Origin of the sequence: Streptomyces sp. NPDC017056 (assembly GCF_044332485.1) — a bacterium.
Classification (GTDB): Bacteria; Actinomycetota; Actinomycetes; order Streptomycetales; family Streptomycetaceae; genus Streptomyces.
This window is the reverse complement of the sequence record NZ_JBIRPD010000023.1, coordinates 57,672-115,342: the sequence shown is the minus strand read 5'-3', so window position 1 is coordinate 115,342 and position 57,671 is coordinate 57,672. Positions and strand designations below refer to the sequence as shown.

Below are 57,671 nucleotides of genomic sequence, written 5' to 3'. Positions count from 1 at the left end.
GGTGGCCCTTGCCGCTCGCGTCGCGGTCGGTGTGCACGTAGGAGGCCAGGCCCTGGCTGGTGAGCTTTCCCGAGGTGACCTGGAAGTTGGTGCCCGAGACGGCGAACGACGCGGCGAGCGCGCCTTCGGCCATCACCGATGCCATGGCGCCGACCGCGAGTACCGCGGGGATGGCCGTCACCGCGGTCTTCTTCCAGGAGGTCCGTCCCTGTGGCAACGGCCGCTTTTTCTTGCTCACTGCTTCCTCCCCGGGGCAGCGATGGAACGGCCGCTTCGGCGCGGCCGTGGACACGTGCGAGCGCGCAAGGGAAGTGCTGATGTGGAGCGGCCACGGGGCGAAGCCGCAGGTGACGTCCTCTGCCATACTGCGGAAAACCCGTGGCAGTTGGAGACTAGGGCCCAATTTGAATAATAGTCAACAGCGCGGACCAGGTGCCCCACCGGCCGCCCGCGCCACCGAGCGCTCGCAGGCGCGCCGCGCCGAACTGATCGCCATTGGAAGGAAGCTGTTCGCCGACACCTCGTACGACGCCCTGTCCGTGGACGACATCGCCCGCCAGGCCGGTGTCGCAAAGGGCCTGATCTACTACTACTTCAAGAACAAGCGCGGCTACTACCTCGCGATCATCGAGGACGCGGTAGCCGGTCTGGTCCAGCGCGCCGGCAGCACCCACGACCTGCCGCCCGTGGAACGCGTCCAGCGCACCATCGACGGCTACCTGCGCTACGCCGAGCACCACCAGGCGGCCTACCGCGCCATCGTCTCCGGCGGCGTCGGCTTCGACGCGCAGGTCCTCGCCATCCGCGACGAGGTCCGTGGGCGGTTGCTCGGCACCATCGCGCAGGCCGCGTGGGGCCGCACGGAGATACCCGCGCTGGCCCGTACGGCACTGGTCGGCTGGCTCTCCAGCGTCGAGGGCGTCACCCTCGAATGGATCGCGAAGCGGGAGCTGGACCGGGAGACGGTCGGCTCGCTGCTCGTACGGACGCTGGGGGACACTCTCCGGCTGATCGAGGAGTACGAGCCCGCCTGCCCGGCACCCACCCGGCCGCCCGTTCCCTGATGCGGGGGCAATCTGTTGCCTCGTCAACTCTTGTGCTGTGCGGGCTACTTGGTGCCTACTTGGTGATTACTTGGTGTCCTTGAGGCCCGCCGGGGCTGCCGCGCTCGGTGCCAGAAACAGGGGCTGGGCCGTACCCATCGAACGAGAGGATGGTTCGCTCGTGTCGTCACCCAACGGTCCCCACGCCGACCCGTCGTTCCTGGCGCTGGCCAACCCCGGATTCGAGCACGGCAAGGAGGGGTGGTCCTGGGACGACGGCACCGGCGTCGCGGCCGCCGATCCGCATACCGGACGCTGCCATGCCTACCTGGAGGCCGGAAGGGGACGGCAGGTCGGGCAGGCGGTGACCGCGACCGGGCAGGGCTCGTACGACGTGTCCGCCTGGATCGCCGCGGGCGGGCCGCGCGGCGCGTTCCTCGTGCGGGTCAACGGCGCGCCGGCCGGTGAGGTCGCCGTCGCGAACCGTTCCTTCTACTCCCGCCACACCGTCTCACGGGTCGCCCTGGGAAAAGGGGACCGGATGGAGATCGTCTTCGCGTCCGGCGACGGCTGGACCCATGTCGACGACGTCATGCTGTCCCCCGCGGCCCCGGCCGATCCGCAGGTCACGTCCTCGGACCCCGTACTGGTGGAGATGTTCCAGTGGGCCAAGCGCAAGGCGAACAGCTGGGTCCACCTGGCCGACACCATAGGGCCCCTCAACGTCGACGAGAGGAACCCCAGCGGGAACGGCACCGCAGCCTATGCCCCGTCGTACTGGGCCGGCTACGCGCACCGGAGCGGCTATTACGCGCGCGACACCGCCCACCAGGTCGCCGGGGCCCAGATCCTGGGGCTGACCAAAGAGAACAAGGCCATGCTGGGCTCTTTCGCGGTCTCGGCAGTGGCCGCACACGCGTACTACCCCGTGTGGTCGTACAACTTCGACGCCCGAACATTTCTGCGTATCGACTACAACAGCCCCGAGTCGTTCGTGCGCGAGGTGCCTGCGCCCTTCGAACTGGTGGAGAAGGCGGAACATGCCTACCGCTGGAGCGGCGACGCCTTCTACGTCGGCGACACCATGTGGGACTTCTGCCGTCACGCCACCACGGAATTCGTCAAGGAACACGACCGCGTCAAACCCAACGGCGTCGCCGAGGGCACGGGGCGGGGCATCTTCGAGGGATCGGCCAGCTACAACGAGACGAGCGGCGAGCAACTGGTCGAGGCCGGCGACGCGTTCGCCTCCCAGTACCGGGCCTACCTCGCCGCCTCGGGGCTGGCATCGGCCCGGGGAGACGAGCAGCAGGCGGCCCAGTATGCCGAACGGGCCGCGGAACTGCGCAGGTACTTCCATCACGGCTGGGTCGCGAACCAGGGCGCCGCGATGACCCGCGCCTACACCCTCACCGGCGCCCCGCTGTCCGGATGGGGCAAGGAGAACAGCTGGTTCATGCCCATGAAACGCCTCCTGCTGCCCGGCCCTCGCAACGACGCCTATCTCGACTACATCGACGAGATGGCCGAGGGAGCGGGCAAACCGGTGAACATCGAGGCGATCACGTACCTGCCTGACACCTTCTTCGCCAACCATCGCGACCGGCAGGCGTGGAAGTGGATGCGCTACGTCTACGACCACCGCGACGACCGCCATCCCGTCGCCGCGCAGGGCCTCAACGGCGACTACCCGGAAGTCGCGTTCACCCTCGTATCGCAGACCGTCGAGGGGCTGATGGGTTTTCGCCCGGACGCCCCGCGCACCAGGGTGACCACCCGCTCGCACCTGCCCCGCGACGTCGACTGGCTACGGGTCGACGGGATTCCCGTCGGCAACGGCTCCTTCGACCTGCGGCACGACGGCACCCACCGGTCCCAGCTCACCAACGGCACCTCGAAGACGTATGTGTGGCAGGCCCGTTTCCCGGGCGACCACCACAGCGTCAGGACTGACGCCGGGCCGTACGAGTGCCGGCGGAAGACGATCCACGGAAAGGTTCACACCTGCGTGGACGTCCGGGTGCCACCGGGCGGGACCGCGACCGTCGAAATCGTCCGTGCATGACTGGAGGCGGACCGGTCACCAGGACGCCGGAATCGCCTCGGGGCGGCGGAAGAAGAGGCCCTCGTGCCAGCGGATGTCCTCCGGCGCCACGGACAGACGCAGACCGGGGTGGCCGGCCACGGCGCGCACCATGGCCTCGATCAGGCAGCGCGCCAGTCGGTTTCCGGGGCAGAAGTGCAGGCCGCGCCCGAAGCCGAGGTGCGCCGGGCCCTGGCGGCCGAGGATGAAGGCGTCCGGGTTCTCGAACGCCTCGGGGTCGTGGTTGACGGCCTCCATCGAGACCATCACCACTTCGCCTGCCTTGATGGTCACGCCGTCCACCTGCACGTCTTCGGTCGCCCTGCGTTTGGCGGACCCGGTGGCGAGGGGGGTGTGGCGCAGCAGTTCCTCGACGGCGGACGGGATCAGCGCCGGATCGCGGTTCAGCGCCGCGACAACCTCGGGATGGTTCAACAGGGTGATCAGGGCTCCGCAGAGGAACCCGGCGGAGGTCGGGTACCCGGCCACGACGAGGAGTTCGGCGACCTCGGCCAGTCCCTCGTCGCTGAGCCGGCCACCGTCCGTGCAGGTCGCGGCCACGGTCTTCAACAGGTGCTCGCCCGGTGAATCGGCCAGGCGGCGGGCCTGGGCGAGGAAGAAGCGGTGCATGTCGGTGAAGGCGCCGACCTGCTGCTGTGGGGTTGCGCCGCAAAAACGCAGGCCGAGGTCGGCCCAGCGGACCAGCTGCTCCTCCTCGTCCGCGCCGAGCCCGCCCAGCAGCGTCCGCGAGGCTGTCTGCCGCGCCAGGGGCAGGGCGAACTCCCCTGCGAGGTCGATGGTGTCCCGGCGTTCGACGAGGCCGTGCATCAGGTGGCCGGCCCGTTGGCGGATCCACTCTTGATGGCGGCGTACCGCACGCGGCCCGAGGCCGTCGGCGAGCACTGCCCGCAGCCCGGCCTCCTTGAGAAGCGCAATGGCGTTGCCGCGCGTGCCGGGCGCCCGCAACTCGACGGGTTCCTGGCGCGGGGAGCCGGAGGCCATGGCGGCAGCGGAGCTGAGCCGCGCGTCCTCCAGCACCTGCACGGCGGTGGCGTAGCGGGTCACCAGCCACAGCCGGTCGCCGGTGTACGCGGAGACGACCGGGCAGACCGGCGGGCCGGATGCGCGCAGCCGCGCGTAGTGCGGGGAAAGCTGCTGGCTCCAGTCGTGGAACGGGTACGTGAGGGTGCCGGATGCGGGGTCCGCGGGCGCGGCGGAGTCGTGTGCGGTGGTCACGGTGGGTGCTCTTTCCCGTGGTGGGGCGGCCCGCACCTGCCTGCCGGGCGGGACGGGCGTCGCCGACGGCTGCGTTCGGCGGCGTGTTGGCGATCAGTGTTCGGCCGGGATCTCCGAGAGCAGGACGAGCCCCTGGTCGGCGGCGGCGCGCAGCGGGCCGTTCTCGGTGTAGAGCAGATCGGCGAACGGGACGGGGGCGTGGTAGCTGGCCAGTGACGCGGGCACGCCGAGGATGCTCGGGGTGTCGATGAAGAACGGCAGCTCGTCGATGAGGTACTCCAGGGCCAGGCCGGTCGGATCGCCCTCCGCGGTCTCGTCCCGCACCCTCTCGGGGCCGTCGGCGGGGGAGGTGACAGCCCGGGCCGTCACCTCCCGGCAGACGCGGCGGGTGTGCTCGTCCGTGGCCAGCGCGTCCCGGACCCGCTGGTGGAGTGCGCGGTACGCGGGTGACTGCGCCAGCTCGGACAGCAGGTGGGTGCGTTGTTCCGGTTCGGGGATGCCGCTGTTTTCGAAGGCGCGGCGGACCCGGCGGCGGACGCTGGAGATCTCGGTGCGGGCCTTCTTGCGCGCCACCTGCTCCGGATAGCCCTGCGCCCGGTAGTTGGAGTCCAGGGAGCGGTCCGGGACGATGACGTCCACCCGCCGGAAGGTGGCGTGTGCCCAGCGCAGCATCCGGGCCAGGGTGGGGATGCGGTAGTAGCTGTTGCCCGGACTGACGCCGATCAGCAGGTGGTCGGCGCCCGACAGCAGCCGTCGGCAGTTGGGCGTGTGCGGCAGCGCGGTGTAGCTGTCCGCGCTCGTGGTCGCGGTGGGGGTCAGGGGATGTGACACGGACGTTCCTCGATGTCGGTGGGCTTGGCCGGGGCGCCTGGGTCAGGGGTGTGCGAGGTGTCTGCGGCCGGCGCGGGTTCCCGTACGGCGTGAGCCACCTGGCAGCAGAGGCCGTCCAGGAGCGCAGCAGCGTCGAATGGCTGCTGCGGGCCGGTGGCCAGGCGTTCGATGTCGGCGCGTACGGCGGCCAGCCGCGGGTCGTGGGCTCCGCTCGCCTCCAGCAGTTCCAGGGCGCGGCGCGCCCCGTCCATGCACCGGAAGACGCCGTAGAAGCCGGGTTCGTCCATCAGGCCCCGCGCGCTGCTCAGCAGGAAGCCGGCCAGCAGTGCGAGCCCCTCACTCAGCTGCGGCGGGTCGGGACAGGCCGACTCGCTCATAGCTGATCACCTCGCTTCTGGGGCGGCGCGGGGACGGTTGGGGTGTCTGCGCGGGATGTCCGACCGGAACCAGTAGCAGCGGGTCGAGCGTGTCCGGCAGGTCGAGCAGCTCGCGCAGCACGCCGGGCACGAAGCCGTGCACCGGGCAGGCGCCGAGCCCGTGCGCGTGTGCGGCGAGCAGCAGGTTCTGGGTGGCCATGGCCGCGCACAGCGGCGCGATCCGCCGCCCGGAGGCATCGGTGCTTCGCGTGGTGTCCACGCAGACGACGACGATCAGCGGTGGGAGCCCGATCACGCCCGGTGACAGGCCGCGCAGCCGCCGGACGGTGCGCCGGTCCTGGACGGCGAGGAAGGACCACGCCTGGGCGTTGCCTCCGGAGGGCGCGGCGAGCATGGCGTCGAGCAGCGTTTCCACGACGGGGGCGTCGATCGGCGCGTCGGTGTAGCCGCGTACGACGCTGCGGGTGAGCAGGGTCTGCATGAACGCGGTCGCCGACGGGGCCCGCGGCGGGCCGGTACGAGGCAGCCCGCTCGGAGCGGCGGTGACAGCGCTGAGCGTGTCAACCACGGCGACGGGGCCACCTGTGTCCGGCGGCGCGGGAGCGAGCGGGACAACGGTCTGTCGGGGAGGCCGGGCGGATCGGCGATACCGGGTCCGGGGCCTCGACGTGGGCGGACACCACTCGGTTCCTTTCACCAGGCCCGCAGGTCAGCCGGCCGGCCGCGCAGGCAAACGGGAGTAATCCCAAACTGCCTGCCGGGCCGCGATCGCGCGCCCTAGGAGTGCCGAACGAGTGATCGACCTCCCGTAACGCAGCGCAGTTACCTCACGCGCGCGTGGGCGTCAGGCGCGCGGGCTCGCGCGCGGCTTGTCATGCCCTACGCCCAGTGGCTGATTTATGGGTCCGAGATGTTCACGTGTGTCGTAATGCCGCTGATGCCGATTTATTCGAGTGGCGGCAGTGAATCGTGCTGCGTGCACGGCGAACTGTTGCAGCCAATTGCGGATTTGGAGGGTTCGGGCGCCGTTCCTCGGTTAGCCGATTCCCTGGCCTCCGGTGAAATCAAGGAGGTTGCTGCCGCCCCTTCGAAGTTTTCCTGGTTGTGTCTTCGGCCGGCCTTTGAACGGGTGGTGCGGACAGGGGAAGCCCGGAAGCCGTCGTCCGGCCTCCACGGGAAACGAGGAGAGGGAACACGTCATGGTCGATTCTTCCGTCGCCACCGCCGCCGAACTGGCCGACCAACTCAGGAACCGGCGTGCGAAGGAGCCGGTGGGCAACGCGCTGCTGGACGCCGCCGCGCAAGGGAAGCTGACCGAGGGCGCGTTGCGGCGCCTGATGGGGACCGAGGCGCACTGCCACACGGCCGAGCTCGCGGCGTACGGCACGGCGCTCGCCCGGTTCCCCCGACGCCCGGCAGCGGACCTGTTCATCCGCCTTGCCCGGCTGGTGTGTGACGCGCAACCCAAACTGGAGAGCTGCGCGCGGGCTCTCGGGATGGGGGTGGACGTGCATACGAGCCGGTGGCCGACCGAGCACGCCGCCTATGCGTTCAACGGCACCGTGAGCTGGCTGGCGTCCCAGAGCAGCCAGGCCGCGTTCGCCCTCGCCATCTACACGGACCTGCAGGTGTACTTCTCCGGCTGTGCCGAAGTGATCGCGCGGGCGAAGGATTCACCGTTGCACGTACCGCAGGAAGTGCTCGATTACTACGAGGACGAGGCTCCCGAGGGATTGGAGCGGCTGGCGCTCGACGTGGTACAGGACGGCCTCGACCGGGGCGACGACCCGCAGGACGCTCTCTTCAGCGCACGACTGATGGAGGAATCCATCGGGCAATTCTGGCGCGCCGCCGCGGGAACGCCCGAAACGCCGGCCACCTGACGTCCCGCGAGCATCGGAGGTGACCGCATGAGGGTCGGTATCGCCGGAGCCGGGGCCGCCGGGCTGGCCACCGCCTGGTTGCTGGAGGACGCGCACGACACGCTGGTGCTCGAAGCCCGCGAGAGTGTCGGCGGCAACCTCCGCTCGGCGTACGTGCCCGGCTCCGCTGGTGCGCCCACCGCACTCGACCTGGGGGTGCAGGAGGTGCCCCTGCATCTGTCCAGCGTGGTCGGCGAACTCGCGAAAGCCCTAGGAATGGGCGGCCACTGGGAGGAGTTGCCCACCGGGCGCACCATTGTCTGTGACGGCACGCCGTCAGCACGGACTGGCGGCAACGGGTCCGTCGGGGCACCCCGCGTCACCGCGGACGAAGCGCTCGCGGCACAGGAACTGCTGGCGTCGGAAGCTGCTGACTGGCAGCGGCAGGACGTCGCGTGGACCGTTCCGATGGCGGATCTGGTGGAGCCCTGGGAGCTGCCCAGGCACGTCAAGGAACAGGCGGTGTACGCCCTTCCGGCTTCGGTGTTCGGCTGCACACCGGCCGACGCCCGGGGCCTGTCCGCTCGCGCCGTGGGCACGTTCTACGCCGATCCCGGACCGGACGCGGACGCCCGCACCTACCGGCTGCGTGGCGGTATGCAGGCGCTGGCCTGGCAGTTGGCGCGTGAGTGCCGGAACACCCGGTTCGTGCCGGGCGCGGCCGTACGCCGGGTGCGCCGCGTCAACGGCCGGCTCGAAATGATCGACTCCCACGGGGACCGACACCTGGTGGACGCCGTGGTGCTGGCGCTGCCCGCCGAGGCCGCCCGCCGCGTCGTCGGGTCGCTCGGCGGCACCGGCCCGCTGCGCCGGGTCCTGGGCGCGTACGACTACAACGACCTGGTGTACGGCGCGCACAGCGACCCGTGCTACCTGCCCGGCGAGCGCGGTCGCTGGTCGCCGACGACGCTCGCGCTGCACGGTGCCTGGGCGGAGACCACCACGTGGCACGCGAAGCCCGGCGGTGACGTGTTCGTCAGCCAGCTCACCCACCGCGACGTGCTGCCTCGTTCGGTCCTGGCCACGACGGCGTTCCGCACCGTGCTGCCCACCCCGGCGATGCTGACCGCCCAGGACGAGCTGCTCCGGCTCCAGGGCGAGGGCGGCCTGTACTTCGCCGGTCACATCACCACCCCCGTCGACGACCTGGACAGCGTCCTCGGCTCCGCCGTCGCGGTCGCCCGCCACCTGGCCACTGACAGTCGGCGCCTGCGCTCTCTCATGCGCGCCACCGGAAAGGAGACATGATGCAGCAGCCCGTCTTCCGCACCCAGCGTGACCACGTCGGTGACCTGGTGATTCCCTGCGTGGACGTGGCCGGCGGCCGCGCCACGGAACCCAGCCGTATCGCCGGCCTGGACGATCCGGGCGACGTCACGGCCATCGTCGCGGCGTACGCCGGAGGCAGTGCCCGCAAGGTCTTCCTGGACGTCTTCGACCCGTGGGACGCCATCGACTACCTTCCCTCCCTGCTGCGTGGCATCAAGGAACTGGGCGTTCACCCCCTGGTGTCCGTGGGGCACGGCGACCTGCCGTCCGCGGTGCATGCCGGTGGTCTCCTGGAGGCCGGTGCGGACGCGCTGTCCGTGAGCACCAGCCTGATCGAGAAGCCCGCAACAGTGGAGGCGGCGGTGCGGGAATTCGGCGCCGAACGGCTGATGGGTGTCGTCAACTGCCGCAGGACCGGGCCAGGGGAGTGGGGCGCCTTCACCCACGACGGCAAGGAGGACGCCGGAACCAGCGCCGTCGACGTCGCCCGGCAACTGGCGCAGCTCCGGGTCGGTGCCGTCCTGGCCAACAGCGTCGACCGCGAAGGCACTGGCGAGGGCTTCGACCTGGAGCTGTTCCACACGATCGCCGCCGTTTCCGGGCTGCCGGTCATCGCCTCGGGCGGCTGCGGCAGTCTCGACCACCTCCACGAGGCGCTGAACGCGGGTGACGCGACGTACGTCCTGGTCAACAACATGCTGCACAAGGGCCGGTACCGCATCGACGAGGTCCGCGACCACCTGCTGGCTCATTCCTCCTTCGGCGACGCCGGGAGCTGAGGTGGCCGCGATGCGACAGATCGTCTTCCGCCGGTACGGCGACCCCGCCGACGTGCTGCTGCTCGACCACCGGCCCGTGCCCGTACCCGGTGCCGGACAGGTGCTGGTACGGATGCGCGCCAGCCCGGTCAACCCCTCCGACCTGCTGCTGGTCCGGGGTCGTTATGGCCGGCCGGCCCCGTTCCGCCCCGGGCCGCGCCCGGAGCGGGATGCCGCCGCCTCACCCGTCGGCTTCGAGGGGGCGGGCGTGGTCGTGGCCACCGGCCCCGAGGTGTCCCTCCGCCCGGGAACACGGGTGGCGGTGTCCGCTCTGGGCACCTGGGCCGAATACGTCGCCACGGACGCCGCCGACGTCGTGCCCGTACCCGACGGCCTCGCCGACGACGTGGCCTGCCGGCTGACCATCAACCCGGTCACCGCCCACCTCCTGCTCGACGGCCTGGACGTACACCGGGGCGACCGCATCGTCCTGACCGCGGCCGCTTCCACCGCCGGCCGGATGCTCGTCCGGCTCGCGCACGAGCGGGGCCTGGGCTGCCTGTGCCTGGTACGGGACAAGCGCCACCGCCCCGCCCTGATGGACATCGGCGGGGAAGCCGTCATCGGCCAGGACTCCCCGAACGCCGGACGGCAACTGGCGGCCGTCGCCGGCGGGCGGGGCATCACCGCCGCCCTCGATGCCGTCGGCGGCGCCGCCGGAACACTCGCCTTGCGTGCCTTGCGCGACCACGGGCAGTTCGTCAGCTACGGCATGCTCTCCGGCCGGCCCCTCACCGTCACGCCCGAGGAACTGCTCTTCCGCGGGATCACCGTGTCCGGGTTCTGGCTGCCGGACCGCCTCGGCCGGCTGTCTGCCGAGCAGACCGAGCGCCTGCTGCGCCGCGTCACCGACCAGCTGGCCGACGGCTGTCTGCCGGTGCCGGAGGCGGAACACTTCGACCTGGCCGAGGTCACCCGGGCCGTACGCCACACACCGCACCCAGGCCGTACGACCAAGGCCGTCCTGACGAGCTGACGGTCCTCCCGCCACGCCCTGCCGTAACGCGACCTCCGGGAATGCCATGAGTGACGCCGCCCGTCATGTACCCGACACCATCCGCGCCTGGAACGACACCGCCACCGACTATCCGCGCGACGCGACCGTCCCCGCCCTGTTCGCCGAGCAGGCCCGCCGGGCTCCCGGCCGCCAGGCAGTGGAGTGGAAGGAGGGCAGCCTCACCTACCGGGAGCTGTACGCCCGTGTCCGCAAGGCGGCCGCCCACTTGCGGGCGCGCGGCATGGAGGACGGGGACACCGTCGCCGTCCTGTTGCGACGCTCGCCGGAGGCCGTGTCGGCCGTCCTGGCCGTCCTGGAGGCCGGCGGCGCCTATCTGCCGCTGGACCCGGACGATCCCGAAGAGCGGCTGGAGACGGTGCTGACCGGCGCCGGAGTCCGTCACGTGGTCACCGCGCCGGGCGAGCCGCCGGCTCCGGTCGGGCGCCATTGCACCCAGGTGACCAGCGACGCCCTGGCCGGACACCGGACGCCGGCCGACGACGAGCGCTGGGGAACGGACCGGCGCGCCACCGACCCGGCCTACGTGATCTACACATCCGGGTCCACGGGCACCCCGAAAGGCGTTGTCTGCCCGCACCGCGGCCCGGTCCGCCTGGTGAAGAACACCAACTACCTCCAACTCGGCCCGGACGACCGCCTGCTGGCGACCACCGCGCTGACCTTCGACATCTCCTGCCTGGAACTGTTCGCCCCGCTGCTGAACGGCGGCTGTCTGGTGCTGCCTGACCCCGAGGTGCTGCTGTCCGCCGACGCGTTGGAAGAGAGCCTGCGCACCAGGCACATCAGCGTGCTGTGGCTCAGCGCCGGGCTGTTCCACCAGTACGCCGAGAAGAACCCCCGCATGTTCGCCACCCTGCGCGCACTGATCGCGGGCGGCGACGCGCTCAGCCCGTCCGCGGTGCGCGCCGTGCTCCGGCACGGCCGCCCCGACCTGCTGATCAACGGCTACGGACCGACCGAGGCGTCCTCGCTCGTCACCACCCACCACATCGAAGACCTGGCCGACCACGCCGAGACCGTGCCGATCGGCCGCCCCATCGCCAACGCCACCGCCTACGTGGTCCGTGCGGACGGCCGCCTGGCCGAACCCGGCGAGGACGGCGAACTGTGGGTCGGCGGCGACGGCGTGGCCTGCGGTTACCTGGGCGACCCCGAGCGGACCGCCGAGGTCTTCGTGCCCGACCGGTTCGGGCCCGACCCGGAAGCGCGGCTCTACCGCACCGGCGACGTCGCCCGCTGGCGGCGCGACGGCGTCCTGGAGTACCGGGGACGCCGCGACCGGCAGGTCAAGATCCGTGGCTACCGGGTGGAGCTCGACGAGATCGAACTCGCCCTGACCAGTCACCCCGAGGTCCGGGAAGCCGCCGTGGACGTCCTGGGGGAGGGGGCCGGGCAGCGCCTGGTCGCCGCGGCGGCACCGGCCCCCGGCGCACGCGCCGAGAACCTCGAAGCCCGGCTGACCGCCTACGTCAGGGACCGGCTGCCGCAGTACATGGTCCCCGCCCGGGTGGCCACCGTGGACAGCATCCCCCTCAAGACCAGCGGGAAGATCGACCGGGACCGGTTCATGGAGCTGGTCGCGCGACAGGACGGCCGGGGCGAAGGAAGCGGGGCCCCGCCGCAGGGCGCGGCCGAAGAGACCGTCGCCGCCGTGTGGAAAGAACTGCTCGGACTGGACCACGTCGGCCGTGACGACGATTTCTTCGCACTGGGTGGCACCTCGCTGCACGTCACACAGGCCACCTCCGCCCTACGGGACCGGCTCGCCCTGACCCCGGGCGCGAGCCGGACGCTGATACGGCACCTGCTGGACGGCGCCTCCCTGGCCGACTTCGCCGCCCGCGCCGGCGCTCTGCGCGAAGGCGGCGACGAGGACGCAACCCCCGTGGACTTCGCCGCGGAGGCCAGGCTCGACGACCGACTGGCCTTCGGTGCTCCCACGGCCACCGCGCCCACCGCCCCCGGGACCGTACTGCTGACCGGCGGCACCGGGTTCTTCGGCGTCCACCTGATCGACCGGCTCGCCGATGCAGGGGTGCCGCGCATCCGCTGCCTGACCAGGGCCGACGGCCGCGACGCCGCGCATGCGCGGATCGCCGCGCGCATGCGCCATTACGGACTCGACCCGTCGTGCTGCGAGAGCCGCGTCGTGCCGGTCCCCGGCACCCTGGACGCCCCGCGCTTCGGCCTGTCCGACGCCGACTGGGAGAACCTGGCCCACACCACCGACCTCATCGTGCACGCGGGGGCCCAGGTCAACTTCGTCTACCCGTACGCGGCGCTCGCCCCGGCCAACGTGGGCGGCACGCGCACGGTCCTCGGGCTGGCCGCCGCTCACCACCTCAAGCCCGTCCACTACATCTCCACCGTCGCCGTCCGGTCCGGCGACGGGGCCGCGGGCGTCCGCCACGCCGAAGAGGACACCCGGCCCGGCCACCCCGAGCTGATCTCCCTGGGCTACCCGCAGACCAAGTGGGTCGCCGAACGCCTCGTCCACCAAGCCGCCGAACGCGGCCTGCCGACCGCCGTCCACCGCCCCTACGAGATCACCGGGACACGGAAACGGGGCGTGTGGAACACCGACACCATGATGTGCGCCCTGTTCCGCACCATCGCCGAAACAGGCATCGCCCCGGACATCCCACTGCCGCTGGACTTCGTCCCGGTGGACTACACCGCCCAGGCCGTCGTTCACATCCTCACCCACGAGCAGCCCGACGGACGCGCCTACCACCTCACCAACCCGCGCCCCGCGCGCTTGTCACTGCTGGCCGACCGCCTGCGGGCCATGGGCTACCCCGTCACCGGCCTCGCCCACGACTCCTGGGTCGCCCGCATCGCCGAGCTGACGGCCCGGCATCCGGACCACCCGATGGCCCCCTACCTGCCGATGTTCACCGGCCCCGGCCCCGGACACGGGCTCCCAGGGCTGGGCCGCGGGCATGCCGAGGCTGCCTTGCACGGCAGCGGCATCGTCTGCCCACCGGTGGACGGCGACATGATCGATCTCTACCTGCACCGCTTCCAGGACATCGGCTACCTCGCGCCGCCCCAGCAGGTCACGCCCCACTGACCGGGGTGCGGAACGGCTGAGGTCGCCTAACCGAAATGTCCGACTAGTGTCGTATGTGGAGGGTGATCACGTCGGTCACCGGCAAGAACGTGAGGAGTGCGGAGCATGGCCGAGAACACGCTGCGGGACAAGGTCGCGGTCGTCGGCGGGGGCGAGAAGAACCTGGGCGGACTGGTCAGCAGAAACTTCGCGGAATCCGGGGCGAAGGTGGTCGTGCACTACCACAGCTCCCAGAACGAGGCCGAGCAGACGGTGGACGCGATCAAGGGGGCCGGAGGGCAGGCCGTCCCCGTCCAGGCAGACCTGACCAAGGTCCCGGAGGTACGGCGGCTCTTCGACGCGGCGGTGGACGCCTTCGGCGGCGTGGACATCGCGGTGAACACCACCGGGATGGTGCTGCGCAAGCCGATCCTGGAGACCACCGAGGAAGAGTACGACCGTATGTTCGGCATCAACGCCAAGGCGGCGTACTTCTTCATCCAGGAGTCCGGGCGCCGGCTGAACGACCACGGGAAGATCATCAGCCTGGGTACGTCGCTGCTGGCCGCCTTCACGGACGGCTACTCCACCTACGCCGGCGGCAAGGCGCCGCTGGAGCACTTCACCCGTGCGGCGGCCAAGGAGTTCGCCGACCGGTACATCTCGGTGAACACCGTGGCGCCGGGCCCGATGGACACGCCGTTCTTCTACCCGCAGGAAACCCCGGAGAGGGTGGAGTTCCACAAGTCCCAGGCGATGGGCAACCAGCTCACCCACATCGAGGACATCGTCCCGATCATCAGGTTCCTGGCCACCGAAGGCTGGTGGTTCACCGGCCAGACACTGTTCCCCAACGGCGGCTACACCACCCGCTGACCCCGCACCTCCCCGGCGGGCCGCACCGGCCGGGTTTCGGCACGGCCGGCCTCCGGCGCAGATCGTCTCGACGGTGTCGACGGCCCCGGTGGTCCGGCGTGCCCTTCGCCTCACTGGGGAAAGCCTTCGTCCCCAACTGAATCGGTCCGATCGGATAGCCCACCGGGGCAGGAATCCGGACCCGCGCCCGTTCCGTGTCAGGCAGGGGTTGGCGGCGCGGTGTCGGTCAGGTTCAGGGCGTGTTCCAGGAGGGTGTCGACGATGCGGTGTTCGGGGACGGTGGCGACGACCCGGCCGCGGACGAAGATCTGCCCCTTGCCGTTGCCGGAGGCGACTCCCAGGTCGGCTTCGCGGGCCTCGCCCGGTCCGTTGACGACGCAGCCCATGACCGCGATACGCAGGGGGTGGGGGAAGCCGTCGAAGGCGGCCTGGACGCGGGCGGTGAGGGCGTAGACGTCGACCTGGGCGCGTCCGCACGAAGGGCAGGAGACGATTTCCAGGGTGCGTTCCCGCAGGCCCAGGCTGGCGAGGATCTGCTGTCCCGCCTTGACCTCCTCCACCGGGGGTGCGGTGAGGGAGACCCGGATGGTGTCGCCGATGCCCTCGGCGAGCAGCACGCCGAAGGCGACAGCCGACTTGATCGTGCCCTGCGGCGGTGGGCCTGCTTCCGTGACGCCGAGGTGGAGCGGGTAGTCGCAGGCGCCGGCGAGCTGCCGGTAGGCGTCGATCATGACGAGGGGGTCGTGGTGCTTGACGGAGATCTTGAGGTCGGTGAAGCCGTGTTCCTCGAACAAGGAGCATTCCCACAGCGCCGATTCCACGAGGGCTTCGGGGGTGGCCGCCCGGTGCTTGGCGCGCAGGCGCGCGTCGAGGGACCCGGCGTTGACGCCGATCCTGATGGGGGTGGCGGCGTCGGCGGCGGCCCGGGCGATCTCGCGGACCTTGTCGTCGAACGCCTTGATGTTGCCGGGGTTGACACGTACGGCCGCGCAGCCGGCGTCGATGGCGGCGAAGACGTAGCGGGGTTGGAAGTGGATGTCGGCGATGACCGGGATCGGGGATTTGCGGACGATGCCGGGCAGGGCGTCGGCGTCGTCCTGGGTGGGGACGGCGACGCGGACGAGCTGGCAGCCGGCGGCGGTGAGTTCGGCGATCTGCTGCAGGGTGGCGTCGATGTCGGTGGTGGGGGTGGTGGTCATGGACTGGACGGACACGGGGGCGCCGCCGCCGATGGCCACGTCGCCCACGTTGATCCGCCGGCAGGGGCGCCGCCTGGGCCGGAGACTGGTGTCTGCGGTGGCGCCGGGTGCGCCCGTGACACCGGGCGTGCGTGGGCTGGGGGTGCCGAGGTCGGTGGCGGCCATGGGGTGCTCCTGGAATCAGGGGGCGGCGCGGGGGGTGAGGGATTGGGTGACGGCATGGGTGATGCCTTGCGCGTCCAGTCCCGCTCGGGCCAGCAGGTCGGGGCGTTCCCCATGGGTGAGGAAGGCGCGGGGCAGGCCCAGGACCCGTACGGGAGTCGTGATGTGCCGGTCCGCGCAGGCGGCGCGCAGGGCGCTGCCGATGCCGCCTTCGGCGAGGGTGTCCTCCACGGTGACGGCCAGCCGGTGCCGGGCCGCCATGCCGGGCAGGGCGTCGTGGACGGGGTGGGTCCACCGGGGGTCGACGACGGTGACCCCGTGGCCGTCCCGCTCCAGTGCGGCGGCGGCCTCCAGGCACGGGCCGGCCATGACTCCGGCGCCGACCAGCAGGACGTCCAAGGGGCGGTGGGGGCTGCGGCGCAGGATGTCGATGCCGTCCATGGCGCCTAGGGCACGGACGTCGGGGCCGGCGGTGGCCTTCGGGAAGCGCAGTGCGGTGGGTCCGTCGGCGTACTCGACGGCCTCGCGCAGCAGTTCGCGCAGGGTGGCGGGGTCGCGGGGCGCGGCGAGCCGGATGCCGGGCACCGCGGACAGCAGCGTGGTGTCCCACATGCCGTGGTGGCTGGCCCCGTCCGGGCCGGTGACGCCTGCCCGGTCCAGGACCAGGGTGACCGGGAGCCGGTGCAGGGCCACGTCCATGAGGAGTTGGTCGAAGGCCCGGTTCAGGAAGGTCGCGTACAGGCAGACGACCGGGTGCAGCCCGCCCATGGCCAGGCCGGCCGCCGAGCACAGCGCGTGCTGTTCGGCGATGCCGCAGTCGAAGACCCGGCCGGGGAACGCCTCGGCGAACCGGTGCAGGCCGACGGGCCGGAGCATCGCCGCCGTGACGGCGACCAGGTCGGGATGCCGGGCGGCGAGCGCGGTGATCTCCGCGGCGAACACCGAGGTCCACGACTTCTTGCTCCGGACGGCGGCGGGGGGCCGCCCGGTGGCGGGGTCCAGGGTGCCGATGCCGTGCATCCGGTCGGCCTCGTCGGCTTCGGCTGGGGCGTATCCCTTGCCTTTGGCCGTGACGCAGTGCACCAGCACCGGGCCGGCCAGCGAACGGGCGTGGCGCAGGGCCGCCTCCACGGTACGGGTGTCGTGGCCGTCGACAGGACCGAGGTAGGTGAAGCCCAGGTGTTCGAAGAGCGTCTCCGTGGTGGGGGCGGGGCCCGCGGCACCCGCGTCCGGGCCGTGCCCGCGCAGGCGGCCCAGGTGGCGGGCGAGGCCGCCGACGGTGGGCGCGTAGGAACGGCCGTTGTCGTTGAGGACGATGACGACCGGCCCGGCGTGCGCGGAGGCGGCCAGGTTGTTCAGGCCCTCCCAGGCCAGGCCGCCGGTCAGCGCGCCGTCGCCGATGACCGCCACCACCCGGCGGCCGGTCTCGCCGCGCAGGCCGAGGGCCTTGGCCAGGCCGTCGGCGTAGGACAGAGCGGTCGAGGCGTGTGAACTCTCGATCCAGTCGTGTGCCGATTCGGTCCGGGCGGGATAGCCGGACAGGCCGCCGGGCTGCCGGAGCCGGTCGAAACCGGCCTGCCGCCCGGTGAGGAGCTTGTGGACGTACGTCTGGTGGCCGGTGTCGAAGAGGAGTACGTCGCGGGGCGAGTCGAAGACCCGGTGCAGGGCGAGGGTCAGTTCCACCACGCCCAGGTTGACGCCCAGATGGCCGCCGGTGGCGCAGACCTTGGCCACCAGGAAATCCCGTATCTCAGTGGCCAGCTGCCCGAGCGCGTGGTGGGGGAGGGCACGCAGGTCGGCGGGGCCGTCGAGCCGCGCCAGCAGGGGCCGGCGGGCCGGCGGGGCGGAGGGGAGCGCCGGGGCGGGGGCCGGGGGCGCGGGAGCCGGGGACGCGGGGGCACGCGGTGTGATGGTCATCAGCGGTCCCTTCGGGTGATGAGCCGGGCGAGGCTCAGGAGTTCGCCGGCGGCGTCCGGATCGGGAACCGCCTCGGCCAGGCAGTCCAGCGCCCGGCGGGCGAACTCGTCCGCGCGGCCGCGGGCCCAGGCGCGGCCTCCCGCCCGCTCCACGAGGTCTGCCACGTACGGGAGCTGGACGTCGGAGAGCGGAGTGCCGCGCGCGTACACGGCGGCCAGCTCGCGGCCCGCCTCGGTGCCGGAGGCCAGGGCCGCGACCACGGGCAGGGACTTCTTGAAAGCGGTCAGGTCCGAGCCGGCGGGCTTACCGGTGGCCCGTGGGTCACCCCAGATGCCCAGGAGGTCGTCGATGAGCTGGAACGCGATCCCCAGACAGCGTCCGAAGGCGTCCATGGCGTCGACGACCTGTTCGCCGGCCCCCGCGGACAAGGCGCCGAGCGCGCAGGAACAGCCCAGCAGAGCGCCGGTCTTGGCCTCGGCCATGGCCAGGCATTCCGCCATGCCGACATCGGCGCGCTCTTCGAAGGAGCAGTCCGCGTGCTGTCCCTCGCACAGCTCGATCACACACGAGGCCAGCCGCGCCCCCGCGGCCCGCGCCTCCCGGCCGGCATTCCGGGCCGGCAGCCGCAGGGCCAGCGCCAGGAGGGCGTCGCCGGCCAGGATCGCGTCCGGGGTGCCGAAGACCGACCAGGCAGTGGGCCGGTGCCGACGCACCTGGTCGCCGTCCATCACGTCGTCGTGCAGCAGCGTGAAGTTGTGGACGAGTTCCACGGCCGCCGCGGCACTCAGCCCGGCCCCGCTCGGCCCGGCCTGGCCGTCCGCGCCCGCGGCCCGGGCCGCCGCCAGCACCAGAGCCGGGCGGAGCGCCTTGCCGCCCCCGCCGTGACAGGGGGCGCCATGAACGTCCCACCAGCCCAGGTGGTAGCCCGCGACGTGCCGCATCCGCGTCGGCAGGGTGCCTACTGCGGCGCGGAGCACGGGATCCACTTGCGCGTGGGTACGGGCCGGCACGTCGGCGGCCTGGGACGCGTCCCGGCCCTGGCCCGCTGCTCTGGTCTGCATGGACGTCCCCCAGACCCCCTCGGGCGGCGGGTTCATGGGCCGCTGTGCGTGCCGGGCCCGGCCCCCGTCGGCGCCCGGCTCGGCGTGAGGGTGACGGGCAGTTTCGCCAGGCTGCGGAAGAGGAAGGTGGAGCGCCAGTTCAGTTCCTCTTCGGGTACCGCCTGCGTCATATGTCCGAAGGAGTCCAGCAGTTGGGTCAGGGCGACCTCGCCCTCGATCCGGGCCAGGGCCGCGCCCAGGCAGTAGTGGATGCCCTTCCCGAAGCCCAGGTGGTGCCCGATGTCGGCACGGTGCGGGTCGAAGCGGTCCGGGTCGGCGAACCGCTCGGGGTCCCGGTTCGCGCTCGCCACGCACGCGTAGATCACCTCGCCGGGGCCGATATCGACCCCGCTGTAGGTGACGGGCTCGCGGGTCACCAGGGTAGGAACGCGTTCGATGGGCGATTCGTAGCGCAGGATCTCCTCGACCGTCTGTGGCAACAGGTCGTGGTCGGCGCGGAGTTCGTCCGCGATGTGCGGGAAGCGCAGCAGGAGGTGTGCTCCGTTGCCGATGAGGTTGACCGTGTTGGCGTAGCCAGCGATGAGCAGCAGCACGGTCATGGACAGCAGCTCGTCGTCGGTCAGCGATTCGACCCCGGCCTCGTGTGCGGCGATCAGCGCGCTGAGCAGGTCGTCGCCGGGCCGGGTGCGCTTGGCTTCGATCAGGTCGGTGAAAAACTCTTCGAGCCGGGACACATGGCCGGTGATGCCATGGGCCGGGGTGCCGGCGGGAGCCGCGAACACCTTCAGCACGCAGGAGTGGAACTCCTCCCGCTCGATGAGCCCGGTCACACCGAGCAGTTCGCAGATGACGCGGAAGGGAAGCGGCAGCGCGTAGTGGGAGATGAGGTCGACGGGTGCCGCGACGGGCAGGCCGCCGGCCAGTTCGCGCGCTATGGCGACGACTTGGACCCGCATCTGCTCCATCCGGCGCGGGGTGAAGGCGCTGGCCACCAGGCGGCGCAGCCTGGTGTGGTCGGGCGGGTCCAGCGAGAGCATGTGGGTGCTCATCCGCGACTCCGCGTATGGGTCGCTGACCCGCTGGCTGATGTGGCGGTTGTTCTTGCTCATCCGGCCGTCGGACAGCGCCGCCACGACGTCGGCGTAGCGCGTCAGCAGCCAGCCGTGCCCGCCGCGGGACAGCGGAATACGGCGGACGGGGCTGTGTTCGCGCAGCCACGCGTACGTCGGGTAGGGGTCTGCGGAGAAGTGCGGCTCATCGACCATCGGAGGGCGGGACAAGGGGGCGTGTGATGCGCTCATGGTGTCCTCGGTCAGTTGTCTCGATCACGATACGGATTCGGCCCCGGACGTCATCCGGGCAGACGGAAGAGCAGCATGCGCGTCTCCGCCGCCCGGTCGCGCCAGGCCCGGAAGAACCGCCCGTGGGCGATCAAGGAGTCGATGAGCCGCTTCTCGGGCAGCGGCCATTCCTTCGAGGCGTAGGCGTGGTCCAGTTCGGAAGCGGTCCACGCCATGCTCTGCACCCAGAATTCCAGGACGCGATCGGTGATGTCCGTATCGCGTTCCAGTGTGAATCCGCATGCTTCGGCGCTCTCTCGGTATTCCCGCACCGTTCCCAGGTTCGTCCGGTAGTAGCCGTTGATCATGCCGGCCCATTCGTCGCGGAGCAGGAAATGATCCTCCAGGGCGAACCATCCGCCGGGCCGGAGCGCTGCGGCCACTGCCGCGAACGCGCGCCGCCGGTCCAGGTGGCAGACACTCTCGAACGCGACCGCGGCGTCGTGGCGTACCGGCACCGCCAGCTCATTGGCGTCCATGACCACCGGTGACACCAGGTGCGATACGTTGGCAGCGGTGGCCAGTTCGCGAACGACGGGAACATGACCCGGGACGTTCGTCACCGCTGTGACGGCGGCACCGCAGCGCTGCGCCCAGTAGATCGCGCCGCCTCCGAAGCCGCATCCCACATCCAGAATGCGCTGGGGCGGGTTGGCGGAAACCCCCCAGGTCTCAGCCGCGAAGTCGAGCATGTTCTCCTGCGCCTCGATCAGCCTCTTGCGCAATGTCTCTCGCGGGACCGAGGTATTGGGCCGTTCGCCGGGTGGAAAAAGCCCGAGATGGAAGTGGACGCGCGGGCCCGGCCCGTACTTGCGCATCACATCGGGCAGCTTGTTGGCGTAGTAATCGATGACCTCGCTGGACCCGGCTGCTCCGTCGGCGACCGATCGAGAGGACATGATTCCTCCTGGGCGCTCTCCCGCTCCTCAACGAGGAGCGGCGTATCCGGCGCTGTGCCCGGACCTGACTTTGGGATGTGTGCGCTTGGACACCGACGGCCCTGCGTAGCGCCCGGTGTCGTCGACCCATTGCTGCAGACCCGCCAGCAGTTGTTCGAGGCCGGTCACAAATTCGGTGATCTCGTTTCTGGCGGCTTCGTCCATACGGTGCTCGTCGAACAGTTCACGGAGCGCCGGACCCGCGACGGACCGGAACTGGCCTGTGCGCCGGTCTGCCAGGTCGTTCGCGACGTGCGCCGCCGCCACCGGGTCGTCGGTGCCGAGCAGTTCCTGAATGACCGTGACGAGGTTGTTGACGGCACCGTCCTCCGCCAGCTCCATGGGGTAGGAGGCGGCATCGTTGTTCACGGTCAGAATGTCGGCGGTGATCTCCCGGAGCTGCGTTATGGGGCCGGAGTCCCAGATTTCGCCGGAAAGGCTCTTCTCCAGGCAGTACTCGACCTTGTTGGCACTGAGCAGACCTCCCAAAGACGCGCGGCGCATCTCCAGGTAGTCCACCGGGTCGGGAACCCTGTCTTCGATGGAGTTGGCGGCCTGCCAGAGCCGGCCCTCCAGGAATCCGGTGAAATCCGTGCGCCAGTGACGGCGGCTGTCCTGCGACAGCTCCGGCAGCAGTCGCTGCCACAGGTCGGCCAGTCCGCGTTCCGCCGGATTCAGTGGCACCGGCATCGCCGCGAGCCGGTCGGGCAGGAACGTCTTCAGCCGTTCCACGAATGCCTTTGCGCCGGCCGGGCCCCCGCCGCGAAGGAGTTTCTTGGTGATGTAGTCGCCTACGTGTGTTCCCCACACGCTGCAGTCCACGGCGACCTCCAGGCGCGGCCTGGGGGCCGTGGGAAAGGACAGGGCCGAAACGGTCGGGAAATCGGACGCCTCGAAGGACGCCTCGTCAAAGGTCGCATGCCGGCTGGACCAGTCGGGCCCGACTCCGCTTCCCTCGCGCACCATTCCCATCTCCCGTGCCCATCGCCTGACATGGGTGCGTACCTCGCCCATGAAGGGGTTGGGAGCAACGGAGCGGAACGGCACGTGGAAGACGGGGAGTTGGAGCGTGTGGCCTCCAGGTGGGCGGCGGCCGGCCCGGCCAGGGGCGTCTGCCGCAGTGCCCGTTGAGGCCACGCGTGTCCCGGAGCAGCCGAAGCCGTTCGTGCCACACGGCGTCCACGACCGGCGCGGATGCCGGGGCGCGGTCCCCCGTGAGGATTCCGGCGGCCGGGTCAGCCACTCGTGGAACCCTGCCTGCCAGTCCCGCAGGGAGCCCGTGTGGCGCAGCACCGAGGTGCGTTCGCCCAGCAGCAGACCGTACTGGCCGAACAGCGGTGGCAGTTCCGCGGCTTCGGTGCGGTCGAATTGCCGCATCCGCGAGGCGAGATGGCCGGCCACTATGTCAACGGCCTGCTGGGGGGCGCACTTCAGGAAGTGGCCCGCTACGTTGACCGCGTTGCCGGGCCGATCCGCGGCCCGGCGGCCACCGAGCACGGTGACGATGTCCTCGCGCAGCCCCGCCGCGTCGGCGAAGGTGTCCTCCAGGACCCGTATCGGGCGGGTTCCCACCAGCCGGCCGGGTATCTCGAACGCCGTGACATGCTCGACCAGCCGCGCCGCCCAGGGCCCTCCGCTCGCGGCGCGGCGCGCCGCGACGTTCTCGACGGGGTTCGGCACCCGTCCGGCGTCTAGGTCGGCCAGGTCCCCGCGAGCGCTGTCGACCATGCCGTTGATGCTCTTCGCGAATCGTGTACGCCACCCGTCCTCATGGCCCGCGACGGTCCGGACCCACAGGTCGGTGAGCCCGCGTTCCACCGGGTCGATGCCCGCCGGGGCCGCCTCTGGTGGCGCGGGCGCTTCGGACGGTACGGGCCCGGCCGCCGGGTCCGCCTCCCCGCCGTCGTGGTGCCCGGCGCTCCCCATGACGTTCCGGAGCCGGGCGGCGTACTCGGCTGCCCCGGCCACGTTCCGGCTGTAGAAGAAGTCCGCTGCGAACCGGTCGGCGAAGAAGTACCGCCAGACGTACCAGTCGGCGAGCAGGCAGAGCCGGGGTGCCGAGGCGTCCGGATGGGCCAGCGCCGCCAGCAGCCCGTAGTCCGCCGCGTCGAAGACCTTCTCGTCCCAGACCGTCACTCCCTCCTCCTGCGCCTGCCGCTCCGCGGTCCGGGCGCCGAGCGGCCCGGCACGCAGCATCCCCATGTCCACGGCCCAGGCCCGGCAGTGGCTGCGCGCCTCCTCCACATGCGGGTTGAGCCGCGCCGGGCCCGGCAGGTAGAACTCCGGAGGCTTCGGCCCTGGGCCGGCGTCCGTGTGATCGTCCATCGCTGTCTCCGTACCTCGCGGTGGGCTCTTCGACGCAGCGGCGACCGCTCGCCGCTCACCGGTCAGTCGTGGCGCGCGACCTCGACGTTCTCCAGCACGCCCAGCGCGTCGGGCACCAGGACGGCAGCCGAGTAGTACGCGCTGACCAGGTACTTGATGACGGCCTTGTCGTCGATGCCCATGAACCGCACGGACAGGCCGGGCTCGTACTCGTCGGGGATGCCGGTCTGGTGCAGCCCGACGACGCCCTGGTCCTCCTCGCCGGTACGCATCGCGAAGATGGAGCTGGTTCCCGCGTCGCTGACCGGGATCTTGTTGCACGGCAGCAGCGGCACCCCGCGCCAGGCAGCCACGGAGCGGCCGTTCAGCTCGGCGTTGGGCGGATAGACACCGCGCCGGTTGCACTCGCGGAAGAAGGCGGCGATGCCACGCGGGTGGGCCAGCAGCACCTTGGTACGGCGGCGGCGGGAGAGCAGCTCGTCCAGGTCGTCCGGCGTGGGCGGCCCGGTGAGGGTGCTGATGCGCTGGTCGTAGTCGGCGTTGTGCAGCAGCCCGAAGTCGCGGTTGTTGACGAGCTCGTGCTCCTGACGCTCGCGCAGCGCCTCGATGGTCAGCCGCAGCTGCTGCTCGGTCTGGTTCATGGGCTGGTTGTAGAGGTCGGCGACCCGGGTGTGGATCTTCAGTACGGTCTGCGCGACGCTCAGCTCGTACTCGCGCGGCCGAAGCTCGTACTCCACGTAGGTGCCGGGGAGCGCGGGCTCGCCCACATGGCCCGACGCCAGGTCGATGTCCGCCTCGCCCTTCCTGTTCTGCGGCTGCGCGGTACCGGCGAGGTAGCGCTCGACCTGCTCCTGGAGCACCGTGGAGCGCTCGCGCAGGCTGACGAACGCCTGCCGGGGCAGCGCCAGCAGGGTGGCGGCCGTGGCCGCCTTCACCGCGTACGGCCAGGTGCTCTCCGTCTCGGTGAGCGCCTCGTCACCGAAGTGGTCGCCGTCCGCCAGCACCCCGAGCACCAGCTCGGCGTCCCCGAAGGGCCCTTCGCCGATCCGGTTGAGCTTGCCGTGCGCGACGACGAAGACCTGGTCGACGGGGGCTCCCTGTTCGACGACCACCTCTCCCTGCTCGACGTCCCGCTGGGTGAACCGGCCGGCCAGCTCGGCGAGCAGTTCCTGGTCGTCCAGGCCCCGCAGTACGGGCAGTTCCGCCAGGCTCGGCGGCACCAGCCGGGCTTCAGCGCCGGTCTGGACGAAGCTCACCCGCCCGTGGCCGACGGCGTAGCTGAGCCTCCGGTTCACCCGGTAGGTCCCTCCCGAGACCTGCGCCCAGGGAAGTACACGCAGCAGCCATCGCGAGGTGATGCCCTGCATCTGCGGGGGCGTCTTCGTGGTCGTCGCCAGATTCCTGGCTGCCGCTGTGCTCAGCGCGGTCTGTGCCGCGACCTGCTCCGACGTGCCCTCCGAACCCGTGTGACCTGTCTCTGTCGACATACGACTCTCCCCATCATCGGGCTGGGCTGTGCGGCGCACGCTAGCGAGGGGCCGGGCGAGTGTCAGGGCCTTCGGGGCGGTAAATCCCAGTATGTGAGACGATGAATTGCTTTCGGGCCATAAGTCACTTACGTCCCGTAGTTGTCTCCCTGGCTCAGCATGGCTGCCGGAGGCGGTCGGCACGGCACACTCACTCCGGTTCGCGGGGAGGGCGCCACCTGGGCGCTCCGTTTTGGCTCGCCCGGTCTACAGTCCCGGCGGAAACGACAGGCGGATATTCCTGTGTCATGCCAGGAAACGGGGCCGGCGCGCGGCATCGCACATGACGAACCTCTGGCCAACGACCACCGTTCAACTGGGTAGACGTAGGGCGAGCGGCATACATCGCCGCCTGCGCGAAGTCGGCCGGAACACATACCGACTGTGGTTCGAATCAACCAGCCCTCGCTGCGCGGCCGTCGCTCCACTTACCGGGAGTGCCCACTCCCTCTCCGGCGGCGCAGACACCACCTCGTACAGGAAACTGTCCGCCGCACGGCAGCAACATGGGGGACCACGAGGCCGCGCTCGGCGGGTAGGCGGACCCTCACCTGACCTTGTTCAGTCCGCCTTCCAGGGGCAAGGTCTTCCGGGGTCAATGCCTCGCGAGGCTGCCCGGTCCTGTCACGTGCGCGGGGCCAGCACGAAGACGGGGATCACTCGGTCGGTCTTCTGCTGGTACTCGGCGTACGGCGGATACGCGGCGACCGCGCGCTCCCACCACTCGGCCTTCTCGTCCCCGGTGACCTCACGAGCCGTCATTTCCTGGCGCACGGCACCGTCCTGGAGCTGCACGTGCGGGTCGGACTTGAGGTTGAAGTACCAGTCCGGGTGCCGCGGGAAGCCGCCCTTGGAGGCCACGGCCGCATACCGCCCTTCGTGCTCCACGCGCATCAGAGGGGCCTTGCGGATCTTGCCGCTCTTCGCGCCGCGCGTCGTGAGAATGACGACCGGCAGCCCCGTGTCCCAGAGCGTCGCCCCCTGCGTGCCGTCCGAACGCTCATACAGGTCGACCTGTTCGCGAATCCACTGCGCCGGACTCGGCTCGTACTCACCCTCAAGAGGCATCGTGGTCACCCCGTCGTCGCGTACGGACCCATGGTGCGCAGTACAACACAAGCCACGCGCCGAGGCGAGACCACATCGAATGTGGGGGGACAAGGGGCGGAAGCGTCAGGCCAGTCTCTAGTTCCGACGGGGCCGACAGTGCCGACGTTAGATATCCGTTAGATCGGCAGGGCAGGGTCGGAGATATCCGCTGGAGGCACGGCCGCTCGTGCCATGCACCCCCTATCGAAGGACTCAACCGTGATGTCAACTTTGCGCGCCGTGCTCGCGCGCTTGCTGGCGGCTTCGCTCGTCGTTCTGACCTTGGCTGGGCTGACCGCCCCTGCCGCCCACGCTGACACGTCGCGCCCGCGTCATCAGATCATCTGGAACATCCACAGCCTTCTGCAGGGAGACATGCAGAACGCCCAGACCAGCTACTGGGCCATGATCGGTGCCTTGCGGAACGCCGCCGGCCACAACGTCGGGAACGGCGTCGGCGCCACTGAGCGCCTGCGAGCGGAGGGGCCGCGCGCCGTCGAGATCCGCCTCATGGACAACGACGCGCCCTACGCTGCCCTCTACGTGCGCTCCGACAACCTCTACATGATGGGTGTGTGGTCACCCAGCTCGCACAGTGGTTCTGTGACCGGTCTGGTGGGCTTCCGTGACCAGCGCGCCGAGATGCAGGCCATCCTCCAGCGCAACGGCACTCCGGCCGCGGTCACCGATTTCGGCTTCGACTCGAACTACGACGCGCTCGGCAGCGACACGCGCGCCACTGTGGGAATGAACGGTTACACGATCGCGGACGCCGTCCGCGCGGTGCACGGATACAACCGCAACATGACCCATACCGCGCAGACCGGCTTCCAGGCCAGCCTGATCATCCTGATTCAGGCTGTCTCCGAAGCAGCCCGGTTCCAGGACATCGCCATAACGGTGGGCGCCAACATCCGCAATTACGCGTCGGGGTCGGGAACACGGCTGTCGATCAACCAGGTGAACATGGAGAACGACTGGAGCGACATCTCAGAGTGGCTCCACGCCGCCCTCAACCCTGAGCCGGATACGATCCTCGCCACTATGCGCATCGGCAACGAGGAGTTCAACAGCCTGGACTCGTTCAACCGGCGCTTCCACTACACCCTTGCGCAGGGCAAATTCTTCTGATCCTGCCCGGGTGCCCGGCGCGGCAGCGCCGCGCCGGGCACCCGGCCGCACTTCTACCCGGGAGAACCTTGGTCGTGGCGGTTGCCGGGTACATCATGGGCGCAGCGACCGATGCACCGTCAGCGGTGCGTGGTCGGCAGTCTCCTCAGGGAGCATGCCGTGAGTCGAAAGAGGAACGGTTCGGCCGGCGGCGTCGCGCGTGCGTCGTGGTCGATGGGCACCGGTGTGGCTGTGGGCGTCACTGTGGCTGTATTGGTGTTGGCCAATCTGATCAACAGCCGATGGGCGCCGTCGTTCGGGGTGCTGACGGCCGTCGTGGTCAGTGCGCTGCTGTTGGGGGTGCTGTTCCGGGCCGGAGGCACTTGGGCGGATGCGGGGCTGGATGCTGCGACGCTCAAGCGCGGCGCCCGCTGGGCGGTGGTGCTGATCGGGCTGGTCGGCGTGGGATATGCGGCGGCGGCGCTGCTGCCGGCCACGCGGGGCTTGTTCGCGGACGAGCGGTACGGTGGGCTGTCCGGCGGCCAGGTGGCGTTGCGCGTCCTGGTCACGGTGCCGGTCGGTACGGTGCTGCTGGAGGAGGTCGCCTTCCGGGGTGTGCTGTACGGCCTGGTGCGCCGGGCCCGGGGCGCGGTGTGGGCGACGGTCGTGTCGAGCGTGTTGTTCGGGTTGTGGCACGTTCTGCCGTCGCTGGGGCTGGCGACTGACAAGCCCGCCCTGACGCCGCTGTTCGGCCGTTCCGCGCTCGGTGCGGCGGCCGCCGTGGTGGCGGCGGTGCTGTTCACCGGGGCGGCGGGCGTGCTCTTCTGCGAGCTGCGCCGCCGTAGCGGGAGCCTGCTGGCGCCCATGGGCCTGCATTGGGCGGTCAACGCGTTCGGCTACCTGGTGGGCTTCCTGCTGCGGTGACCGGGTGGGGCAGGGGCGGATGCCGCACCGATCGGAGATGCGCGGCGTACGCGGTCACTTCTCGGCCGTGATGAAGTCTTTGAGGCGGCCGAGGTCCTGCGCGGTGACGCCCGGGGGCCGCAGGACGGCGTTCCACGCGTCCACGTACTCGGTCGTGTAGGTGTGGCCGTGGCCTCTCGGAACGTCGGCGGCGAACGGAAGGTCCGCGGAGACCTGCCAGAACGTCACGAACGGCAGCCACACCATCGCTTCGAGCACGTCGTCGCCCGGGTGCTGGGCGATCCAGTCCGGTTCGCTGTAGACGAGGTGCGGGCTCCACCAGACGATCGGGTCGGACGAGTGCATGAGGTAGAGGACGCGGCTGCCGTTCCAGGGCCGGTCCGCCGGCGGGATCCCCGCTGCCGGATCGTTGGCGAACCGGACGGTCCGCCCCTCCTTGTAGACGGGCTGCACCTCGGGACTGCCGGCGTCACGATGGTCGCTGAACTCCCGGAACAGCGTGTTGAAGGCCGGCGGGCCGGCGAACAGGGTGCCCGCGGTGCGGTTGCGCAGGTCGTACTCCCCGCTGAAAGCCGTCTCGCCGCCGAATGACCCCAGGCTCTCGCCGGAGACGAACAGGCGGGGGCGCCGGTCGGCCGGCAGTTTCGACCAGCTGTCGTACACGGCGTCGAAGAGGGCGCGGCCCGCCTCGCGGGCCTTGGTCTGGTCGACCAGGTAGGAGAGCCACGAGGGGAGGTAGGAGTACTGGGTCGCGACGGCGGCGGAGTCGCCGCCGCTGAGGTACTCGAAAGTGTCCACCGCGGCAGGGTCGACCCAGCCGCTTCCGGTCGTCGTCACCACGAGCAGGTTCTCGCGCTGGAAGCCGCCCTGCCGGGTCAGGTCGGCGACCGCCTGGGCGGCACGGGACTCGGCGTCGTCGGACGACGCCAGTCCGGCGTAGGACCGGATCGGTTCCTTCGCCGGACGGCCGGTGAACTGTCCGATGGCGGACGCCGACGGGCCGGTGCCGGTGAAGTTGCGTCCTTGCAGGCCCAACGAGTCCCACGGTACGAGCGAGCCGGGGCCGCCCGAGCGCAGGGTCGTCGTGGGCCGGTGCGCCCCTTCCTCGGTCGTCGTGTCGCGGAGCGAGAAGGTCTCGTTGGCGAGGGCGACGAGGCCGTCGAGCAGCACTCCGGTGACGATCGCCCAGACGAGGGCGGCGACCGCGGTCCAGCCGACGGCGGACGCGGCGCGTGGCCCGATCCAGCGCTTGAGCAGGCGTACGAGCCGGCGGTACAGGCCGCGGATGCCGCGCGCGGTCAGGAGGAGGAGCCAGAAGACCAGTGCCGCGATGAGAGGAGAGGCCACGGCGAGCGGAACGTTGTAATCGGTCACCCCCATCAGCCGGCGGATCTGGTACTGCCAGTACTGCCCGAAGCCGAAGAAGAGCCCGAAAAGGACGACCGCGCTGATGAGGAAGCCGGTCCAGGACTTGGGCCGCGGGGGCCGCGGCTCCCGGTCGGCGAACGCGCGCCACACTCGCGCGGCGAGCACCCCGGCCGCGTAGCCGAGAGCCGCGTTGATGCCGCAGATCAGGCCCTGCAGGATGCCGCCGCGGGGGAGGAGTGACGGGGTGAAGGAGAGGCAGGCGAACAGGAGCGCGCCCCAGCTTCCCGGGAGGGTGACGGACAGCAGCCCCCGGCGTTCACGGGACTCCGGCGGCCGGCCGGAGCCTTCGGCCGCTGCCTCGGCATCCGCAGGAGGGGGCGGGCCGCCCGGCGCCCCTGATGCGTCTCCCACCATGGCTACCTCCGTCCGGAAGACCTCACTGGGACAGCACGACGAGCGTTTCCACCATGGAAGCCAGTGCAGGACCTTGCCCTCCGCCCGCTGGAACTCGCCGTCCGAGACCTCACCGCGCTCCCGGGCCGGGACGGCTTCGTCCCGCTGAGGAAGGCGACCGGCGTACGGGTCCTCATCGACGCGGTCCCGGGTTCGTCGGCTGCCGACATTAGAGCGGCCGTGCGGAAGGAGCCATAGCAGGACGGGCCAAAAGACGGCGGGTGTTCAGCTCCTCGTGGAGTCCCGCGTTTTCACGGCTCGGCACCCCCGGAGGAGGTAGGAGGTGAGTGCACGGCGCGAGGGCGCGGCGCGCGGCGACTCGACCGCTGTCCGAAAGACGCGAGGCGACGCCTCCGGTGGGATCGACGCGCTCAGGCACCGAGTACTGTGTGCGTCACCTGCACACTGGGACGCTCCTGACGGCCACGGTCCACGCCCTCGCGTACCGGCCCGACGCCAGGGCGCGTCCCGACCAGGAACACGGCACTCTCGACGTGAGGTGTCCCGGTGTGACGATCTCGCCTCTGCGGCGCTTGCTGTTGTTGCGCCATGCCAAAGCCGCCCGTCCCTCGGGGACGGCGGACCACGAGCGGCCACTGTCCGGGCGCGGCCGCCGGGACGCGCAGGCCGCGGGACACCTGCTGGCGAAAGAGGACTGGCTGCCTGACCTGGTGCTCTGCTCCACGGCTCACCGTACGAGGGAGACGTGGGAGCTGGCCGCGGCGGAACTGGCGGGGCTGCCCCAGGTGCGCTTCGATCCGCGGCTGTACCACCCGCCCGTACCGCAACTCCTGGCCGTCGTGCACGAAGTGCCCGCCCACGTATCGACGTTGCTGGTGATCGGCCACAACCCGAGCCTGCGGGACACGATCCTGATGGCGGCCGGCGACGGAGTCGGCCGGCGGATCCGGCAGGTCCGGGAGAAGTTCCCGACCGCCGCGGTCGCCCTGCTGGCCTGGCGCGGAACGTGGGACGAGCTCGACGCCCGTACGGCTCTCCTGACGGGGCTGGCCGTCGCTCGGGGCGGACCGCCAGGGCCTTCGTGAACGGCACGTCGTCCGGCGGCGAGGCGAGCCGGACGGTGTTCCTCAGGCGGAAGGTCCGCCGTACTCTCGTCCTACAGTTGTCGCCCCGGACCTCGGCGGCTCGTGTCACCGACGCACGCCGAAAGGGCCGACCGCGGATGACCGACACGACAGCGGAACGGATCGAGGCGTTCATCGAACAGCTGCGGGTCCCTCCTGGCACAAAAGTGGACCTGGAAGAGGACTTCGACCCCGGTTTCCGGGCGGGCATCGTGAAGAAGACGGACGGGGTCGAGCTGTTGCGTGTGGGCATCGAGCTGCTGGCCGAGTACCAGCAGCGACTGGCCGCCGAGCAGACCCGGGGCGTACTGGTGTGTCTGCAGGCGCTGGACGCCGGTGGCAAGGACGGGACGATCCGCCATGTGATGAGCGGCCTGAGCCCGCAGGGTGTGCGGGTGGCGAACTTCAAAGTGCCCTCCGCCGAAGAACTCGACCACGACTACCTGTGGCGTTACGCGCGTCAGCTGCCCCGGCGCGGCGAGATCGCCATCTTCAACCGGTCGCACTACGAAGAGGTCCTGGTGGTGCGGGTGCACCCGGAGAACCTCGACCGGCAGAGGCTGCCCGGGACGACGCAGGACGGCGCTGTGTGGGAACGCCGCTACCGGGAGATCAATGCCTGGGAGCGGTACCTCGCCGAGAACGGTTTCCACGTCGTCAAACTGATGCTGAACCTGTCGAAAGAGGAGCAACGGGTCCGGTTCCTCAAGCGGATCGACGTACCGGAGCACAACTGGAAGTTCTCGGCGGCCGACGTACGCGAACGCGCGCACTGGGACGCCTACCAGCGGGCCTTCTCCCGGATGCTCTCCGCCACCAGCACCCCTTGGGCGCCTTGGTACGTCGTGCCCGCGGACCGCAAGTGGCTGGCGCGGCTCTGCGCGGCCGCCGTGCTCGCGCACACGCTGATCGACATCGGCCCGCAGTTCCCGCGGATGAGCAAAGCGGACCGCCAGGAGCTCGCCAAGGCCAAGAAGGACCTGGAGAAGGAAGCGCCCAAGGGCGCCCAGGCAGATCCGTACGCGGCGTCGGTCGCCGGCAAGAACCGCGAGCGGCACGGGAAGGGCGGCAGGAAGAACAGCGGGAAGAGCGGGCGGAAGGAACAGGGATAGGGCGCAGTCCGGGGACGACCGGAGCGGAGGCAGTCACGATGGCTGTGGAAACAGGTGCCCGTAACCATCGAGCAGTCGAGCCCGAGCGGTGGTACGCGCGGTCGGCGGAGGAGGTCGCTTCGGCCTTCGGGGTGGACCCCGCGGTGGGACTGTCCGCGGCGCGCGCCGTCGAACTGCTGGACCGGAACGGCCCGAACGCGCTGCCGGCGGAGGAACCCGAGCCGGGCTGGCGGCGGTTCCTGGCCCAGTACCGCAGCTACATGCAGATCATCCTGGTCGTTGCCGCCGTGGTGTCCCTGTTGATCACGGAGTGGGGGACCGCCGGGATACTGCTGGCCCTGACGGTGCTCAACGCGGTGATCGGCATGCGGCAGGCCGGCAAGGCCGAGAGCGCCATGAACGCCCTCAAGTCGATGATGAAGGCGACCGCCCGGGTGCGCAGGGACGGGAAGGAAGCCGTGATCCCGGCCGAAGAAGTGGTGGCCGGCGACATCGTGCTCCTCTCGGCAGGGAACGAGGTACCGGCGGACGGCCGCATCATCACGGCCAGCGCTCTGCAGATCGACGAGGCCGCGCTGACAGGCGAGAGCGCGCCGGTCGCCAAGGAAGCGCGGACGTTGCCGGGCGAACGGCCAGGACCGGCGGACCAGTCGAACATGGCCTTCATGAACACCCCTGTCACACACGGCAGCGGCATCGTCATCATCACGGCCACCGGCGCCGACACCGAGCTCGGGACCATATCCGGCATGCTCTCCGCCACCCCCGAAGAAGTCTCGCCGCTGACCAGGGAGCTGGACCGGCTCACCCTGTGGATCGCGGCGGCGGCCGGCCTGACGATGATCGCGATGTTCGCCCTGGGGCGCAGCCGTGGCGAAGCCTGGGACGTGCTCTTCGTGAGCGCCGTCGCCCTGGCCATCGCGGCCATCCCGGAGGCACTGCCCACGGTGGCGCAGACCATCCTCTCGATCGGGGCCGTCAACCTCGCCAAGGGACACGCGATCGTGAAGGACCTGCCGTCGGTGGAGACCCTGGGGTTCACCTCGGCACTCAACTCCGACAAGACCGGCACCCTGACGATGAACCAGGTGACGGTCGTGGAGGTGCTGACGCCGACGGACCGCTACACCGTCTCCGGCAGCGGTTACGGCCTGGAAGGCAAGGTGCACCACGCCGCGGGCAGTGCGGACTCCATCGAGCAGGCGGTGCTGCCGTACCTGGTCGCCTCCGACGCCACACTCGTCGACGGCACGGTGGTCGGAGACCCTACGGAAGGCGCTCTGCTCGTCCTCTGCCACAAGGCCGGCCTGGACGTCGACGCCACCCGTGAGCGCCTGCCCCGGCTGGCCACGCTGCCGTTCGACCCGACCTACAAGCTGATGGCCACGTTCAACGCGGCGAGCGACGCCGCCGGGCGGCCGGTCGTACGGTGCTTCGTGAAGGGCGCGGCACCGGCGGTGACGGCCCGCGCGGCAACGGCGCTCTCCGACGGCGCGAGCCTGCCGTGGGACGCCGGCCCGCGCGAGCGGGCACAGGCACACGAGGACCGCATGGCACGGCAGGGCAAGCGGGTGATGGCCGCCGCGGTCCGCGACCTGGACCCGGAACGGTTCGACCCGGCCGGCGACCTCCTCGGGTATGTCACCGAACTGCAGATGACGAGCTTGGTGGGGATGGTCGATCCGCCACGGGCCGAGTCCCGGGCCGCGGTCGCCGCCGCGCAGGCGGCCCGGATCCGGGTCCGCATGGTCACCGGGGACGAGGTCACCACCGGTGCCGCCATCGCCGAACAGCTCGGCATCGAAGGGGACGCCGTCCTCGGCGCCGACTTCGCCGCCCTGTCCGAGCCCGAACGACTGGCCGCCATCGAGCACATCGGGGTGGTCGGCCGGGTCGCTCCCGAACACAAGGTGCTGCTCGCGGACACCTTGAAGAAGAAGGGCGACGTGGTGGCCATGACGGGGGACGGTGTCAACGACGCCCCGGCGATCAAAGCGGCCGACGTCGGCATCGCCATGGGCTCGGGCACGGAAGTCGCCAAGAACGCCGGCCAGCTGATCCTCTCCGACGACAACTTCGCCAGCATCGTCTCCGCGGTCGAGCAAGGCCGGAAGATCTACGACAATCTCACCAAGTACATCCGCTTCGTCCTGGTCCTGCTGGTGGTCTTCGTCCTGACGTTCCTCGGCGCCGCCCTGTTCAACATCGCCGCCGGTGAACCGTTCACCGCCGCACAGGTCCTGTGGATCCACTTCTTCGTCAACGCCGCTTTCGGCTTCGCCCTCGGCTTCGACCGGGAGAGCCCGGATCTCATGGCCCGCCGGCCGCGCTCCCGCGGCGAGCCGGTGCTCACCACGGGAGTGATGATCACGGTCGGCTCGGCGGGACTCGCCATCAGCATCGGCCTGCTCTGCATGATCCAGCTCGGTCAGTCGCTCTTCGACAGCCTTCCCATCGGCAACTCCATCGCGTTCACGGCCTTCGCCCTGTGCCTGATCGTGGCCGCGCTCGAATGCCGCAGCGAGACCGGTACCGCGCTGACGACCGCCAGCTTCGACAGCAAGCAGATGAACCGGGCGATGCTCGTCGAGGTCGTCCTCGCCGTCGCGGTCACACAGATGGACCTCTTCCACCGTCTGCTGGGCACCACGGAACTCGACCTGAGGCATTTCGCGTGGGCCCTCGTACCCGCCGCCGCACTGCTGCTCCTGTGGGAACTCGGCAAGCTCGTCGCCCGCGGCCGCGGACCCGCCCGGTGACGGGCGACTGCGCCCGCACCGCAGCCCGGTCAGGCGGTCAGGCGTGGCCGCCAACGGTGACCGGGCCGAACGTGAGCCGCGGCGTAGCTTCCAGGATTTCGCCGATCCGGACCACCCGGCGCTCGACCTCGGTGCGCTGCGCGGCGCTGAGCGGCACCAGGGACTCCACGGTGACGTCCAGCTTGCGGCCGGAGCGCCGCTGGTGCCAGAGTCCGCCGACCACGCCGTCCACGATCAGCACCTGGAAGTTTCCGGGCAGCACCCGTTCACGGGCGGGGCCCGGGTAGAGGAGTTCCGGTGGCTGGTTGCCGACCCGGTAGGCGTAGCCGTCGAAGTAGGGCAGCAGGTGCAGGCCGCGCGGCGGCGTGTCGGGCACGGCGGTGTCGCCGGCGGCCACCCAGGCCGGCTTGCCCTCGACCTCGACCGGCTGGAGTTCGCCGGCCAGGGACGCGAAGAGTTCGTTGGCCCAGCGGACCGGCGCGTTCAGCCAGTGCGCGAACTGCTGTGGGGTGGCCGGGCCGTAGGCGTGTAGGTAGCTGGTCACGACATGGGTGAGGGCGGCGCGGGGGTCGGCCGGCGCGAGGCCGGGCAGCCGGCGGGCCGGATGGGTGTAGGTGACCTTGCGGCCGCGGTTGGGGCCGAAACACAGTTTTCCCCGCAGGCCGGCCAGGTGCAGCGCCTGACGCCAGCGCGGCCACAGGTCCTGGAAGCCGGGTATGACCAGGTCCCCGGCCCAGGGTCCGGTCCTGCGTAGGACTTCCTCGCTGAGTTCGTCGATGGTGAGCTCGGCGTCCTGGAGGGCGTCGCCGATGGCCGCGACCACCTCGGCGGTCTGCTCCTCGGTGAAGCGGATGTGCGCCGGATGAGGGTTCTTCGGCTCGGGAACGGCGGAGAAGGCCGCGATCCACAGTGGCAGGTCGCGCGTCGGGAACAGATGTACGGTGCCGCGTTGCCCGAACGTCTTGACCAGGCTCTGCTCCGACCAGAGCGCCTTGCGCACGTCCACCCGGGTGGCTCCGGTCGTCCGCAGTCCGATGGCGAGTTCGGCGGCCGGCAGAACCTGGGCGTGGGTACCGGCCATGGCGCCGACGATGTCGTCGGGCCGGGCGGTTGCCGACGGCGTGCTCAGCGCGTGGCGTTCCAGACGGCGGGCGCACACTTGGGGCCAGGTGAAACGCGGGACCTCTGGCGAACGTGCGGGCATGCGGGCGGGCTCCTTCGGCGGCGGGTGGTTCATGAGGGCGAGGACGTGGGGCGCGGACGAGGGTGGTGGTGGGTCCCGTTGCGCCGTGGTCACGTGGTCACCCCGTTCACCAGGGACTGTATGGGCCATGTAGGTCAGGAATGGTCCTAAGGGTGTCCCGTAGCGGTGTGTCTCGTGGGTCGTCAGGCGGATACGTCCGCCGCGGGGAACAGCTCCCGGATCCGCTGGACGATGCCGGGGGAGTCGAGCGCGGAGAAGTCCAGGCGCAGGGCCGGCTGGGCGGCGCGGCCGTCCTCCATCCCGGCGGCCAAGCGCGCGCGGCCGCCCCCGGTGATGTTCAGAAGGACGCGGGCCCCGCTGGATACACGGCCCTCCTGCACGGAGCGGCCGAGGCAGGTGACGGCAACCGCCGCCGCGGGTTCGATGTCGATCCCCTCGGTCCGCGCGAAGAGTTCGGTGGCCGCGCGGGCGGCCTCGCCGGGGCAGCGGAGGACGTCTCCGCCGCTCGTGCGCAGCGCCTCCTCGATGCCTCCGGTGAGGGAGTACGGGGGGCGCTGGTTGACGAGTTCGTCCGCGTACACGCGGCCGGTCGCGGCGCGGCGCTGTTCCTTGTCGACCGGACCGTGCGCTTCGGGGCCTCCGTGCCACAGGCGGTGAACCGGTGCGACTCCCTCGTTCTGGCACATCAGCAGCCGTGGTGTCGCCGTGCCGTAGCGGCCGGAGGCGATGAGCCGGGTGGCCGCCTCGTGGACCGCGATCGCACCGACCGCGCTCCCGACGGCCTGGACGTAGACCTCGGGCAGCTCTCCCATCGCCTCGACCGCGGACAGCAGGACCGTGGCGAGGCCGTCGCGGCGGGCGACGTTCCAGGCCCCGCCCACCGCCCGGAATCCCGGCAATGCCGAGACCCGCTCGGCCAGTTCGATGGCGTCGTCGTAGTCGCCACCGGTGATCGACACCAGCCGGACGGTGGGCGCGATGTCGGAGACCGTGGCGAACCGGTGCAGTCCGCTGTCCGGCACGACGAGCAGGCACTCCACCTCGGTCCTGGAGAACACGGACGCGAACGCGGCGGCGGTGTTGCCGACGGACGGTACGACGAGGACGGGGGGCCGCTCGGGCAGCCGGCCGAAGACGGCGTAGGCTTCGAGTTCCTTGAACGTGCCGGTCCGCAGGTCGGCGCCGCGTTCCGGCCAGTAGCCGTTGAACGCGATCCACAGCTCGCCGAGCCCGAGAGCGCGTCCCAGCACTTCGGCCCGGTAGACGACCGTCCCTCCCGCTCCGGGGAGGGTGCGTACGACCGGCAGCCAGCGCCGGTAGCGGTACAGGCCCTCGGATTCGGGACTGACGGCGGGTTCCCGGTCGTGGTAGCGGGTGCGCAGGAACGCCGGTGTGTGGTTCCCGGGACAGCGCAGGGTGAGTCCGTCGTCGGCCATGGTGTGGCCACAGGCCCGGCAGACGAGGTCATAGTGACGTTCGAGGTGCTGCGGGGCAGTGGTGTTCTGGCCAAAGGACGTCGCGTTCACGGGTGTTCCCTCTGCTCGGGCCGGCCGGCATCACGCACCGCTCTTGAGGACGGCTTCCGGCGGCCTCGGCAGGAAACCCGTCTCGATGAAGTACCTGAGGTACTGGTGCAGCAGTTCGGACCCGACGGGAATCCCGGTGACCTGGCTACCGGCCAGCCCGCTGAGGAGGTTGTCCAGGTCGGCCCGGAGCCGGTACGCGCCGGTGGCGGGCCGCGGAACGCCGGCCAGCAGCAGGGCGGCGTGCAGCGACGTCCGCTCGGACACGGGCGTCTCCAGCGCCGCTTCCCCGAGCCTCTTGTGCCACTCGTCGTACGGGACGGGCTGGAGGGGGTAGCCGAGGGCGGCCACCTGGTCCAGCATGGTCACGGTCTCGGTCGCGGCCGGTGCGGCGATGTTGTAGACCGTTCCGTCCGCCCGCTCGCCGAGCGCGAGGTGGGCGAACGCCTTGGCGACGAAGTCCACGGGGACCAGGTTCGCCTGGAAGTCGACCCGCGTGGACGGGCGTGCGCCCAGCTCGACGCAGGCCCTGAGGAAGTGCCAGAGCGCGCCGTCGCCGCTCACCACGCTGGTCCGGGAGTCCCCACTGACGTGTGCCGGGCGGTAGACGGCCGTCGGGATGCCCCGTTCGCCCGCGAGGCGGACGATCCCTTCCGCGACCCACTTGCTCGCCGCGTAGCCGCTGAACTCCAGCAGGGCGGGGTCGCTGCGCCATGCCTCGGGCAGGACCTCGGGGTCGTCGGGGCCCGCGATGGCCGTACTGAGCGTGGAGACATAGTGCACCGGCTTCACGTGGTGCAGGGCCGCCAGCCGGCAAATCTCCCGTACCGCCGACACGTTGGCGTTCCTGAGCCGTGCGTACGGTTCGGTGAGGTTGACCCGGGCGCCGTTGTGGAAGATGGTGTCGACCTGTTGCGCGAGGTGGTCGAAGCGCTCCCGCGCCAGTCCCAGGAGGGGCTGCTCCAGGTCTCCCGGGACGGGGACGATCCGCCCCTCGAACCGGTTCTCCCACAGTCCGTATCCGTCCATGTTCCGGTGGATCCGCTTCAGGGCCTCGCCCGGACCGGCCGCACGCACCAGGCAGTAGACGTCTGCGGCCGTCCGGTCCAGCACCTCGCGGAGGATGAACGAGCCGAGGAATCCCGTGGCGCCGGTGAGGAACACGCTCCGCGGGGCCTGCCCGTCCGGGACCCGGGGTGTGCGCCCCTCGGCCGTGACGGCGGGGTCGAGGTGGACGTCGGCGATCATCTGGTCCGCGGCGGCGGGGAAGCCCGCCGCCCCGTTCGCCGGGGCCTCCTCCAGCAGAGGCGCGAGCGCGGCGACGGTGTCGTGTTCGAAGATCACCTTTAGCGGCAGGGCCGCGGCCAGGCGTTCGTTGACGATGCCGACCAGCCGGGTGGCGAGCAGCGAGTGGCCCCCGAGGAGGAAGAAACTGTCGTCGATGCCGATCCGCTCGACGCCGAGCACCTCGGCGAACAGTTCGCACAGTTCCGCCTCGCGGCGCGACCGCGGCTCCCGGCCCGTCACATCGGTCGGATACTCGGGCGCGGGCAGGGCCCGCCGGTCCGGTTTCCCGTTCGCCGTGAGCGGCAGCGCGTCCAGCACGACCACGGCGGCAGGCACCATATGGGCCGGCAGCCGGCCGGCGACGGCTGCCCGCAGCTCCGCGGCGCCGACTGCCCCGCCGGGGGAGGCCAGGACGACGTAGGCGGTCAGGCGTTTGTCTCCGGGGGTGTCCTCCCGCACCGTCACCACGGCCCGGGAAATCCGCGCGTCGGCCACGAGGGCCGCCTCGATCTCGGCCGGCTCGATCCGGAAGCCGCGGATCTTGACCTGGTGGTCGGCGCGGCCGACGAATTCCACCAGCCCCTCGGGGCTCCACTTCACCACGTCACCGGTGCGGTACATCCGCTCCCCGGACCGGTAGGGGTCGGCGACGAAACGCTCCGCCGTCAGCGCGGCCAGGCCCAGATAGCCGCGTGCCACATGGGCCCCCGCCACGTACAGCTCCCCGGGCACGCCCGGAGGCACGGGGCACAGCCCGGCGTCGAGTACGTACACCCGGGTGTTCCAGTAGGGGCGTCCGACCGGGACAGGCCCCCGCGGTGTCGGTGTACCGGGCTCCATCCGGTGGTCGAGGCAGTTGACCGTCACCTCGGTGGGGCCGTAGGCGTTCACCACGACGGCGTCCGGGTGGCGGCGCCGCCACGGGGCGAGCACCTCGCCGGACAGCGCCTCCCCACCCACGATCAGCGTGCCCGAAGGGGACGCCCCGGGCGGGAGCGCCGCCAGCAGGGGGAGGTGTGACGGGGTCACCTTCATGTACGACGGCCGCGGTCCTGACACCACCTCCTCGTCCAGGTCCGCCAGCCGTACCGCCCCGCCGGAGACCAGCGGGACGTACAGGGCGGTCACCGTCGCGTCGAACGAGATCGAGGCATGGAGCAGTGCGGTGCCTCCCGCCACGTCGCCGTGCACTTCACGCTCCCGGGCCAGGTAGGCGACGACCGACCGGTGTTCGATCACGACGCCCTTGGGACGGCCGGTGGAGCCGGAGGTGTAGATCACGTACGCGGGGTGCTCCGGCCGCAGCCGGCCCCGGCGCTCCGTGTCGGCGAGCGCCTGCCTGCCCGCCGCGGCCAGCGCGGTGGAGACCTCGGGAGTGCCCAGGACGATACGGGGCGGCGCCGCGGCCCCCTCGGGAACCGCCTCCTCCAGCCGGCCCGCCACCGATGTATGGGTGAGTACGGCGACCACCCCGGCGTCGGCCATCGTGCCCGCGATCCGCTCCGCCGGATACGCCGGGTCGACGGGCACGTACGCGCCTCCGGCCTTGAGCACCGCCAGGCAGGCGACGACCAGCGCGGCCGAGCGCTGCACGACCACCGCCACGCGCGACTCGGGCCCCACTCCCCGGGCTACCAGCAACCGGGTCAGTGCGTTCGAACGCTCCTGGAGTTCCGTGTACGTCAGCCGGGCGTCGCCCGAGACCACCGCGACGGCGCCGGGGGTACGGGCGGCCTGTTCGGCGATCAGTTCCGGCAGCGTCGTCGCGGGCACCTCACGGGCCGTGTCGTTCCATTCCACCAGGATCCGGTGCCGCTCGGCCTCGCCCAGGGCGGACACCCGGCCCAGCGGGGTGCCGGGACCGGACTCCAGGGCGGACACCACTCCCTCGGTCGCGGCCAGGAACCGGGCGCGCACCGACTCGGGACCGATCGGCTCCGCAGCCTGCGCGACGACCACGAACCCCGACCCGAGGTCGTCCACGGACACCGTGAGGGGGTAGTTGGTCCGCCCCTTCGCCGAGAGCACCTCGACGCCGTCGAACAGCGCCCGGCCCTGGCGGCGGGCGTCGCTGTGCCGGTAGTTGAAGAGGGTGGTGAACAGCGGAGCCGGCGCTGTGACACCACTGGCGCGCTGGGCCAGCGCGAGGGACGCGTGCTCGTGTACGAGCAGGTCGGCCAGCTGGGCCCGCATGGCGCCGACCGCTTCCGCCACCGTCGTGCCCCGGATGCGGGCCCGTACGGGCAGTGTGTTGATGAACAGTCCCGGGACCCGGTCGGCTCCGGCTCCGGCCCGCATCCGGCCGAACAGCACGGTGCCGAACACGACGTCGTCGCGTCCCGAGACAGCGGCCAGTGTCCGCGCCCAGATCACGTGGAAGACCGTCGCGGGACTGACCCCGTACCGGCGCGCCTGTTCCCGTACCCGGGCCGCGAGCCCGTCGTCCACCGTGCCCCGGGCCTCGCTGACCGCACCGACGCCTCCTCGTGCCCGCTCCACACCGAACGGCGCGGTCGGCTCGGTGACGTCGCCGAGGAGCGCCGAGAAGTGCGCCTCGTGTTCCTCCTGCGGGACGCCGAGCAGGGCCTGCGCGACGAAGGCGCGGTAGGGCAGTGGCGCGGGCAGCGTGGCCTCCCTTCCGGCGAGGAACTCCCGTACCTCGTCGAGCATCACTTCCAGCGCGGTGTGATCCTGGATGATGTGGTGCATCCGCAGCAACATGATCCACCGGCCGCTGCCCGGTTCCGCCGCGACATGCGCGTCCATCAGCGGGGCACGGTTCAGGTCCAGGGCGGTTCCCGCGGCCTCGGTCAGCAGGCGCGTCGCGTCGTCGCCGGCCGCCCGGCCGGGATCGACCTCGATCACCGGAATGCCGGCGCGCCGGTGCACCACCTGCACCGGGTGCGGCAGCCCCTGCCAGGCCAGGGCGGTACGCAGCACGTCGTGCCGGTCGACGACATGCTGCCAGGCGGCCACGAAGGCATCGAGGCGCGCCCGGGAATCGAACCGCAGGACCTGCCGGAGAAGGTAGGGATCGTGGCCGTCCCCGGCCTCCAACTGGTGGTGGAAGAAGAGCCCTTGCTGCAAGGGAGCCAGCGGGTAGACGTCGGCCACGTTCGCGGCGCCGCCGGGCACACCGGCCACCGCGTCGGCCAGTTCGCGGGCGGACAGCCCGGAGAACGGCACCATCCCCGGCGTGATCGCCGACGCCTGCTCCGGGATCCGGCACGGCGGCGCCTCGACCTCGTCGCGGACCTCGGCGGCGGCCAGCCGGGCCACGGTGGGCGCAGCGAACAGAGTACGTACGTCGACCGGGACACCCCGGGCGCGCAGCCGCTCCACGAGCGCCACGGCGAGCAGCGAGTGCCCTCCGAGGTCGAAGAAGTTGTCGTCCACTCCGACCTGCTGGAGACCCAGCACCTGGGCGAAGGCTGAGGCAAGGATCTCCTCCCGCACCGACACCGGACCGCGGCCACCACCCGGCACCGGCCCGTAGTCCGGAGCCGGCAACGCCCGGCGGTCCAACTTGCCGTTCACCGTCACGGGCAGTGAGTCCAGGGCCACTACCGCCGCCGGCACCATGTAATCCGGCAACAACCGCCCCACGAACTCCCTTACTTGCCCGGCAAACCCCTCACCCGCACACCCCGAATCCGCAACCACATAAGCCACCAGCCTTTTGTCCCCAGGCACATCGTCCCGCGCCACCACCGCGGCCTCGGCAACCCCCTCGTGCGAAACAAGAACCGCTTCCACCTCGGCAGGCTCGACCCGAAAACCCCGAATCTTCACCTGCTCGTCCACACGCCCCACAAACTCCAGCACCCCGTCAACATTCCACCGCACCACATCACCCGTGCGGTACATCCGCTCCCCACTCCCGAACGGGCTCGCCACGAACCGCTCCGCCGTCAAACCCGCCCGGCCCACATACCCACGCGCCGTCCCCGAGCCCGCCAGGTACAGTTCACCCGCCACTCCGGCGGGAACCAACTGCAAACCACCGTCCAGCACATACGCCCGCGTATTGTCCATGGGGCGTCCGATCGGCAGCACCCGACCCACGTCACCGGGACCGTCCAAAGCGATCTGCACAGAACACAACGTCATCTCCGTCGGGCCGTACAGATTGCGCACGACCACGCCGGGAACGGCCTCCAGCACCCGCCTCGCCGCGATGGCGGGTACGACGTCGCCCCCGGTATTGACCTCGGCGATACCGGTGAACGCGGCCGGGTCCTCCTCGGCCACGACCCGGAACAGCCCCGCCGTCATATGAACGTGCGTCAGCGCATACCGCTCGATCAACGACCGCAGGAGCGCCGCATCGAACTGCACCTCCGGTGCGAGCGCGACCAGTCCGCCGCTCAGCAACGGCGCCCACAGCTCGTACGTCGACGAGTCGAAGGAGTGCGGGGAGCGCAGCAGCACCCGCAGCGGCTCCCCGTGACGCCAGCACGCGTCACCCGCCAGTTCCACCACGTTCCGATGGGTGACCGCGATCCCCTTGGGCACCCCGGTCGACCCTGACGTATACATGATGTACGCCAACTGGTCGGGGACGGCGCGGGGCGCCGGCGCCGATCCGTCTCCGGACGCGTCCGTCCCGACCTCCACGACGACACCACCCCGCGCCCGGAACGCGCCGACCGCCCGGTGCCCGCTCATCGCGGCGTCGACCAGCAGTACCTCCGCCGCCGCCTCCTCTTTCAGCACCCGCATCCGCTCCGCCGGGGCGCGCGCGTCCAGCGGCACGTACGCGCCGCCCGCTTTCAGCACCGCCAGCAACGCGACAACCAGCTCGGGGGAGCGCTCCATCAGCACGGCCACCCGCGCCTCGGGCGCCACGCCCCGGCCCACGAGCCGCCGCGCCAGGGCATTGGAGCGTGCCTCCACTTCCGCGTACGACAGCTCGCGATCCCCAGCCAGCAACGCAGGTGCCGTCGGGGTGCGTGCTGCCTGGGCCGCGAACAGCTCCGGCACCGTGCCTACCGGTGCGTCGCACGTCGTGTCGTTCCACTCCGCCAGCAGGCGGTGCCGCTCCTCGCCGCCCAGGATGCGGATCCGGCCGACGGGCTGGGCGGGGTCGGTGGTGGCGGCCTCCAGCACCCTCAGGAGCCGGTGGGCGATTTCCTCCGCGGTGGACCGGTCGAACAGGTCGGTGGCGAAGACGATGTCACCGAACAGGCCGGCCGGTGAGCCGTCGGGCGCGAATCGCTCGGTGAACTGGATGTCCAGGTCGAACTTGGCCGCGGGCCGTCCGGCGGGGCGCGCCTCGGTCCGCAGCCCCGGCAGTTCCAGCGCCGCGGTGCCGGTGTTCTGGACCGCGAGCATCACTTGGAACAGCGGGTGCCGCGCCGGCGACCGCTGCGGCGCGATCTCCGCGACCAGCCGCTCGAAGGGGATGTCCTGGTGCTCGAAGGCGTCGAGGACCGTCTCCCGTACCCGGTCGAGAAGCTCGGTGAACGCCGGGTCTCCCGACACGTCGGTCCGCACGACGAGCGTGTTGACGAAGAACCCCACCAGGTCGTCGGTGGCTTCGTCGCTACGGCCCGCGACCGGACTGCCGACCGGGATGTCGTGGCCGGCGCCCAGCCGGGACAGCAGTGCCGCCAGCGACGCGTGCAGCAGCATGAACATCGTCACGCCCTGGCGCTGCGCCAGCCTGTGCAGGCGGGCGTGCAGTCCGGCCGGAACGTGTACGTCGGTGCGCCCGCCGCGATGGCTCGCCACCGCGGGACGCGGCCGGTCGACGGGCAGGACGATCTCCTCCGGCGTCCCCGCCAGCTTCTCCCGCCAGTGGGCGAGATGCGAGGCGAGTGCGGAGTGACCGTCACCGTCGGCCAGCGCACGCTGCCAGAGCGCGAAGTCCGCGTACTGCGCCGGCAGCGGCTCCCATAGGGGAGCCTGTCCGGTTCGGCGCGCAGCGTACGCCCTCGACAGGTCCCGCCACAGTGGCCCCATCGACCAGGCGTCTCCCGCGATGTGGTGCATGACCAGCACGAGTACGTGCTCCGGGGGCCGGTCCCCCTCGTCACCGGGCGGGGCGTGGTCCGGCGCGACCGACAGCAGCGCCGCCCGGACGGGAAGTTCCACCGTGAGGTCGAAGGTCTGCGTGGCGGCCTCGGTCACCCGCGCGTCCAGATCCGCCCGCGAAACCTCGGTCACGGCCAGGTCCAGGCGCGCCGCGTCCGGAGGAAGGATCCGCTGCCACGGGTCACCCTCGGCCGACGGGTAGACCGTGCGCAGGACCTCGTGTCTGGCCACTACGTCCGCGAGCCCGTCCGCCAGTGCCCGCACGTTCAGCACACCGGTCAGCCGCACGGCGATCGGGATGTTGTAGGTGGTGTTCGGGCCTTCCAACTGCGAGAGGAACCAGAGCCGTCGCTGCGCGAAGGAGAGCGGAACCCGGTCGGGCCTGGGTCCCGCCACCAGCGGGGTGCACGCGGGGCGGGTGCCTCGCAGCCGTCGGGCGAGCCCGGCCACGGTCGGCGTATCGAACACCTGCCTGATCGGCACCTCGGCGTCCAGAGCCGCCCTGATCCTGCTGATCAGACGGATCGCCAGAAGTGAGTGTCCTCCGAGGTCGAAGAAGTTGTCGTCCACTCCGACCCGCTGGAGACCCAGAACCTGGGCAAAGGCGGAGGCAAGGATCTCCTCCCGCGCCGATGCGGGGCCACGGCCGCCCCCCGGCACGGACCGGTGGTCCGGATCCGGCAACGCCCGCCGATCCAACTTCCCGTTCACCGTCACCGGCAATGAGTCCAGGACCACCACCGCCGCCGGCATCATGTAATCCGGCAAGAACTGCCCGACATACTCCTTTACTTCCCCGGCAAAGCCCGCACCCACGCCCGCGGAACCCGCTACCGCATAAGCCACCAGCTGTTTGTCCCCAGGCGTGTCCTCCCGCACCACCACCGCGGCCTCGGCCACTTCCTCGTGCGAAACAAGGACGGCTTCCACCTCGGCAGGCTCGACCCGAAAACCCCGGATCTTCACCTGGTCGTCGGCACGCCCCACGAACTCCATCGCCCCGTCGGCGCTCCATCGCACCACGTCACCCGTGCGGTACATCCGCTCCCCGCACGCGAACGGATTCGCCACGAACCGCTCCGCCGTCAAATCCGCCCGGCCCGCATAACCGCGCGCCATTCCCGCGCCCGCCAGATACAGTTCACCCGCCACTCCGGCGGGAACCAACCGCAAATCACCGTCCAGCACATACGCCCGCGTATTGTCCATGGGGCGCCCGATCGGCAGCACCCGGCCCACATCATCAGGACGGTCCACGGCAATCTGCACGGAACACAACGTCATCTCCGTCGGACCGTAGGTGTTCCGTACGGTGATCCCCGGCGCGGCCTCCAGCACGCGGCGCGCGGCAGCGGCGGGTACGACGTCACCACCCGTGTGGACTTCGGTGATACCGGTGAACGCGGTCGGGTCCTCCTCGGCCACGACCCGGAACAGCCCCGCCGTGACATGGACGTGCGTCAGGGCGTACCGCTCGATCAACGATCGCAGGAGCACCGCGTCGAACTGCGCCTCCGGTGCGAGCGCGACCAGTCCGCCGCTCAGCAACGGCGTCCACAACTCGTACGTGGAGGCGTCGAAGGAGTGCGGCGACCGGAACAGCACCCGCAGCGGCTCCTCGTGACGCCAGCACGCGTCACCCGCCAGGTCCACCACGTCCTGGTGGGTGATGGCGACCCCCTTCGGCGCCCCGGTCGATCCGGATGTGTACATGACGTACGCCAACTGGCCCGGTACGCACCTGGCCGGCAGCGCCGACCCGTCACCGCCGATGCCGGGCCCGGCCTCGACCACGCGGACACCCGACGTGGCCGCGTGCCGCGCGAAACCGCTCCCGCCGGCCCCGGCGTCGACCAGCAGCACACCGGCCCCGGTCTCCGCGAGCAGCCGCCGCATGCGCTCCGCCGGGGCGCGCGCGTCCAGCGGCACGTACGCGCCGCCCGCTTTCAGCACCGCCAGCAAGGCGACAACCAGCTCGGGGGAGCGCCCCATCAGCACGGCCACCGGCGACTCCGGCCCCACCTCGTGGTCCGCCAGCAGACGCGCGAGCCGGTTGGACCGCTCGTCCAGCTCCCCGTACGACAACCGCTCCGCGCCGGACGCCACCGCCCCCGCGTCCGGGGTGCGGGCCGCCTGGGCGGCGAAGACTTCCGGCACCGTGGCGGCCGGCACCTCGCGCGCGGTGTCGTTCCACTCCACCAGCACGCGATGCCGCTCGGCCTTCCCCAACAGCTCGACCGCGCCCAACGGACTGTCCGGGTCCAGCGTGGCGAGATCGTCCAGGAACCGTGCGAACCTCTCGGCGTGCAGAGCGACGTCGTCGGCCCGGTACAGCGCCGGATTCGCGTCCACGTAGAGGTGCATGCCGTCCGACCTGCGGTCGTGCACGACGAACGCCAGGTCCTCGACGGGAATGTTGGCGACGTTGTGCGCGGTGGTCCGGTGGCCGGCAAACGTGATGTCGAACGGGGCCGGCTGAATGTTCACATGCGGGCCGCACAGGGGCTCGTCCGAGTTCGTGAGACCGCGGTCCCGTCTCATCTGCTCCAGCCGGTAGCGCTGATGACGCAGGGCCGCGCTGACGGCCGTCCTCGTCTCCACGACGAACTCGCGCAGGCTCCTCTCCGGCACCACCGTCAACCGCAGGGGCAGGATGTTCGCCATCATGCCCGGAACCGACCGGGTCTCCTCCTCCATCCGGGCGGTGACCGGCATTCCCAGCACCACGGTCCTGACCCCTGTGGCCAGCTGGAGGTAGGCCCCGGTGGCCGCGATCACCAGCGCGGGCCAGTGCACACCGAGACGCCGGGTCGCTGCCCGCAGACGGGCGGACTGGCCGGGGGAAAGCTCCGCGGTGTGCCGCAGGTTCGCGTGGGACGCGGGCGCGGTCCGGCCGGCGAGGGTGACGGGTGCGGGGCCGCCGGCCAGCTGCTCCCGCCAGTACTCGCGGTCCTGGGCGTACTGCTCGGAGCGTCGGTACGCCTCGTCCGCCTCCACCAGCTGCCGGTACGGGGGCAGGGCCGGGCCTGTGGCGGAGCCCCCTTCGGCCAGCGCGGTGTAGATCTCCGCCATGCGGCGCGCGGTCAGTGTGTTGCCGTGGCCGTCCTGGAGCGCATGGTGGAACACCTGCGCCCAATAGAAATGGTCGGAGGCGGCGCGGAACAGGACCGTCGTGCTGTGCGGGTCGCGCGCCAGGTCGACCCGGCGGGCCGACTCGGCCTGCGTCCAGGTCTGTACGGCGCCCCAAGGGTCGCTCTCGCCGCTGACGTCCCTCACCCGCGGCTGCTCCCCGGGGCCCGGGAACTGGCGCAGGCCCTCCGGTGTCTCGGTGACCAGGAACCGGCCCGCCTCGTTCTCCTTGAGGAGCTGCTCCGCAGCCCGCTGGAACAGGCCGACGTCGACCGCACCGTGGATCTCCAGGATCTCCGCACATCGATAGGACTGAGTTCCCGGAGCCAGGTGCTGGACGAACCACATGCCCTCCTGGGCCGCGGTCAGCCGCAGGAGCCCCTCACCAGATCGGTCCACGCCGGCCACCCCAACCACTCGACGGTGTTCCCCCAACCATCCGGTGCCGCGTCGGCCCGGCGATATCAGCGTTCGCCGCCGTTACGGCCGTGAAGAAGTGGCCGCCGCGGCCTTTCCGGGTCGGCGGAATGTAACTGTGGACACCACTGATGCTCCGACCGGCGGTTTTCTGGATTCTTGAGCCAGGTACATGGTGGCGCGCTGGCGCTGGCGTAAGGAGCACGCCTCACTCCGCGGACCAGGCCGGTTCACAGAAAGGCAGCAGCACATGACGGCCATCCGGGATGAACTGTCGAAGATGGCCTCAGCAGAGTTCCCGTTGACGAGGGAACGCGCCTACCTGGATGCCGCCTGCATCGGTGTGGCTGCGCAGCGCACCGTGGACGCCGTCACCCATTTCACCGAGCGGACCCAGTGGATTCCGGCGGATTCGGGCACGGCCCACCACGGCGAGCTGAATACGGCGCGGGACGCGGCCCGTCCCCGCGTGGCACGCCTCATCGGCGCACAGCCGCAGGACATCGCACTCGTCGAGAGCGCCACCCACGGCCTGTCGATCGCCGCGCAGGCGTTACCGCTCAAGCCCGGGGACGCCGTGGCCCTCGCTGACCTCGAATACATCCAGATGGGCGTCACCTGGTCGCAGTTGGCGCGGAGCGGCATCGGCATCCGCCGGGTGCCGCACACCGCGGGAGAGGTCTCGGTCGACGTCCTGCGCGCCTGTCTCGACGAAGACGTGGCGGTTCTCGCGCTGAGTTCCGTGCAATGGACCAACGGCTTCCGCGCGGACCTCGCCGCCGTGTCGGAGATGTGCCGCAGCCGTGGAATCTGGCTGGTGGTCGACGCCGCCCAGCACGTCGGTGCCCTTCCGTTCGACGTATCCACGGCACCCGTGGACATCCTGGTGTGCAGCGGACACAAATGGCTCAACTCGCCTTTCGGTACGGGATTCCTCTATCTCGCGCCCGGTATCCGGGAGCGACTGCACCGCCCGATGGCAGGCTTCTTCGCGGCCGAGCCGCCCGCCGACACCTGGGGCAAAGCCTTCCTGCGTCCCGACATCAGTCCTTTCCAGGACTTCACGTACACCGGCGACGCGCGGGCCTGGGAAATCGGCGGCACCGCGAATTACCCCGGAGGCATCGCGCTGGCCTCCGCCCTCGACCTGGTGATCGAAGTGGGGCCTCCGGCGATGGCCGACCACATCATCGCGCTCACCGACCAGCTGCTCGCCGGGCTGGACCGCCTGGGCCTCCTCGTCGTCACGCCGCGCCGCCGGCGGTTCCGCTCCGGCATCGTCACATTCACTCTGGGCACGAGCAAGGCGGACACGGCCCTGATGGACTGCCTGGGCGGGGCCGGTGTCGCGGTGAGCGTGCGGTACACGGCCGGGGTGGGCGGGGTCAGGGTCTCCTGCCACTGGTTCAACTCGCCGGCGGACGTCGGCCTGCTCCTCGACGTGGTGGGCTACTTCACGCGCTGCTGACGAGAGCGGAACACCGGTGCCGGCGCGGTCAGGAAGCTGTCAGGACGAGCGCCGCGTTGTGACCGCCGAACCCCATCGAGGTACTGACGGCGACATCGACCGGAGCGCTGCGCGGCGCGCCGCTCACCACGTCGATCTCGACTTCCGGGTCGAGCCGCGTGAGGTTGGCGGTGGGCGGCACGCTGTGGTGTTCGACGGCGAGTGCGGTGTAGGCGGCTTCGATCGCGCCGCACGCACCCAGCGAGTGACCGATGACGCCCTTGGTGGACGTGACGAGGGGCCGGTCGCCCAGCACCCGGCGCAGCATCCGGCCCTCGGCGACATCGTTGAGGACGGTGGCCGTTCCGTGGGCGTTGACGTGGTCGACGTCGGGCGGCCCGAGGCCGGCGTCCGCCAGAGCGGCGCGCAGCGCCCGCTCGATGCCGTGGCCGCCCGGATCCGGCGCGGTGGGGTGGTGGGCGTCCGAGGCGCTGCCGTAGCCGCGGAGCACGGCGTGGACCCTGGCGCCCCGGGCGCGGGCGTCCGCGGTCCGCTCAAGGACCAGCACGCCCGCGCCCTCGGCGGCCACGAACCCGTCCCTGCCCGCGTCGAAGGGGCGAGAGGCCCCGCCTGGTTCGTCCGTACGCCCGGACAGCGCACCCATCTTGCCGAGCGCGGCGACGACAAGCGGGGTCAGCGCGGACTCGGTGCCGCCGGCCACGACCACGTCGCAGACGCCCGAGCGGAGCAGTTCGCGTGCGGCGCCCACCGCCGTGCCGCCCGCGGCGCACGCGGCGGCGCTGACCTCGCTGGGGCCCTTCGCCCCGATGTCGATCGCCACATGACCGGCGACCATGTTCACCATGAACATCGGGATGGTGAGCGGGGAGACCTTGCGCGGTCCCCGCTTGAGCAGGGTGGTGTGCTGGCGTTCCAGGGACTGCATCCCACCGAGCGAATTGCCGAGCACGACCCCCACGCGGGCGCCGTCCCACCGCGCCGGATCCCAGCCCGCGTCCGCCAGTGCCTGGCGCGAGGCGACGATCGCCAACTGCGCGAACCGGTCGAACCCCCACGCGGAGAAGCCCCCCAGGAGGGCTTCGGCGTCAAAGCCCGGTACACGACAGGTGACACCGACCGGGAGGCCCCGCAGTGTCTCGTCCGCCGCCGCGCACGAGCGGCCCGATGTGACGCGGTCCCAGTTCTCCTTGATCCCGATGCCGGCCGGCGTCACCAGGCCGAGCCCGGTGATCGCCGCCCCGAACGACGCCTTCTCCCCGGCCATCAGAGCGCGGCCTCCCGAGCCTCGACGAGCCGGGCGGCGTCGCGCACGGTCATCGAGACGGTCAGCTCGCCGTCCTCGATCAGGACCCCGAACTCGTCCTCCAGGGCGAGTCCCAGCTCGATGAGGGTCAGGGAGTCGAATCTGAGCGCCCCGAACACCGATTCCGAGCGGATCGCCCCCCGCTCGACCTTGAACCTGGTGGACAGCACCGCGGCCATCCGCTCCTCAGTGGCATTCATACCGTCGCTCCCTTGGCGGGTCATTCCCACGAGTGGGACCTGAGCAGGTCCCTGTTCCGCAGGAGCTTCCCGCTCCTGTTGCGGGGCACGGCCGTCGACGTGAAGACGGCCTTCGGAACCTTGGCAGGGCTCAGGTTCCGCTGACACCAGCGGATCAGTTCGCCGGACGGCGGAAGCCCTTCGCCTCCCACGTACGCCTCGATCGCACCGCTGTGGACGACGACCGCCTCCTGAATCGCCGGATGCCCCCGCAGCACCCCCTCGATCTCGGCCAGATCGACCTTCATGCCCCCCACCGTGACGACGGAGTCCAGGCGCCCGAGAATCGCGAGCGCTCCCGTCGACTCGTCCAGTACGCACCGGTCGTAGGTACGCAGCCAGCCGCCCGCGTAACGGTCGGCGTGGCCGTGCAGGTAGGGCGAGCGGTCGACCCGCACGTGGAGTTCCGAGTCCACGGATTTGAGTTCCACCGTGTCGCCGGCCGGGTAACCGACCCACGGCGCGCGGCTCTTGGACCCGGTCAGGTCACCGGTCACCATGCCCGTCTCCGTCATCCCGTAAATCTGCCCGACAGGCACGCCGTACCTCTCCAGGAAGCGGTCGTAGGCGGCCTCGGGGAGCGGTTCACCGGCCGACATGGTGACCCGCAGCGACCGCAAGGGCCGGCCGGAGGCACGCGACAGCAGGTCGAAGTGGAGGGGGATTCCGAAGACGGCGTGCACCTCGGCCTCCCGGCCGGTCTCCAGTACCGCGCCGATGCGGGTGCCGACCGGGAGCACGAGCTCCGCGCCCGAGCCGAGCGCGTGCAGGAACCCTCCGATGAGCCCCACGGTGTGCACGAGCGAGTTCAGCAGGAGGATGCGTTCCCCCCTGCCGGGCATGCCGTCCAGGGACGCGTAGCGCACGAGTTCGTCCCGCAGCGACCGGCCGGTGCGCCCGATGACCTTGGGCACACCGGTGGACCCGGAACTGAACTGCACCAGGCAGATGTCCTCGTCCGCGGGGCGGCCACCGGGCCGGACGGAGACCGTGAGAGGACTCTCCTCCACGAGCCCCCCGTCGCCACCCTCCGGGACCGCCGCGGCAACCAGGAACTGCGGCTCGCACAGCGCGACGAGGCGCTCCCGCTCGCCGAGCGGGGCGCGGGCGTCGATCAGGATCGGCTGCGCGCCGACCGACCACAGGCCGACCAGGGTCCGCATCAGGGTGAACCCGGGCGGCACGTACACGGCGACGGATGCCCCCGGGCCGATGCCCGCACTGCGGAACAGGTCCGCCAGCTCCCGTGCGCCGGAACGCAGGCCGCCGCGTGTCAGACGCCCACGAAGCCGGGCCAGCGGGGCGTCCTCGGGCCCCCGGTCCAGAAGTTCTTCGCCCCACCATGCTCGTGCAGCCATGGCTCACTCCTTCACCGTCTGGTTGCCGGCCGGTTCGGACCGGACCGTGTGCGGCGTGCACGACGGGCGCTTCCCCGTTGACGCGGCCGTGGGCGCCTCCACGTCGGCCGGGAAGTTCGCCGCCAGACAGAGGTGGATGTCCCTGACCGAAGCGAAACCGTTGAGAACGACCTGCTCCGGCTCGAATTCGATGCCGTGACGTTCCTCCAGGAGGTGCTGGAGCAGGACGAACGAGAAGGAGTCCAGGGCGAGCGGGGTGTCGTAGCCGACCTCTCCGGACGCCTGGAGGGACAGGGCTTCCGTCACGATCCTCTGGAGGTCGCTCTTCCTGATCACAGTAAGGATTCCTCTCGCCACAGCATGGACGCGTGCCCGGTGGCGGCCCTCGGGCTCAGAGCCGACGATGCCGTGCTGCCCACTCTGCGGCCGACCGGCGGGATGCGGCTATCGGCGATGTCCACCGTTACGTCACCCACCGCCTGAGCAGACCGGATCGCGTTCTCAGAGGATGCGCAGCAGTATCGCCGGCTGCTCGACGCAGTCGGCCACGTAGCGCAGGAAGCCGCCCGCGACACCGCCGTCGCAAACACGGTGGTCGAATGCCAGGGACAGCTGGACGACCCGGCGTACCGCCAGCTCGCCGTGGTGTACCCACGGCTTGGGCGCGATCCGGCCGACGCCGAGCATGGCGGCCTCGGGATGGTTGATGATCGGGGTGGCACCGTCGACGCCGAAGACACCGTAGTTGTTGAGTGTGAAGGTGCCGCCGGTCACCTCGGCGGGCGCCAGCGTCCCCTGCACGGCACGGTCGGAGAGGCGCGCGAACTCCTGCGCCAGCGATTCGGCGGAGCGGGTGTGCGCGTCGCGCACGACCGGCACGACCAGGCCCCTGTCGGTCTGCGCGGCGAAACCGAGGTGCACGGCGGGCAGCCGTACGACCTCCCGGGCCGCCGCGTCCACCGTGGCGTTCAGCTCGGGGAACCGGCCGAGCGCCGCCGTGCAGAGGCGGGCGAGCAGCGCGAGCACGGAGATCTTCGGGCCGCCCGCCGCGTTCATCACGGCGCGGGCCGCCAACAACTCCGTCGCGTCCGCGTCCACCCAGCAGGTCGCCTCGGGAATCTCCCGTCGGCTGCGGGCCATCTTCTCCGCGACCGCGCCCCGCACACCCTTGAGCGGCACCCGCGAGCCCTTCGCCGCCGCCCTCTGCTCGATCGCCCGCTCCACGTCCGTCCGCAGGACCAAGCCCTGACGCCCCGCCCCGGCCAGCTGCCGCAGATCGAGACCGTGCCGCCTGGCCAGCCGCCGCACCGGCGGCGACACCACTGGCACCGGCCCGGTCGCAACGGCCGCATCCCGAGCGCCCACGCTCGCCGCGGGACCACTGTCCACGAAAGCGCCGTCCGGCGGAGGGCCGTGGGCCCGCAGGCCGTCGGGTGCCACCCGCCGGCGGCGTGCGGAGGGCGCTGTCGTGCCGTAACCGACCAGCACATTGCCCGACGTGTCACGCTCGCCCGAAGGGCCGGGCGGGCCCGGCAGGCCGGACGAGGTTTCCGCCCGTGGTACCGCGTCGCCGGGCACCGGCACCGTGCTGCCGCCGCCGACGGCGACGGTCATCAGCCGCTCCCCGACCCGGAGTTCACTGCCCTCCTCACCGAAGCGCGCCGCCACCACCCCGTCATACGGGCAAGGCACCTCCACCCGCGCCTTCGACGTCTCCACCTCCACCACCGGCTGATCCACCACGACGACATCACCGACCGCCACCAGCCAGCCCACGATCTCCGCCCCGGTCAGCCCCTCACCAAGATCGGGCAGCCGGAACTCGTGCATCCGGGCCATCAGCTCTCCGCCTCCCACTGCAGCCGCGCGACGGCGTCCAGCACCCGGTCCACCCCGGGAAGGTGATGCCGCTCCAGCATCGGTGGCGGATAAGGAATGTCGAACCCCGTCACCCGCAGTACCGGCGCCTCCAAATGATGGAAGCACCGCTCACTCACCCGCGCCGCGATCTCCCCTCCGGGACCACCGAACCCCGCCGCCTCGTGCACCACCACCGCACGCCCCGTGCGCCGCACCGACCGCACCACCGTCTCGTCGTCGAAGGGCACCAGCGACCTGAGGTCCACCACCTCCAGATCCCAGCCCTCGGCGCGCGCCGCCTCCGCCGTCTCCAGACACACCGGCACACTCGGCCCGTACGTGATCAGCGTGGCGCTGGAACCGGAACGCCGCACCACGGCCCTGCCGATCGGCCCCACAGCCGCCGGCGCCCCCGGCGACCACCGCGCCTTCGACCAGTACAGCCGCTTCGGCTCCAGGAACACCACCGGGTCGTCCGAGGCGATCGCGGCACGCAGCAGCCCGTAGGCGTCCTCCACGGTCGCCGGGGTGACGACGTGCAGGCCCGGCGTGGCCATGTAGTAGACCTCCGACGAGTCGCTGTGGTGCTCGACGGCGCCGATCCCGCCGCCGTAGGGGACGCGTACGGTCAGCGGCATCCGTATCGCGCCACCGGTACGGTTGCGCATCTTGGCCACATGGCTCACCAACTGCTCGAACGCCGGATACGCGAAGGCGTCGAACTGCATTTCCACCACCGGCCGCAGGCCGTACATGGCCATGCCGACCGCCGTGCCGAGGATGCCGGCCTCCGCGAGCGGGGTGTCCGTGCACCGGTCGTCCCCGAACTCCTTCGCCAGGCCGTCCGTGATGCGGAAGACGCCGCCGAGCGTGCCGACGTCCTCTCCCAGCACGTGGACCGAGGGGTCCTCGGCCATCGCGTCGCGCAAGGCGCGCCGCAACGCCTGCGCCATCGTGGCCGGCCTCTCCGCACACGCGGCCGGTTGCGCCGCGGCCGTGGTCATCGGGCGTCACCCCGTCCCGGCGACCCGGCCGCATCCGCCGCCGCCTCCAGTTCGGCTTGCAGGCTGCGGGCCTGATCCGCCAACTGGCTCGTACGTTCCGCGTACACCTGCCCGAACAGGTCCATCGGGTCGAGCACCGGATCCGCGTTCATCCGCTCCCGCAGGTGCGCCGCCATCTCCTCCGCCTCTCCCGCCACACGAGCCGCCGTCTCGTCGTCCAGCAGGCCCCGGTCCCGCAGCACGCCCTCCAGCAGAACCACCGGGTCGTACGCGCGCCACGCGGCCACCTCGTCGTCCTCGCGGTACCGCGTCGCGTCGTCCGTGTTCGTATGGGCCTCCACGCGGTACGTGACGGCCTCGACGAGCGTCGGGCCCCCACCGCCCCGTGCCCGCTCCACCGCCCCGGCGAGGACCGTGTGGACGGCCGCCACGTCGTTGCCGTCGACCAGGCGGCCCGGCATCCCGTACCCGACGGCCTTGTGCGCCAGCGTCGGAGCCGCGCTCTGTTTCGCCAGCGGCACGGAGATCGCGAAGCCGTTGTTCTGGACGAGGAAGACCACGGGCGCCCGCCACACGGCCGCGACGTTCAGGGCCTCGTGGAAATCGCCCTCGCTCGTGCCGCCGTCGCCGACGAGCGCGAGTGCCACCACGTCCTCGCCCTTGAGGCGGGCAGCGTGCGCGAGACCCACAGCATGGGGCAACTGCGTCGCGAGCGGAGTGGACAACGGCGCGACACGGTGCCGGTACGGGTCGTACCCCGTGTGCCGGTCGCCGCGCAGCAACGTCAGGGCCTCCACCGGGTCCACGCCACGGGCGACCACGGCCAGCGCGTCGCGGTAGCTGGGGAACAGCCAGTCGCGCTCGGCGAGGACGGCCGCAGCCGCCACCTCGCACGCCTCCTGACCGGTGCTCGACGGGTACACCGCGAGCCTGCCCTGCCGTGTCAGCGCCGTGGCCTGCGTGTTGAACCTGCGGCCCCGTACCAGCCCGCCGTAAAGACGCAGCAACAAAGCGGGATCGGCCGCGGCCTCGGCCGGAGTACCGAACACGCGAACCGGCCGCTCATCGGGAAGCAGCGGCGCCGCGGCGGGACATTCCCGCCGGTAGGGCGGTACGGGCCGATCGGCCGGTGCGGGACCGCCTCGCGACGGGGCCATGCTGCTCTTCACGCGTGCGCCTCCTCCTTGCGGTGGCCCGGCTCCGCGTCGCGGGAGCCGGCGAGACCCGCGGACCGTGCGGGGCGAAGCGGGCCGTGCCGGGCCTGGCGACCGGCCCGGCACCGTCGTCGGCCGACGGTCCCGCGTACGGCTCACGGGCACCGGCCCGGAAAGCGGGGACGGGCCGGTCCGCCGGAGTCAGGGCCGGCGTCGATCCGCATCCCGGCGCGCATCCCAGACTCCGGACGGGTGCCGGCGCGACCGGTTGATCCATGTTCGTTCCAGATTGGCGATGAGGTCGGGGCTGTACATGCGGACGGCCTGCTCGATCGCGTATACCGCCATGTACTGGCGGAACACGTCCAACGGCTCCTCACCGATCGCCAGCATCCGCTTGTTCGCCGCGACCGCCGGATTGTCCAGGTGCACCGCCGCCCGCTCCACCGCGGCGTCCAGCTCCCGCGCCGGCACGACCTGGTCGCACAGCGAAGACGTCTCCGGATCTCCGGCCCGCAGCCGCCGGCCCCAGAAGATCATCTGTCTGCTCGGGCGACTGCCCATCGCATGGACCAGCCGCAGATTCGCGGCCCCCGGCACCAGCCCCTCGTCCATCGCGGGCAGGCTGAACCACGCGTCCTCGGCGGTGACCACCCGGTCCAGCGCCAGCAGAATCTGCGTGCCGCCGCCGATCGCGAACGAATCCACCGCCCCCACCCACGGCTTGACCACGCGCGGAGGCAGCCCTCCCGGGCCGTCCTCCCCGTGGAGCAACCCGTGGACGAACTTGGCCAGG

39 protein-coding genes (2 of these 39 cut by a window edge) are annotated in these 57,671 nt (G+C 71.1%); 14 read left to right on the top strand and 25 right to left on the bottom strand.

The genetic code is table 11. The features are described 5' to 3' along the window. Positions 1 to 238: the 5' portion of a DUF6230 family protein gene (locus tag ACH4OW_RS32770; RefSeq protein ID WP_360131843.1), read on the bottom strand. The gene continues 377 nt to the left of window position 1, outside the view; 238 of the gene's 615 nt are visible here — the first part of the coding sequence; it begins with the start codon at positions 236 to 238; the stop codon falls past the left edge of the window. Positions 239 to 404: 166 nt separating this feature from the next. Here ACH4OW_RS32770 and ACH4OW_RS32765 point away from each other — a divergent pair, with 166 nt between their 5' ends. Next, entirely contained in the window at positions 405 to 1,064 is a 660-nt protein-coding gene (locus ACH4OW_RS32765; protein WP_398031512.1) for a TetR/AcrR family transcriptional regulator, read from the top strand. 160 nt (positions 1,065 to 1,224) lie between these two features. Then, positions 1,225 to 3,108 (top strand): hypothetical protein, encoded by a 1,884-nt coding sequence (locus ACH4OW_RS32760; RefSeq protein WP_398031511.1) that lies wholly within the window; start codon positions 1,225 to 1,227, stop codon positions 3,106 to 3,108. Positions 3,109 to 3,123: 15 nt separating this feature from the next. On the opposite strand, the gene ACH4OW_RS32755 is transcribed toward ACH4OW_RS32760, so the two are convergent. From ACH4OW_RS32755 to ACH4OW_RS32740, 4 genes are all read right to left on the bottom strand, one after another. After that, on the bottom strand, positions 3,124 to 4,362 hold the full coding sequence (locus tag ACH4OW_RS32755) for a cytochrome P450 (protein WP_398031509.1): 1,239 nt from the start codon (positions 4,360 to 4,362) through the stop codon (positions 3,124 to 3,126). A 93-nt stretch (positions 4,363 to 4,455) separates the two neighbouring features. Beyond that, positions 4,456 to 5,193 carry a tRNA-dependent cyclodipeptide synthase gene (locus tag ACH4OW_RS32750; protein ID WP_398031507.1) on the bottom strand — a complete coding sequence of 246 codons (738 nt, stop codon included), beginning with the start codon at positions 5,191 to 5,193 and terminating at the stop codon, positions 4,456 to 4,458. Continuing rightward, positions 5,178 to 5,570, bottom strand: a complete 393-nt coding sequence (locus tag ACH4OW_RS32745) for a DUF6092 family protein (protein WP_398031506.1) — start codon at positions 5,568 to 5,570, stop codon at positions 5,178 to 5,180. Before ACH4OW_RS32745 ends, ACH4OW_RS32750 begins: the two co-directional genes overlap by 16 nt. Continuing rightward, the gene (locus ACH4OW_RS32740; protein WP_398031504.1) at positions 5,530 to 6,138 is read right to left on the bottom strand and encodes a nitroreductase family protein; all 609 of its coding nucleotides are present in this window, start codon (positions 6,136 to 6,138) and stop codon (positions 5,530 to 5,532) included. Before ACH4OW_RS32740 ends, ACH4OW_RS32745 begins: the two co-directional genes overlap by 41 nt. Positions 6,139 to 6,769: 631 nt before the next feature. Here ACH4OW_RS32740 and ACH4OW_RS32735 point away from each other — a divergent pair. The 6 genes from ACH4OW_RS32735 to ACH4OW_RS32710 all read left to right on the top strand — a co-directional run bounded on the left by ACH4OW_RS32735 (position 6,770) and on the right by ACH4OW_RS32710 (position 14,525). After that, positions 6,770 to 7,453: a hypothetical protein gene (locus ACH4OW_RS32735; RefSeq protein WP_398031503.1), complete on the top strand. Its 684-nt coding sequence runs from the start codon at positions 6,770 to 6,772 to the stop codon at positions 7,451 to 7,453. A gap of 27 nt (positions 7,454 to 7,480) precedes the next feature. Further along, the gene (locus ACH4OW_RS32730) at positions 7,481 to 8,740 is read left to right on the top strand and encodes an FAD-dependent oxidoreductase (RefSeq protein ID WP_398031502.1); all 1,260 of its coding nucleotides are present in this window, start codon (positions 7,481 to 7,483) and stop codon (positions 8,738 to 8,740) included. After that, positions 8,737 to 9,540: a HisA/HisF-related TIM barrel protein gene (locus ACH4OW_RS32725; protein WP_360131868.1), complete on the top strand. Its 804-nt coding sequence runs from the start codon at positions 8,737 to 8,739 to the stop codon at positions 9,538 to 9,540. Before ACH4OW_RS32730 ends, ACH4OW_RS32725 begins: the two co-directional genes overlap by 4 nt. Positions 9,541 to 9,550: 10 nt before the next feature. Continuing rightward, on the top strand, positions 9,551 to 10,555 hold the full coding sequence (locus ACH4OW_RS32720) for a zinc-dependent alcohol dehydrogenase family protein (protein ID WP_398031500.1): 1,005 nt from the start codon (positions 9,551 to 9,553) through the stop codon (positions 10,553 to 10,555). 46 nt (positions 10,556 to 10,601) lie between these two features. Continuing rightward, a complete protein-coding gene (locus tag ACH4OW_RS32715; protein WP_398031498.1) occupies positions 10,602 to 13,670 on the top strand; it encodes an amino acid adenylation domain-containing protein in 3,069 nt (1,022 codons plus the stop codon). 105 nt (positions 13,671 to 13,775) lie between these two features. Next, on the top strand, positions 13,776 to 14,525 hold the full coding sequence (locus tag ACH4OW_RS32710; RefSeq protein ID WP_398031497.1) for an SDR family oxidoreductase: 750 nt from the start codon (positions 13,776 to 13,778) through the stop codon (positions 14,523 to 14,525). Between the two features lie 197 nt (positions 14,526 to 14,722). On the opposite strand, the gene ispG is transcribed toward ACH4OW_RS32710, so the two are convergent. The 8 genes from ispG to ACH4OW_RS32670 form a co-directional block, all read right to left on the bottom strand. Continuing rightward, entirely contained in the window at positions 14,723 to 15,889 is a 1,167-nt protein-coding gene (ispG, locus tag ACH4OW_RS32705) for a flavodoxin-dependent (E)-4-hydroxy-3-methylbut-2-enyl-diphosphate synthase (protein WP_398031495.1), read from the bottom strand. Between the two features lie 15 nt (positions 15,890 to 15,904). Beyond that, positions 15,905 to 17,803, bottom strand: coding sequence for a 1-deoxy-D-xylulose-5-phosphate synthase (locus tag ACH4OW_RS32700; protein WP_398031494.1), 1,899 nt, complete (start codon positions 17,801 to 17,803; stop codon positions 15,905 to 15,907). Continuing rightward, the gene (locus ACH4OW_RS32695) at positions 17,803 to 18,864 is read right to left on the bottom strand and encodes a family 2 encapsulin nanocompartment cargo protein polyprenyl transferase (protein ID WP_398031492.1); all 1,062 of its coding nucleotides are present in this window, start codon (positions 18,862 to 18,864) and stop codon (positions 17,803 to 17,805) included. Before ACH4OW_RS32695 ends, ACH4OW_RS32700 begins: the two co-directional genes overlap by 1 nt. A 32-nt stretch (positions 18,865 to 18,896) precedes the next feature. Then, the gene (locus ACH4OW_RS32690; protein WP_398031491.1) at positions 18,897 to 20,165 is read right to left on the bottom strand and encodes a cytochrome P450; all 1,269 of its coding nucleotides are present in this window, start codon (positions 20,163 to 20,165) and stop codon (positions 18,897 to 18,899) included. Positions 20,166 to 20,215: 50 nt separating this feature from the next. Further along, the gene (locus tag ACH4OW_RS32685) at positions 20,216 to 21,103 is read right to left on the bottom strand and encodes an SAM-dependent methyltransferase (RefSeq protein ID WP_398031490.1); all 888 of its coding nucleotides are present in this window, start codon (positions 21,101 to 21,103) and stop codon (positions 20,216 to 20,218) included. Positions 21,104 to 21,130: 27 nt separating this feature from the next. Then, entirely contained in the window at positions 21,131 to 23,467 is a 2,337-nt protein-coding gene (locus ACH4OW_RS32680) for a hypothetical protein (protein ID WP_398031489.1), read from the bottom strand. A 62-nt stretch (positions 23,468 to 23,529) separates the two neighbouring features. Continuing rightward, positions 23,530 to 24,954 (bottom strand): family 2B encapsulin nanocompartment shell protein, encoded by a 1,425-nt coding sequence (locus tag ACH4OW_RS32675; protein WP_398031487.1) that lies wholly within the window; start codon positions 24,952 to 24,954, stop codon positions 23,530 to 23,532. Positions 24,955 to 25,617: 663 nt separating this feature from the next. Then, a complete protein-coding gene (locus ACH4OW_RS32670; protein ID WP_360131901.1) occupies positions 25,618 to 26,061 on the bottom strand; it encodes a nitroreductase family deazaflavin-dependent oxidoreductase in 444 nt (147 codons plus the stop codon). A gap of 243 nt (positions 26,062 to 26,304) precedes the next feature. Here ACH4OW_RS32670 and ACH4OW_RS32665 point away from each other — a divergent pair, with 243 nt between their 5' ends. Both ACH4OW_RS32665 and ACH4OW_RS32660 read left to right on the top strand, forming a co-directional pair. Beyond that, positions 26,305 to 27,213 (top strand): ribosome-inactivating family protein, encoded by a 909-nt coding sequence (locus tag ACH4OW_RS32665; protein ID WP_398031485.1) that lies wholly within the window; start codon positions 26,305 to 26,307, stop codon positions 27,211 to 27,213. 159 nt (positions 27,214 to 27,372) lie between these two features. Then, positions 27,373 to 28,116, top strand: coding sequence for a lysostaphin resistance A-like protein (locus ACH4OW_RS32660; RefSeq protein WP_398031483.1), 744 nt, complete (start codon positions 27,373 to 27,375; stop codon positions 28,114 to 28,116). 54 nt (positions 28,117 to 28,170) lie between these two features. On the opposite strand, the gene ACH4OW_RS32655 is transcribed toward ACH4OW_RS32660, so the two are convergent. Next, positions 28,171 to 29,898, bottom strand: a complete 1,728-nt coding sequence (locus tag ACH4OW_RS32655) for an alpha/beta hydrolase (protein WP_398031481.1) — start codon at positions 29,896 to 29,898, stop codon at positions 28,171 to 28,173. Between the two features lie 548 nt (positions 29,899 to 30,446). Between ACH4OW_RS32655 and ACH4OW_RS32650 the strand changes: the two genes are divergently transcribed. The 3 genes from ACH4OW_RS32650 (at position 30,447) to ACH4OW_RS32640 (ending at position 34,893) form a co-directional block, all read left to right on the top strand. Continuing rightward, a complete protein-coding gene (locus ACH4OW_RS32650; RefSeq protein WP_360131913.1) occupies positions 30,447 to 30,983 on the top strand; it encodes a histidine phosphatase family protein in 537 nt (178 codons plus the stop codon). A gap of 137 nt (positions 30,984 to 31,120) precedes the next feature. Beyond that, a complete protein-coding gene (locus ACH4OW_RS32645; protein WP_360131916.1) occupies positions 31,121 to 32,134 on the top strand; it encodes a polyphosphate kinase 2 family protein in 1,014 nt (337 codons plus the stop codon). Positions 32,135 to 32,172: 38 nt separating this feature from the next. Next, the gene (locus ACH4OW_RS32640) at positions 32,173 to 34,893 is read left to right on the top strand and encodes a cation-translocating P-type ATPase (RefSeq protein ID WP_398031479.1); all 2,721 of its coding nucleotides are present in this window, start codon (positions 32,173 to 32,175) and stop codon (positions 34,891 to 34,893) included. A gap of 37 nt (positions 34,894 to 34,930) precedes the next feature. Here ACH4OW_RS32640 and ACH4OW_RS32635 read toward each other — a convergent pair whose 3' ends face one another. The 3 genes from ACH4OW_RS32635 to ACH4OW_RS32625 all read right to left on the bottom strand — a co-directional run bounded on the left by ACH4OW_RS32635 (position 34,931) and on the right by ACH4OW_RS32625 (position 48,471). Continuing rightward, the gene (locus ACH4OW_RS32635; RefSeq protein WP_398031477.1) at positions 34,931 to 36,097 is read right to left on the bottom strand and encodes a winged helix DNA-binding domain-containing protein; all 1,167 of its coding nucleotides are present in this window, start codon (positions 36,095 to 36,097) and stop codon (positions 34,931 to 34,933) included. Between the two features lie 182 nt (positions 36,098 to 36,279). Continuing rightward, on the bottom strand, positions 36,280 to 37,623 hold the full coding sequence (locus ACH4OW_RS32630; RefSeq protein ID WP_398031475.1) for a cysteate synthase: 1,344 nt from the start codon (positions 37,621 to 37,623) through the stop codon (positions 36,280 to 36,282). A gap of 30 nt (positions 37,624 to 37,653) precedes the next feature. After that, on the bottom strand, positions 37,654 to 48,471 hold the full coding sequence (locus ACH4OW_RS32625) for an amino acid adenylation domain-containing protein (RefSeq protein WP_398031473.1): 10,818 nt from the start codon (positions 48,469 to 48,471) through the stop codon (positions 37,654 to 37,656). A gap of 268 nt (positions 48,472 to 48,739) precedes the next feature. Between ACH4OW_RS32625 and ACH4OW_RS32620 the strand changes: the two genes are divergently transcribed. Next, entirely contained in the window at positions 48,740 to 49,957 is a 1,218-nt protein-coding gene (locus tag ACH4OW_RS32620; RefSeq protein WP_398031472.1) for an aminotransferase class V-fold PLP-dependent enzyme, read from the top strand. Positions 49,958 to 49,985: 28 nt separating this feature from the next. Here ACH4OW_RS32620 and ACH4OW_RS32615 read toward each other — a convergent pair whose 3' ends face one another. The 8 genes from ACH4OW_RS32615 to ACH4OW_RS32580 all read right to left on the bottom strand — a co-directional run. Then, entirely contained in the window at positions 49,986 to 51,221 is a 1,236-nt protein-coding gene (locus ACH4OW_RS32615) for a beta-ketoacyl-[acyl-carrier-protein] synthase family protein (RefSeq protein ID WP_398031470.1), read from the bottom strand. Next, positions 51,221 to 51,460, bottom strand: a complete 240-nt coding sequence (locus ACH4OW_RS32610) for an acyl carrier protein (protein ID WP_398031469.1) — start codon at positions 51,458 to 51,460, stop codon at positions 51,221 to 51,223. The genes ACH4OW_RS32615 and ACH4OW_RS32610 overlap by 1 nt, the downstream gene beginning before the upstream one ends. Before the next feature lie 20 nt (positions 51,461 to 51,480). Beyond that, positions 51,481 to 52,857, bottom strand: a complete 1,377-nt coding sequence (locus ACH4OW_RS32605) for a class I adenylate-forming enzyme family protein (protein ID WP_398031467.1) — start codon at positions 52,855 to 52,857, stop codon at positions 51,481 to 51,483. 3 nt (positions 52,858 to 52,860) lie between these two features. Then, complete coding sequence (locus ACH4OW_RS32600) at positions 52,861 to 53,193, bottom strand: acyl carrier protein (RefSeq protein ID WP_360131943.1); 333 nt, start codon at positions 53,191 to 53,193, stop codon at positions 52,861 to 52,863. A 165-nt stretch (positions 53,194 to 53,358) separates the two neighbouring features. Further along, the gene (locus ACH4OW_RS32595; RefSeq protein ID WP_398031465.1) at positions 53,359 to 54,696 is read right to left on the bottom strand and encodes a dihydrolipoamide acetyltransferase family protein; all 1,338 of its coding nucleotides are present in this window, start codon (positions 54,694 to 54,696) and stop codon (positions 53,359 to 53,361) included. Further along, entirely contained in the window at positions 54,696 to 55,721 is a 1,026-nt protein-coding gene (locus ACH4OW_RS32590; protein WP_398031463.1) for an alpha-ketoacid dehydrogenase subunit beta, read from the bottom strand. The genes ACH4OW_RS32595 and ACH4OW_RS32590 overlap by 1 nt, the downstream gene beginning before the upstream one ends. Further along, positions 55,718 to 56,878 (bottom strand): thiamine pyrophosphate-dependent enzyme, encoded by a 1,161-nt coding sequence (locus ACH4OW_RS32585; protein ID WP_398031549.1) that lies wholly within the window; start codon positions 56,876 to 56,878, stop codon positions 55,718 to 55,720. The genes ACH4OW_RS32590 and ACH4OW_RS32585 overlap by 4 nt, the downstream gene beginning before the upstream one ends. A gap of 198 nt (positions 56,879 to 57,076) precedes the next feature. After that, positions 57,077 to 57,671: the 3' portion of an enoyl-CoA hydratase/isomerase family protein gene (locus ACH4OW_RS32580; protein WP_398031462.1), read on the bottom strand. 923 nt of this gene lie beyond the right edge of the window; the window shows 595 of its 1,518 coding nt (coding positions 924-1,518); its start codon lies off the right edge, out of view; its stop codon occupies positions 57,077 to 57,079.

What these genes read in the sequence shown, in the direction of transcription:
- ACH4OW_RS32670 (WP_360131901.1), bottom strand. Translation starts at nt 26,061, where the DNA reads ATGCCTCTTGAGGGTGAGTACGAGCCGAGTCCGGCGCAGTGGATTCGC.
- ACH4OW_RS32735 (WP_398031503.1), top strand. Translation starts at nt 6,770, where the DNA reads ATGGTCGATTCTTCCGTCGCCACCGCCGCCGAACTGGCCGACCAACTC.
- ACH4OW_RS32700 (WP_398031494.1), bottom strand. Translation starts at nt 17,803, where the DNA reads ATGACCATCACACCGCGTGCCCCCGCGTCCCCGGCTCCCGCGCCCCCG.
- ACH4OW_RS32610 (WP_398031469.1), bottom strand. Translation starts at nt 51,460, where the DNA reads ATGAATGCCACTGAGGAGCGGATGGCCGCGGTGCTGTCCACCAGGTTC.
- ACH4OW_RS32710 (WP_398031497.1), top strand. Translation starts at nt 13,776, where the DNA reads ATGGCCGAGAACACGCTGCGGGACAAGGTCGCGGTCGTCGGCGGGGGC.
- ACH4OW_RS32685 (WP_398031490.1), bottom strand. Translation starts at nt 21,103, where the DNA reads ATGTCCTCTCGATCGGTCGCCGACGGAGCAGCCGGGTCCAGCGAGGTC.
- ACH4OW_RS32590 (WP_398031463.1), bottom strand. Translation starts at nt 55,721, where the DNA reads ATGACCACGGCCGCGGCGCAACCGGCCGCGTGTGCGGAGAGGCCGGCC.
- ACH4OW_RS32595 (WP_398031465.1), bottom strand. Translation starts at nt 54,696, where the DNA reads ATGGCCCGGATGCACGAGTTCCGGCTGCCCGATCTTGGTGAGGGGCTG.
- ACH4OW_RS32695 (WP_398031492.1), bottom strand. Translation starts at nt 18,864, where the DNA reads ATGCAGACCAGAGCAGCGGGCCAGGGCCGGGACGCGTCCCAGGCCGCC.
- ACH4OW_RS32715 (WP_398031498.1), top strand. Translation starts at nt 10,602, where the DNA reads ATGAGTGACGCCGCCCGTCATGTACCCGACACCATCCGCGCCTGGAAC.
- ACH4OW_RS32655 (WP_398031481.1), bottom strand. Translation starts at nt 29,898, where the DNA reads ATGGTGGGAGACGCATCAGGGGCGCCGGGCGGCCCGCCCCCTCCTGCG.
- ACH4OW_RS32720 (WP_398031500.1), top strand. Translation starts at nt 9,551, where the DNA reads ATGCGACAGATCGTCTTCCGCCGGTACGGCGACCCCGCCGACGTGCTG.
- ACH4OW_RS32730 (WP_398031502.1), top strand. Translation starts at nt 7,481, where the DNA reads ATGAGGGTCGGTATCGCCGGAGCCGGGGCCGCCGGGCTGGCCACCGCC.
- ACH4OW_RS32745 (WP_398031506.1), bottom strand. Translation starts at nt 5,570, where the DNA reads ATGAGCGAGTCGGCCTGTCCCGACCCGCCGCAGCTGAGTGAGGGGCTC.
- ACH4OW_RS32690 (WP_398031491.1), bottom strand. Translation starts at nt 20,165, where the DNA reads ATGAGCGCATCACACGCCCCCTTGTCCCGCCCTCCGATGGTCGATGAG.
- ACH4OW_RS32640 (WP_398031479.1), top strand. Translation starts at nt 32,173, where the DNA reads ATGGCTGTGGAAACAGGTGCCCGTAACCATCGAGCAGTCGAGCCCGAG.
- ACH4OW_RS32665 (WP_398031485.1), top strand. Translation starts at nt 26,305, where the DNA reads ATGTCAACTTTGCGCGCCGTGCTCGCGCGCTTGCTGGCGGCTTCGCTC.
- ispG (WP_398031495.1), bottom strand. Translation starts at nt 15,889, where the DNA reads ATGGCCGCCACCGACCTCGGCACCCCCAGCCCACGCACGCCCGGTGTC.
- ACH4OW_RS32675 (WP_398031487.1), bottom strand. Translation starts at nt 24,954, where the DNA reads ATGTCGACAGAGACAGGTCACACGGGTTCGGAGGGCACGTCGGAGCAG.
- ACH4OW_RS32620 (WP_398031472.1), top strand. Translation starts at nt 48,740, where the DNA reads ATGACGGCCATCCGGGATGAACTGTCGAAGATGGCCTCAGCAGAGTTC.
- ACH4OW_RS32605 (WP_398031467.1), bottom strand. Translation starts at nt 52,857, where the DNA reads ATGGCTGCACGAGCATGGTGGGGCGAAGAACTTCTGGACCGGGGGCCC.
- ACH4OW_RS32635 (WP_398031477.1), bottom strand. Translation starts at nt 36,097, where the DNA reads ATGCCCGCACGTTCGCCAGAGGTCCCGCGTTTCACCTGGCCCCAAGTG.
- ACH4OW_RS32680 (WP_398031489.1), bottom strand. Translation starts at nt 23,467, where the DNA reads ATGGACGATCACACGGACGCCGGCCCAGGGCCGAAGCCTCCGGAGTTC.
- ACH4OW_RS32645 (WP_360131916.1), top strand. Translation starts at nt 31,121, where the DNA reads ATGACCGACACGACAGCGGAACGGATCGAGGCGTTCATCGAACAGCTG.
- ACH4OW_RS32585 (WP_398031549.1), bottom strand. Translation starts at nt 56,878, where the DNA reads ATGGCCCCGTCGCGAGGCGGTCCCGCACCGGCCGATCGGCCCGTACCG.
- ACH4OW_RS32615 (WP_398031470.1), bottom strand. Translation starts at nt 51,221, where the DNA reads ATGGCCGGGGAGAAGGCGTCGTTCGGGGCGGCGATCACCGGGCTCGGC.
- ACH4OW_RS32725 (WP_360131868.1), top strand. Translation starts at nt 8,737, where the DNA reads ATGATGCAGCAGCCCGTCTTCCGCACCCAGCGTGACCACGTCGGTGAC.